This is a genomic window from Thalassobaculum litoreum DSM 18839, assembly GCF_900102465.1.
Taxonomy (GTDB): Bacteria; Pseudomonadota; Alphaproteobacteria; order Thalassobaculales; family Thalassobaculaceae; genus Thalassobaculum; species Thalassobaculum litoreum.
Genome location: NZ_FNBW01000021.1, coordinates 1 through 54,759, shown reverse-complemented (window position 1 = coordinate 54,759; position 54,759 = coordinate 1). Strand labels below are relative to the sequence as shown.

The 54,759-nt window shown below is 60.8% G+C and carries 62 protein-coding genes and 1 pseudogene (1 of these 63 only partly in view); 42 read left to right on the top strand and 21 right to left on the bottom strand.

Annotated elements, in window-relative coordinates:
- The 3 genes in view from BLS34_RS23760 to BLS34_RS23750 are tightly spaced (at most 25 nt apart) and all read left to right on the top strand, a layout consistent with a single transcriptional unit that may run on beyond the window.
- Positions 1 to 84, top strand: the end of a protein-coding gene (locus BLS34_RS23760; protein WP_009452630.1) for a cytochrome c biogenesis CcdA family protein. 660 nt of this gene lie to the left of the window's left edge; only the last 84 of its 744 coding nucleotides appear in the window; the start codon falls outside the window, past its left edge; it ends in the stop codon at positions 82 to 84.
- 25 nt (positions 85 to 109) lie between these two features.
- Positions 110 to 574, top strand: a complete 465-nt coding sequence (lspA, locus tag BLS34_RS23755) for a signal peptidase II (RefSeq protein ID WP_009452631.1) — start codon at positions 110 to 112, stop codon at positions 572 to 574.
- A complete protein-coding gene (locus BLS34_RS23750) occupies positions 571 to 1,683 on the top strand; it encodes a flavin-containing monooxygenase (protein WP_024706425.1) in 1,113 nt (370 codons plus the stop codon). Before lspA ends, BLS34_RS23750 begins: the two co-directional genes overlap by 4 nt.
- A 383-nt stretch (positions 1,684 to 2,066) precedes the next feature.
- On the opposite strand, the gene BLS34_RS23745 is transcribed toward BLS34_RS23750, so the two are convergent.
- From BLS34_RS23745 to BLS34_RS23675, 15 genes are all read right to left on the bottom strand, one after another.
- The gene (locus BLS34_RS23745; protein ID WP_211228858.1) at positions 2,067 to 2,243 is read right to left on the bottom strand and encodes a transposase domain-containing protein; all 177 of its coding nucleotides are present in this window, start codon (positions 2,241 to 2,243) and stop codon (positions 2,067 to 2,069) included.
- A 103-nt stretch (positions 2,244 to 2,346) separates the two neighbouring features.
- On the bottom strand, positions 2,347 to 2,775 hold the full coding sequence (locus tag BLS34_RS23740; protein WP_028793060.1) for a hypothetical protein: 429 nt from the start codon (positions 2,773 to 2,775) through the stop codon (positions 2,347 to 2,349).
- A 257-nt stretch (positions 2,776 to 3,032) separates the two neighbouring features.
- A complete protein-coding gene (locus BLS34_RS23735; RefSeq protein ID WP_028793061.1) occupies positions 3,033 to 3,770 on the bottom strand; it encodes a cytochrome c biogenesis CcdA family protein in 738 nt (245 codons plus the stop codon).
- Entirely contained in the window at positions 3,763 to 4,242 is a 480-nt protein-coding gene (locus tag BLS34_RS23730) for a hypothetical protein (RefSeq protein WP_028793062.1), read from the bottom strand. Before BLS34_RS23730 ends, BLS34_RS23735 begins: the two co-directional genes overlap by 8 nt.
- Positions 4,243 to 4,268: 26 nt before the next feature.
- Entirely contained in the window at positions 4,269 to 4,961 is a 693-nt protein-coding gene (locus BLS34_RS23725) for an SCO family protein (protein ID WP_028793063.1), read from the bottom strand.
- Positions 4,962 to 5,302: 341 nt separating this feature from the next.
- Positions 5,303 to 5,848 (bottom strand): TlpA family protein disulfide reductase, encoded by a 546-nt coding sequence (locus BLS34_RS23715; RefSeq protein ID WP_028793064.1) that lies wholly within the window; start codon positions 5,846 to 5,848, stop codon positions 5,303 to 5,305.
- Positions 5,845 to 6,312 carry a c-type cytochrome gene (locus BLS34_RS23710; RefSeq protein ID WP_028793065.1) on the bottom strand — a complete coding sequence of 156 codons (468 nt, stop codon included), beginning with the start codon at positions 6,310 to 6,312 and terminating at the stop codon, positions 5,845 to 5,847. The genes BLS34_RS23715 and BLS34_RS23710 overlap by 4 nt, the downstream gene beginning before the upstream one ends.
- A complete protein-coding gene (locus tag BLS34_RS26090; RefSeq protein WP_156907194.1) occupies positions 6,309 to 6,470 on the bottom strand; it encodes a hypothetical protein in 162 nt (53 codons plus the stop codon). Before BLS34_RS26090 ends, BLS34_RS23710 begins: the two co-directional genes overlap by 4 nt.
- Before the next feature lie 9 nt (positions 6,471 to 6,479).
- Positions 6,480 to 6,926, bottom strand: a complete 447-nt coding sequence (locus BLS34_RS23705; RefSeq protein ID WP_028793066.1) for a DUF411 domain-containing protein — start codon at positions 6,924 to 6,926, stop codon at positions 6,480 to 6,482.
- Positions 6,927 to 6,948: 22 nt separating this feature from the next.
- Positions 6,949 to 8,403 carry a multicopper oxidase family protein gene (locus BLS34_RS23700; protein ID WP_028793067.1) on the bottom strand — a complete coding sequence of 485 codons (1,455 nt, stop codon included), beginning with the start codon at positions 8,401 to 8,403 and terminating at the stop codon, positions 6,949 to 6,951.
- A gap of 142 nt (positions 8,404 to 8,545) precedes the next feature.
- Positions 8,546 to 8,800 carry a hypothetical protein gene (locus BLS34_RS23695; RefSeq protein ID WP_139189454.1) on the bottom strand — a complete coding sequence of 85 codons (255 nt, stop codon included), beginning with the start codon at positions 8,798 to 8,800 and terminating at the stop codon, positions 8,546 to 8,548.
- 152 nt (positions 8,801 to 8,952) lie between these two features.
- Positions 8,953 to 10,377 carry a mercury(II) reductase gene (gene merA / locus BLS34_RS23690; RefSeq protein WP_028793069.1) on the bottom strand — a complete coding sequence of 475 codons (1,425 nt, stop codon included), beginning with the start codon at positions 10,375 to 10,377 and terminating at the stop codon, positions 8,953 to 8,955.
- Between the two features lies 1 nt (position 10,378).
- Positions 10,379 to 10,627 (bottom strand): mercury resistance system transport protein MerF, encoded by a 249-nt coding sequence (gene merF / locus BLS34_RS23685; protein ID WP_028793070.1) that lies wholly within the window; start codon positions 10,625 to 10,627, stop codon positions 10,379 to 10,381.
- A 10-nt stretch (positions 10,628 to 10,637) separates the two neighbouring features.
- On the bottom strand, positions 10,638 to 10,967 hold the full coding sequence (locus BLS34_RS23680; protein ID WP_028793071.1) for a heavy-metal-associated domain-containing protein: 330 nt from the start codon (positions 10,965 to 10,967) through the stop codon (positions 10,638 to 10,640).
- A gap of 11 nt (positions 10,968 to 10,978) precedes the next feature.
- On the bottom strand, positions 10,979 to 11,377 hold the full coding sequence (locus BLS34_RS23675) for a mercuric transporter MerT family protein (RefSeq protein ID WP_028793072.1): 399 nt from the start codon (positions 11,375 to 11,377) through the stop codon (positions 10,979 to 10,981).
- Positions 11,378 to 11,457: 80 nt separating this feature from the next.
- Between BLS34_RS23675 and BLS34_RS23670 the strand changes: the two genes are divergently transcribed.
- A complete protein-coding gene (locus BLS34_RS23670; RefSeq protein WP_028793073.1) occupies positions 11,458 to 11,871 on the top strand; it encodes a MerR family transcriptional regulator in 414 nt (137 codons plus the stop codon).
- Between the two features lie 94 nt (positions 11,872 to 11,965).
- Here the strand turns inward: BLS34_RS23670 and BLS34_RS23665 are convergent, their stop codons facing one another.
- Positions 11,966 to 13,078, bottom strand: coding sequence for a tyrosine-type recombinase/integrase (locus BLS34_RS23665; RefSeq protein WP_093154411.1), 1,113 nt, complete (start codon positions 13,076 to 13,078; stop codon positions 11,966 to 11,968).
- Between the two features lie 147 nt (positions 13,079 to 13,225).
- Between BLS34_RS23665 and BLS34_RS23660 the strand changes: the two genes are divergently transcribed.
- Positions 13,226 to 14,326: a hypothetical protein gene (locus BLS34_RS23660; protein WP_093154409.1), complete on the top strand. Its 1,101-nt coding sequence runs from the start codon at positions 13,226 to 13,228 to the stop codon at positions 14,324 to 14,326.
- Between the two features lie 127 nt (positions 14,327 to 14,453).
- Here the strand turns inward: BLS34_RS23660 and BLS34_RS25660 are convergent, their stop codons facing one another.
- A complete protein-coding gene (locus BLS34_RS25660; RefSeq protein ID WP_139189453.1) occupies positions 14,454 to 15,413 on the bottom strand; it encodes a hypothetical protein in 960 nt (319 codons plus the stop codon).
- Positions 15,414 to 15,747: 334 nt separating this feature from the next.
- Here BLS34_RS25660 and BLS34_RS23650 point away from each other — a divergent pair, with 334 nt between their 5' ends.
- From BLS34_RS23650 to BLS34_RS23495, 33 genes and pseudogenes are all read left to right on the top strand, one after another.
- A complete protein-coding gene (locus BLS34_RS23650; RefSeq protein WP_093154403.1) occupies positions 15,748 to 16,983 on the top strand; it encodes an AAA family ATPase in 1,236 nt (411 codons plus the stop codon).
- Positions 16,983 to 17,951, top strand: a complete 969-nt coding sequence (locus BLS34_RS23645) for a ParB/RepB/Spo0J family partition protein (protein ID WP_093154401.1) — start codon at positions 16,983 to 16,985, stop codon at positions 17,949 to 17,951. The genes BLS34_RS23650 and BLS34_RS23645 overlap by 1 nt, the downstream gene beginning before the upstream one ends.
- 202 nt (positions 17,952 to 18,153) lie before the next feature.
- On the top strand, positions 18,154 to 19,209 hold the full coding sequence (locus tag BLS34_RS23640; RefSeq protein ID WP_093154418.1) for a nucleotidyltransferase family protein: 1,056 nt from the start codon (positions 18,154 to 18,156) through the stop codon (positions 19,207 to 19,209).
- Between the two features lie 107 nt (positions 19,210 to 19,316).
- Positions 19,317 to 19,616, top strand: coding sequence for a helix-turn-helix domain-containing protein (locus BLS34_RS23635; protein WP_093154397.1), 300 nt, complete (start codon positions 19,317 to 19,319; stop codon positions 19,614 to 19,616).
- A gap of 105 nt (positions 19,617 to 19,721) precedes the next feature.
- Positions 19,722 to 20,021: a helix-turn-helix domain-containing protein gene (locus BLS34_RS23630; RefSeq protein ID WP_093154395.1), complete on the top strand. Its 300-nt coding sequence runs from the start codon at positions 19,722 to 19,724 to the stop codon at positions 20,019 to 20,021.
- A gap of 558 nt (positions 20,022 to 20,579) precedes the next feature.
- Positions 20,580 to 21,194 (top strand): annotated as a pseudogene (locus BLS34_RS23625) (DUF932 domain-containing protein); the annotation flags it as partial.
- A gap of 89 nt (positions 21,195 to 21,283) precedes the next feature.
- The gene (locus BLS34_RS23620) at positions 21,284 to 22,198 is read left to right on the top strand and encodes a hypothetical protein (RefSeq protein WP_093154392.1); all 915 of its coding nucleotides are present in this window, start codon (positions 21,284 to 21,286) and stop codon (positions 22,196 to 22,198) included.
- An 89-nt stretch (positions 22,199 to 22,287) separates the two neighbouring features.
- Complete coding sequence (locus BLS34_RS25655) at positions 22,288 to 22,566, top strand: hypothetical protein (RefSeq protein WP_139189452.1); 279 nt, start codon at positions 22,288 to 22,290, stop codon at positions 22,564 to 22,566.
- A gap of 694 nt (positions 22,567 to 23,260) precedes the next feature.
- On the top strand, positions 23,261 to 25,042 hold the full coding sequence (locus BLS34_RS23615) for a DUF3363 domain-containing protein (protein WP_093154390.1): 1,782 nt from the start codon (positions 23,261 to 23,263) through the stop codon (positions 25,040 to 25,042).
- Between the two features lie 10 nt (positions 25,043 to 25,052).
- Positions 25,053 to 27,026, top strand: a complete 1,974-nt coding sequence (locus BLS34_RS23610) for a type IV secretory system conjugative DNA transfer family protein (protein ID WP_093154387.1) — start codon at positions 25,053 to 25,055, stop codon at positions 27,024 to 27,026.
- Positions 26,995 to 27,438, top strand: a complete 444-nt coding sequence (locus BLS34_RS25650) for a ribbon-helix-helix domain-containing protein (RefSeq protein ID WP_139189451.1) — start codon at positions 26,995 to 26,997, stop codon at positions 27,436 to 27,438. The genes BLS34_RS23610 and BLS34_RS25650 overlap by 32 nt, the downstream gene beginning before the upstream one ends.
- A complete protein-coding gene (locus BLS34_RS23600) occupies positions 27,425 to 28,405 on the top strand; it encodes an ATPase, T2SS/T4P/T4SS family (RefSeq protein ID WP_093154382.1) in 981 nt (326 codons plus the stop codon). The genes BLS34_RS25650 and BLS34_RS23600 overlap by 14 nt, the downstream gene beginning before the upstream one ends.
- A gap of 76 nt (positions 28,406 to 28,481) precedes the next feature.
- The gene (locus tag BLS34_RS26085; RefSeq protein ID WP_051243837.1) at positions 28,482 to 28,832 is read left to right on the top strand and encodes a TrbC/VirB2 family type IV secretion system protein; all 351 of its coding nucleotides are present in this window, start codon (positions 28,482 to 28,484) and stop codon (positions 28,830 to 28,832) included.
- A 254-nt stretch (positions 28,833 to 29,086) separates the two neighbouring features.
- The gene (locus BLS34_RS23585) at positions 29,087 to 31,537 is read left to right on the top strand and encodes a conjugal transfer protein TrbE (RefSeq protein WP_139189450.1); all 2,451 of its coding nucleotides are present in this window, start codon (positions 29,087 to 29,089) and stop codon (positions 31,535 to 31,537) included.
- Between the two features lie 3 nt (positions 31,538 to 31,540).
- Positions 31,541 to 32,302: a hypothetical protein gene (locus tag BLS34_RS23580; RefSeq protein WP_093154376.1), complete on the top strand. Its 762-nt coding sequence runs from the start codon at positions 31,541 to 31,543 to the stop codon at positions 32,300 to 32,302.
- Complete coding sequence (locus tag BLS34_RS23575) at positions 32,302 to 33,054, top strand: TrbJ/VirB5 family protein (RefSeq protein ID WP_093154373.1); 753 nt, start codon at positions 32,302 to 32,304, stop codon at positions 33,052 to 33,054. The genes BLS34_RS23580 and BLS34_RS23575 overlap by 1 nt, the downstream gene beginning before the upstream one ends.
- A 9-nt stretch (positions 33,055 to 33,063) precedes the next feature.
- Complete coding sequence (locus BLS34_RS23570) at positions 33,064 to 34,350, top strand: type IV secretion system protein (protein WP_093154371.1); 1,287 nt, start codon at positions 33,064 to 33,066, stop codon at positions 34,348 to 34,350.
- Complete coding sequence (locus BLS34_RS23565) at positions 34,350 to 35,018, top strand: VirB8 family type IV secretion system protein (protein WP_093154368.1); 669 nt, start codon at positions 34,350 to 34,352, stop codon at positions 35,016 to 35,018. The genes BLS34_RS23570 and BLS34_RS23565 overlap by 1 nt, the downstream gene beginning before the upstream one ends.
- Before the next feature lie 47 nt (positions 35,019 to 35,065).
- Positions 35,066 to 36,127, top strand: coding sequence for a TrbG/VirB9 family P-type conjugative transfer protein (locus BLS34_RS23560; protein WP_093154366.1), 1,062 nt, complete (start codon positions 35,066 to 35,068; stop codon positions 36,125 to 36,127).
- The gene (locus tag BLS34_RS23555) at positions 36,127 to 37,323 is read left to right on the top strand and encodes a TraB/TrbI/VirB10 family type IV secretion system protein (RefSeq protein ID WP_093154363.1); all 1,197 of its coding nucleotides are present in this window, start codon (positions 36,127 to 36,129) and stop codon (positions 37,321 to 37,323) included. The genes BLS34_RS23560 and BLS34_RS23555 overlap by 1 nt, the downstream gene beginning before the upstream one ends.
- Entirely contained in the window at positions 37,320 to 37,622 is a 303-nt protein-coding gene (locus BLS34_RS26300) for a hypothetical protein (RefSeq protein ID WP_139189449.1), read from the top strand. Before BLS34_RS23555 ends, BLS34_RS26300 begins: the two co-directional genes overlap by 4 nt.
- Positions 37,619 to 37,927, top strand: a complete 309-nt coding sequence (locus BLS34_RS23550) for a hypothetical protein (protein ID WP_093154361.1) — start codon at positions 37,619 to 37,621, stop codon at positions 37,925 to 37,927. The genes BLS34_RS26300 and BLS34_RS23550 overlap by 4 nt, the downstream gene beginning before the upstream one ends.
- The gene (locus BLS34_RS23545; protein ID WP_093154358.1) at positions 37,924 to 39,567 is read left to right on the top strand and encodes a hypothetical protein; all 1,644 of its coding nucleotides are present in this window, start codon (positions 37,924 to 37,926) and stop codon (positions 39,565 to 39,567) included. The genes BLS34_RS23550 and BLS34_RS23545 overlap by 4 nt, the downstream gene beginning before the upstream one ends.
- Before the next feature lie 116 nt (positions 39,568 to 39,683).
- Complete coding sequence (locus BLS34_RS23540) at positions 39,684 to 39,935, top strand: hypothetical protein (protein WP_139189448.1); 252 nt, start codon at positions 39,684 to 39,686, stop codon at positions 39,933 to 39,935.
- Positions 39,932 to 41,893, top strand: coding sequence for a GspE/PulE family protein (locus BLS34_RS23535; RefSeq protein ID WP_093154353.1), 1,962 nt, complete (start codon positions 39,932 to 39,934; stop codon positions 41,891 to 41,893). Before BLS34_RS23540 ends, BLS34_RS23535 begins: the two co-directional genes overlap by 4 nt.
- Positions 41,883 to 43,118, top strand: a complete 1,236-nt coding sequence (locus BLS34_RS23530) for a type II secretion system F family protein (RefSeq protein WP_175474363.1) — start codon at positions 41,883 to 41,885, stop codon at positions 43,116 to 43,118. Before BLS34_RS23535 ends, BLS34_RS23530 begins: the two co-directional genes overlap by 11 nt.
- Positions 43,118 to 43,975: a hypothetical protein gene (locus BLS34_RS25640; protein WP_028793107.1), complete on the top strand. Its 858-nt coding sequence runs from the start codon at positions 43,118 to 43,120 to the stop codon at positions 43,973 to 43,975. Before BLS34_RS23530 ends, BLS34_RS25640 begins: the two co-directional genes overlap by 1 nt.
- Positions 43,972 to 44,403 carry a hypothetical protein gene (locus BLS34_RS23520; RefSeq protein ID WP_028793108.1) on the top strand — a complete coding sequence of 144 codons (432 nt, stop codon included), beginning with the start codon at positions 43,972 to 43,974 and terminating at the stop codon, positions 44,401 to 44,403. The genes BLS34_RS25640 and BLS34_RS23520 overlap by 4 nt, the downstream gene beginning before the upstream one ends.
- A complete protein-coding gene (locus BLS34_RS23515) occupies positions 44,403 to 45,131 on the top strand; it encodes a hypothetical protein (protein ID WP_028793109.1) in 729 nt (242 codons plus the stop codon). Before BLS34_RS23520 ends, BLS34_RS23515 begins: the two co-directional genes overlap by 1 nt.
- Positions 45,128 to 45,643 (top strand): hypothetical protein, encoded by a 516-nt coding sequence (locus BLS34_RS23510; RefSeq protein WP_051243847.1) that lies wholly within the window; start codon positions 45,128 to 45,130, stop codon positions 45,641 to 45,643. Before BLS34_RS23515 ends, BLS34_RS23510 begins: the two co-directional genes overlap by 4 nt.
- A 3-nt stretch (positions 45,644 to 45,646) precedes the next feature.
- On the top strand, positions 45,647 to 46,258 hold the full coding sequence (locus BLS34_RS23505) for a hypothetical protein (protein WP_093154346.1): 612 nt from the start codon (positions 45,647 to 45,649) through the stop codon (positions 46,256 to 46,258).
- Positions 46,255 to 46,875, top strand: a complete 621-nt coding sequence (locus BLS34_RS23500; RefSeq protein ID WP_139189447.1) for a hypothetical protein — start codon at positions 46,255 to 46,257, stop codon at positions 46,873 to 46,875. The genes BLS34_RS23505 and BLS34_RS23500 overlap by 4 nt, the downstream gene beginning before the upstream one ends.
- Positions 46,872 to 48,047 carry a hypothetical protein gene (locus BLS34_RS23495; RefSeq protein ID WP_093154341.1) on the top strand — a complete coding sequence of 392 codons (1,176 nt, stop codon included), beginning with the start codon at positions 46,872 to 46,874 and terminating at the stop codon, positions 48,045 to 48,047. The genes BLS34_RS23500 and BLS34_RS23495 overlap by 4 nt, the downstream gene beginning before the upstream one ends.
- Here BLS34_RS23495 and BLS34_RS23490 read toward each other — a convergent pair.
- From BLS34_RS23490 to BLS34_RS23475, 4 genes are all read right to left on the bottom strand, one after another.
- The gene (locus BLS34_RS23490; protein WP_093154339.1) at positions 48,044 to 48,496 is read right to left on the bottom strand and encodes a hypothetical protein; all 453 of its coding nucleotides are present in this window, start codon (positions 48,494 to 48,496) and stop codon (positions 48,044 to 48,046) included. The two genes, BLS34_RS23495 and BLS34_RS23490, sit on opposite strands and share 4 nt — an antisense overlap.
- Positions 48,497 to 48,901: 405 nt before the next feature.
- On the bottom strand, positions 48,902 to 49,234 hold the full coding sequence (locus BLS34_RS23485; RefSeq protein WP_028793114.1) for a hypothetical protein: 333 nt from the start codon (positions 49,232 to 49,234) through the stop codon (positions 48,902 to 48,904).
- Between the two features lie 139 nt (positions 49,235 to 49,373).
- On the bottom strand, positions 49,374 to 50,030 hold the full coding sequence (locus BLS34_RS23480; RefSeq protein WP_175474362.1) for a helix-turn-helix domain-containing protein: 657 nt from the start codon (positions 50,028 to 50,030) through the stop codon (positions 49,374 to 49,376).
- Between the two features lie 10 nt (positions 50,031 to 50,040).
- Positions 50,041 to 50,925: a DMT family transporter gene (locus tag BLS34_RS23475; RefSeq protein WP_093154335.1), complete on the bottom strand. Its 885-nt coding sequence runs from the start codon at positions 50,923 to 50,925 to the stop codon at positions 50,041 to 50,043.
- Between the two features lie 125 nt (positions 50,926 to 51,050).
- On the opposite strand from BLS34_RS23475, the gene BLS34_RS25635 reads away from it, so the two are divergent.
- From BLS34_RS25635 to BLS34_RS23455, 4 genes are all read left to right on the top strand, one after another.
- Positions 51,051 to 51,803, top strand: coding sequence for a hypothetical protein (locus tag BLS34_RS25635; RefSeq protein WP_139189446.1), 753 nt, complete (start codon positions 51,051 to 51,053; stop codon positions 51,801 to 51,803).
- A gap of 136 nt (positions 51,804 to 51,939) precedes the next feature.
- Entirely contained in the window at positions 51,940 to 52,431 is a 492-nt protein-coding gene (locus BLS34_RS25630; protein ID WP_139189445.1) for a hypothetical protein, read from the top strand.
- 1,203 nt (positions 52,432 to 53,634) lie between these two features.
- Positions 53,635 to 54,036, top strand: coding sequence for a WGR domain-containing protein (locus BLS34_RS26775; RefSeq protein WP_084618673.1), 402 nt, complete (start codon positions 53,635 to 53,637; stop codon positions 54,034 to 54,036).
- 160 nt (positions 54,037 to 54,196) lie between these two features.
- Positions 54,197 to 54,759 (top strand): hypothetical protein (locus BLS34_RS23455; RefSeq protein ID WP_139189444.1); only part of this gene is annotated, 563 nt, incomplete at its 3' end.

Below are 54,759 nucleotides of genomic sequence, written 5' to 3'. Positions count from 1 at the left end.
GGCATCGCCATGATCACCGGCCATCTCTCTAGCTTTGCAATATGGCTGCTCCAGACGTTCCCGGCCCTCGGTCGGATCGGCTAAGCCGGAGTTTAAAGGACATTCGGACATGCTCAGGCTCGGCCTTCCACTCGCCCTTGGCGGGTTTTTCATTGATCAGGCGACGAAGTGGTGGGTCATGGACCATGTTATGAATCCACCTCAGGTCATTCCCGTCACCGGCTTCTTTAATCTCGTGCTCGGCTTTAACACCGGCGTGAGCTTCGGATTGTTCGGCCAGGCGCCGGTTTGGCTCCTGATGGCGTTCCCGCTCGCTATAGTCGCCGGCCTCCTTATCTGGATCCATCGAAGCGACAGCCGCCTGACGGCATCCGCCCTCGGGCTCGTGGTTGGGGGGGCGCTCGGCAATCTGCTCGACCGGCTCCGGCAGGGTGCCGTGACGGATTTCCTGGATTTTTACATCGGCAGCTATCATTGGCCCGCCTTCAATCTTGCCGACGTGGCGATTGTCTGTGGGGTAGGGCTTTTGCTGATGGAGAGCATTCTGGTAAAAGGCAAAGCAAAGGCTGCATGAACAGAAGCCCTCGCCAGCTATCCGTGAGCCATGGTTCGGAGGAAATAGACGTTCTAGTGATCGGCGCGGGTCAAGCGGGACTCGCAGCCGGCTATTATCTTGCCCGACCAGAGCTTTCATTCCAAATCGTCGATCGCCATGCCCGCGTCGGCGACAGTTGGCGCCATCGCTACGATTCCCTGACCCTGTTCACTCCGCGCGCATTTAGTTCGCTGCCTGGTCTTGCGCTCGATGGGGACCCAGAAGGCTATCCAACGCGAGACGAGTTTGCGAATTATCTCGAAACCTACGCCAGCCATTTCGACCTACCGGTGCATTCCGGAAATGGTGTGGCTCGGCTCGAACGCCGGGCCGATGAGCGGTTCGCCGCGCAACTCGACGATGGCAGGTACATAGTAGCGAAGGCAGTGATCGTCGCGACGGGTGCGTTTCAGAAACCGATAATCCCAACGATTGCTGCCGGCTTCGACAGCGCAGTCAAGCAACTAACACCGGAAAGTTATCACAATCCCAGTGATCTCCCGCTTGGCATGGTCCTTATTGTCGGAGATGGAGCAAGCGGACGCGACATCGCAGCCGAGCTGGCTTTGACCCATGAAGTGGTGCTTGCGGCTGGACGCAGCCGCCGTCTGTTTCCCGAGCGCATTCTGGGCCAGAGTACATGGTGGTGGCTGCACACATTGGGCTTGATGAGAGCAAGGCCCGAATCGACGATAGGACGCGTGATGCGGCGCGCGGACCCCTTTCCTGACAGGGATCGGAGCCTTGACGACTTGGAACGAAGGGGCGTAGCCGTCGCGAAACGCTTAGTCTCTTCACAAGACCGCCTCGCATTCTTTGCCGATGGATCGAAACGGGTGATCGATTCCGTCATCTGGTGCATCGGATATCGAGACGATAGCGCATGGCTCCAGATTCCAGGCAGTACCCGTTCCAACGGAAGCATTCTGCAAGAAGGCAGCCTTTCTCCCGTACCGGGCCTTTTTCATCTAGGACGTCCGTGGCAGCGAAATCGTGCTTCAGCCTTCGTGATGGGCGCTGGTGAAGATGCTTCCGCAGTTGTCGCCGCATGCGCGAAATTCTGCTCCGGTCGCGACGTGCCGGTATGATAGGTCGCGGTGACGTCGGCCACCTGCAGCGTCTGGTTTCAGAAGCAATGACCTGCCTCAGGGACGTCCCGGATGGCGTCGCTTGTTGCCCGACCGCGTTGGTACCGTCCAGCAGGTTCCTACCGTGAATCTATGTCCCAATAATGCACAGGGGCCTGTCAGGATTTCAGGGACCACCTCTGGAGGACCGACGTCGCGGCGATCCTCAGCGGAGATTGATCTCTATCTAGGGCGGATTTCTGCAACCCCAGAGGAACAGAATTGCGCGCTTGCCCGACTGTGGAGCTTAGCGACTAGCGCTTCCAATGACCGTCATGGGGCGACGCCCGATCGTGAGCGTCTGGCCAAGCCCATCTGACCAGGTCTGACGATCGCCGGTACGCTCAGCAGTGCTGAGCGTAGGTCCAGGGCAACAACTCATCGAGCCAGTTGATCTTGTGCTCGGCGATCCGGCCGAGCACGTCGGTGAGCCAGGCCTGCGGGTCGACGCCGTTTAGCTTGGCGGTCTCGATGAGGGTGTAGGCGATGGCCCCGGCCTTGCCGCCGCCCTCGGAGCCCATGAAGAGGTAGTTCTTCCGCCCGACGGCGATCCCTCGGATCGACCGTTCAGGGGTTTCCGTACCGGATTCCCCCAAAGTACCGGGGACTGTTCCAAACGTGGGGTCACGCAGTGGCGGCAGTCGCGACGACACCTCTTCTGGTCGCTGCGTTCATAGCATTGAGACGCATGGTAACGACCGCGTGGGCACCGGCGGCCGACCATCGCATTTGCTGCAGCTTGTTCATCCGGCGGTTCACCAAAGCGTTTGCCAAGCCCTCGGAGATCGACGTGCCGACCGGCTTTCCGGCCCGCTGGCGTTGAGCGTAGTCGACCAGGTACGCGCTCTGACCGTCGACATACTCCCGCAGGCGTGCCTCCTGGAGCTCAACCACAGCACGCTGGAGATCAGCGAGAAGCTGATGCGCCATGGCATGATTGAGGCCGATATCGTCGACGCTGGCCGGAGCATGGATCTCGCCAAGCCAACCAACTTCCAGGCGGCGAGACCCGGAAGTCGGACCGACTTCCACCAGTTCGAGCTTCCAACTCATCCAACACTCCCGTCTCGGCCGATCCATGGATCCCTCACATCTGACCGATCGCGAGAACCCACAAGTCCGTCCGACCCCCACGTTTGGAACAGTCCCCGGTACTTTGGGGGAATCCGGTACGGAAACCCCGTACTATGGTGCAGGGTCAATGTTCGATTCGATAGTGAAAGCAGCAGGCAAAGCGCCTCAGACGGCGGCATTAGATGGCAGGGAATGTACCGGTGGGGGCACCACCCTTCTGTTGGGCTTGTGCGGCGTTATCCGATACGCCCAAGCAGTGGGAATGCGTCGAGCAGCCAGTATGAGAATGTCGAGAGTTGACCGGTCATCATGGTGATCCCCATCGCGACCATAACGCCCCCTGCGATTTGTTGGAGCCGGCGGCCGACGCGTCCAATGGTGCGCAAGCGCCTTGCGAGGCGGTCGGTGAAAGCGGCGGCGAACAGAAACGGGATACCCAGTCCGGCGGAATAGATGGCGAGCAGGGCGACGCCTTCCGCGACGGTCGCGGATGCGGCGCTGGCCGTCAGGATGGCGCCGAGAATCGGCCCAATACAGGGCGTCCAGCCGAATCCGAAGGCAATGCCGAGGACATAGGCAGAAAGCGGCCGTCCACCCGGAACGGACAGGTGGAACCGGAACTCTCGTTGCATCACCGTGATTTTTGCCATGCCGATCATGAACAGACCGAACAAGATCACGATCGCACCGCCCACGAGATTGAGCTCATACCGGTAGCTCAGCAGCATCTGGCCGAGCGCAGTCGCGCTTGCGCCCAGAGCCATGAAGATTGTGGAGAACCCGACGACGAAGTAGAGGCCCATGCTGATTGCCTGCCGTCGATGGTCGGACGGCTCGATGTACACGGTGCTCGTCGTATGCCCGGCGACATAGGAGACGTAGCCCGGCACCAACGGCAGCACGCAGGGCGAGACGAACGATACGGCGCCAGCCAGAAACGCGGCGATCAGGCCGATCCCAGACAGATCAAGCATCGACGATCACTGGCTTTCGACGCACCGTTGGGAGCGCCCTGGCAAGACTGAAACCGGCGAGCGGGACGATGATCCATTGCAGGACCGGGCTGAGTCCGACGTCCAGAATCGGGATTACGGGCATCAGTTCGCGATAGGCCCAGGCTTCCCGTATCTCGATGTTCAGCCATTCGCTGAAAATCGTATAAGCAAGCCCAAAGACGACGGTGCCCGCAAATACAGGAACCTTGCGTTCCGTGGGCCACGCTCCGTCGCCGAAAAGGAACAGGGACAGCATGACGGCGCTGAGCGCGATGAGGATATCGCCACCAGTGCAATGGATGGCTGCGAAGATGATCTCCCCTGCCGACCCTGTTTCCCACAGCGTATAGAGTGGCATATGTGCGAATTCCCAGATCAGGTTCGCGAAGGCGACAAAGGTAATATAGCGGCGCAGCGCCGAAAGCCATCCGACCGCGCCTTCACCGCGCATAGGGTCCATGTCCCGATGGGCGCCTGTCATTGAAACAACCCCTTGAGGTTCTCCCACCAGTCAGGCGCCCCCGGCTTCGCGGGGCGGTCGGGGGCATTGGTGAGCCCGTTGATGTAAAGCACGAGGTTCAACGGCCCGAACCGCAGCCCGTGGAATTTTGCTGCGAAACGCCCGCCTCTGTCGATCACGTGGGTGGCCACCCCGTGCATCTGCTGCCCGTCATCGAGCGGCTCGAACTTGACGTTATAGGTCTCCGATAGAGCGCGCGTCGCATCCTCGGGATCGCCGGGGCGTCGGGTAAGAAACATCCAGTTGCGGGGATCGAGGCCATGTGCCTCGCCATAGCGCCGCAGAATGTCCGGCGTGTCGACTTCAGGATCGGTCGTCACGGTTATGAATTGGACCATGTCCTCCATTGGTGTGCCGTTGATTTTGGACTGGACATCCGCGATTAGTGCGGAATGGAGCGGGCAGACATCGGTGCAGCCGGCGAAGACGAAGTTGAGCACGACGATCTTGTCGGCGAAGTCTGACAGACGGACGGTATTTCCATCGGCATCGGCCAGTTTGAACGGTGGTGCCGGGCTGTCGATGGCCTGAAAGAACTGCTCCTTGCTGCCCATGAACTTGTCGAGATCGGCACCGGGATGATGCGCCATTGCCGGCACGGCGAAGGTGACCGTTGCAATTGCCAATGCGGCAAATCGTGCGAAATACATGTTGTCTCTCCGGAATATCTGGCCGGCCGGTGATACCTATTGGCCGCGTCACTCTTGTCGATGAAGCGATTGTGACGCTGCGTCCGCCTTGCCGTGGGTGGCGCAGGACCTTGCACCGCCGCCACGCATGCACAGGCCGAGGGCGCACATCGCGGCACAAGGCGCAAGGCTGAGTAAAATTGGTGCGGCACCCACGGCAGTCAGCCAGTCCCAGTTGAGTGCCAATCCCGCGCCCACGGTCCCGAGGGCCAGAAAAAGGACAATCCGCCATCTTGATAGCCAAGGCAGCCAGAGTGATAAAGGCAGACGTGGGGCAGGTTCTGCGGCATTTCGGTCTGTGATCATTGGTTGGGTTCCTTTTCGGTGTATTTGGCGATCACAGCTTTGAATAAGGCGATCATCGCCGGTGTGTCCCATTCTGCTGGCCCGATCAGCCGACCGAGCTCCTGGCGATTCGGTCCGATGAGAAGTGTCCCTGGAAGGCCGAGAATCTTCAGATCGCGCGATGCCTTCATCGTCTCGTCGATGAAGATGTCCAGATGGGTGATACCGATCTCGTCGAAGAACCGGCGCACGACGCCGGCACCGGCGCGGTCTATCGACAGCGCCACGACATCGAAATGCTCCCCTCCGAGCGTCTCCTGGAGCCGGTCCAGTGTTGGCATCTCTTCACGGCAAGGACCGCACCACGTCGCCCAGACGTTCAGAAGGACGATCTTTCCCCGCCAACGGTCGAGCGTGAGCATATCGCCGCGTTCGTTAGTGAACGAAATTTGAGAGAGAGGCCGCGGCGTGTCGTGGAGTGGGACGGCAGTCGGTTCGGACGCTGCCGTTACCGATGGGAAAATGAGCCCGAGTACAAATCCGAGTGCAATCGCGACCTTCATCGATTGCCCTCCTTTTCCCGACGGCTGATCTCGGCCTGATGCGTTCGCTCGCGCTCGGGCCAAGTACTCTCGATGAAGGCCAGGACAGCGAGAATCTCGTCGTCGGAGAGCACGCCGCCGAAGCCCGGCATGTCGCTCTCATAGCTGCCGCCGACAACAGCGGCAGGCCCTTCCTTGGTGATGCGGAACAGCATGTCGTCGGGGTGATGCCACGTGTGCCCGGATGCATCATGGGGCGGTGCCGGCATGCGACCGGTCGGCAGGCGGCGCCGCCAGTTCGGCTGACCTTCCAGTTCTGCGCCATGGCAGGAGGCACAGTTCTCTGCGTAAATTGCTTGTCCGCGTTCCAGGCGTTCTGCGGACGGCCCCGTCGAACCGTTCCGGTCAAGTTCGACCCAGAGCAGGCTGGCCGCAGCGCCTCCGCCGAGCAGCGACACAACGCCGAAAGCGATCCGCGCCTTCAACGTTCGCCTCGGAAGAGGTGTTTTATAAGAGCTGCGACTCCGAGGACGAGTACGACAATCACGAGCAGCCAGAAAAGGCCCATGCCCCACATCATCATTCCGCCCATGGCGTCCATCATCTGGCCGCCCATGCCCATACCGGTCGGTGCGTTGTTCATGTCTTTTCCTTACTTGGTCGCGTAGAGGTGCGGGGCGCCGTCGCCGATGGCGTAGATCTCGAAGGCGCCGGTCTTGACCCCGCTCATGCCGGGCGAGCCCTGCGGCATGCCGGGTAGCGTGATTCCCTTGATACCCGGCCGCTCGGCGAGCAGGCGGTCAATAGTCGCAACAGGCACGTGGCCGCTGACCACATAGTCGTCGATGAAGGCGAGATGGCAGCCCTGGAAGCCGTCTGGAATCCCGGACGAGCGGCTCATGGGCACGAGTTCGTGGGTCGGCTCGACGGTGACGTCGAAGCCGTTTTCCCGCAGGTAGTCGGCATAGCCTTCGCAGCAGCCGCACTGCGGGTTCTTGTAGAGGGTCACCTCTTCGGCCTGCACGGCGGTGTCGAGCGTGAGATAGCCGGCGACGCCCAATACAGAGGCGGCTAAAACGGCGATGATAGACTTGCGCATGGTTTATTCCTTCCAAGTCGTGTCAGGCGACGCGGATGACGCCCATCATTCCGCCCGCCTGGTGTTCGAGAATGTGGCAATGGAACATCCAGTCGCCGGGGTTGTCGGCGACGAAGGTGATCTCGACCCGCTCGCGCGGCGCCATCAGGACGGTGTCCTGCCATTCGCGGTGTATCGTCGGCGCGCCGTTGCGCGAAATGACACGGAACGAATGACCATGCAGATGGATCGGATGATGCCAGGCGGTCGCGTTGGTCATCGCGATCACGTGGCTTCTGTCGCGTTCGAGCGTCAGCATCGGGTCGAGGACGTGCCCCTCTGCGGCCTTGCCGTTGATGAACCAGATGCCGTCGCCGTGCATCATGCCCATCATGCCGCTCGAACCGCCTTCTCCCATGCTGCCGCCCATCTCGCGCATCACCATGTCGCCCATCATGCCGCCGTTGAAAACGATCTCATGCCGGCGGACCGTTGCGGGATCGGGCTCCGGCAGGGGGTTGGCCGGCAGGGCGACGGACCAATTGGGTGCGCTGTCCCTGAGCGGCGCGTCGTCATAGGCGAGGTCGATTAGCCGGTATTCGAGGTCCTGATAGAATCTGTCGATGACCTGCACCCGGCTGCCCGGCTCTGCAGTCATGTCGAGGATAAGATCGGCGCGCATCGCCGGTCCGAGAACGACAAGACCGCCTGCCGGTTCGTGCGGGGTGACCGGCTGGCCGTCGAGGGCAATGACCGTGGGCGCGTGATCCTGGAAATCGAGACCGAAAATGCGAGCGTTCGCGGCGTTGACGAGCCGCAACCTAACCCGCTCGCCGCGCCGCACCGCGAATTCCTCCGGAACGCGGCCGTTGATGGTCGCTGTATTGCCGATCCGTCCGCCATGGCTCATGTCGTGACGGTTGCCGAAATCCTCGCCGATCTCGGCGGACTGCGTCAGCCGCCAATCGTCCAGGACCCAGGTCACCTCGCGGTCAACCCGGGGGGGGTCCGCCTCCTCTATGATCAGGGGACCGTAGAGACCGCGCCCGACTTGCTCGAAGCTCCGCTGGTGCGGGTGATACCAGAACGTCCCGGCATCGACCGCGTCGAACTCGTAGACGAAGGTCTCCCCGACGCCGATCGGCCGCTGGGTAAGATGCGGCACGCCGTCCATTGCGTTCGGCACGCGCAGCCCGTGCCAGTGGACGGTGGTCTCCTCGGCCAGAGCATTCTCGACCGTTACGCGGAGGCGCTCGCCCTGGCGCACGCGGAGTTCCGGGCCGGGGACGGCGTCGTTATAGCACCAGGCCGGCGTCTCGCCGTGTGGCTCGGGCACGAGACGTGCCCGGCCGGGGGCCGCGCGCAGCGAGAAATTCTTCCTCCCAGCGGCGCGCGCGGGATTCGACATAAGGCGCAGCATCGCCAGACTCGCCGTGCCGGCGGCGAGTGCTGTCAGCAGGCGTCGCCGTGACAGCGGCAGGTTGTGGATTGGGGACATTGTCGTGGCCTCATCTGATGTCGGGATTGCGGCACCAGCACGGTTCTCGATCCGAGCATGGGGTCAGCAGCGGCGGCCGGCGCAAGGGCCGGGCAATCGCGTTCCGACGCAGCGATCGAGGCGTACCTCGACCCGCGTCCGATCAGATGAGGGTTCGGGGAGGGTAAGGCTCCGGCAGACCGGTCTGGCCCACCAAGCGTTCAACCAGCAATGGCTTGGCCACGTGCGCAAAGTGGGGGCTGAACATGTCGATCTGGCCCAGGCTCGCAGCGAACGAGACCGTGCAGACGATGTCGCATGTTGTTCCGCTGTCCTCGCCGTCAATGTCGGTGCCGCAGCCTTGACAGTCCGCCATATCGGTTATGCCGGCGTCGCCCAAGGCCATCTTGAGCGACATGGATGTCGCGCCCGCAGAATGCACAATGACCCCCGCCGCAAAGAGGGCGAGCACTGCGAGGGTAAAGATCCGGTTTCGCGAGAGCATAGGTCTTTATACGGTGGGGGCTGTGGACTGTCGAGGCGCAAGGTGTCGCGGCCTCCGAGATGGGTCTATCCCGCACAGCAGGACAGCATCGCCACGTCCTTGTCGAAAGTCTGGGCGGCGAGTTTCAGCGCTTCGACGGTCGTCAAATAGGGGAAAATCGTCTCACCGAGCGCCTTCGCCGTCATGCCGGTCTTGAGGGCGAGGGCCAGCGTCTGGATGCTGTCGACGCCTTCAGGCGCGAGGATCTGGCCGCCCAGCAGCCGGTCCGTGCCGGCGTCCGCGACCAGCTTAACGAGCCCGCGCGTATCGCGCGCCGAAAGCGCCCGGGGCACCTGGTCAAGCGGCAGGATCGAGGTCTTGACGGCGTAGCCCGCTGCATTGGCAGCGGCTTCGCTCAGACCCACGCCCGCCACCTGAGGGTCGGTGAAGACCACCCAGGGCATGGCGGTGTTGTCGTAGACGAGGCTGTCGCCGTTCAGCGCGTTGAGTGCGGCGAGCTTGGCGCCGTAGGCGGCCATGTAGACGAACTGGTCGCGCCCGGTCACGTCGCCGGCGGCGTAGAGACCGGCCTTGGAAGTACGCATCCGCTCATCGATCGCGACGCCACCGTTGTTGGCGAGCTGGATGCCGTTTTCTTGAAGATCGAGCCCGTGCGTGTTGGGCGACCGCCCAGTCGTTACGAGCACCCGGTCTGCCGTCAGCGTTTCCTCCCGGCCGTCGACTTCCACGGTCAGGGCAACCGCGCCATTTGCTTGCACGATCCGCCGATAGGCGAGGCTATCACGCACGGCCAGGCCCTCGTCGCGCAGGTACCCGGTCAGGGCGTCCGAGACTTCCGGCTCGGCCTCGGGCAGCAGACGCGATCGGGTCACCAGCGTCACCTCTGCGCCCATCCGTGCGAACATCTGGGCAAGCTCGCAGCCGATGTAGCCGCCACCGACCACGATCAGAGAGCGGGGAAGCTCGGTCAGTTCCAGTGCGGTGGTGCTGGACAGCCACGGCACGTCGTCGATGCCGGGGATGTCCGGCGTTGCCGGCGCGGCGCCGGTCGTGATGATGGCCTTGCCTACCGGCATCACCTGTCCGTTCACGGCGATGCCGTCTGTGGTCAGGCGTGCGGCACCGTCGAGATAGGAAATGCCCGGCCAGGCGGACAGCAGGTCGATGTACTTGCCCTGACGGAGGCTCGTCACCAGTTCATCCTTGGCGCTCACAAGAGCTTGCCAGTCCGCCACCTGGGCCTCTCCGGCGAGGCCGGGAAAGCGGCTCGCAGCGCGCGCGCCATGCAGCGCCTCGGCGGCGCGGATCATTGTCTTCGATGGGACGCAGCCGACATTGACGCAAGTGCCGCCGATGGTGCCGTGGCCGATCAGCGCCACATTCGCTCCCTGTTCGGCCGCGGTGATGGCGGCGGAGAATCCCGCGGAGCCAGCACCCACAACGGCGAGGTCGTAGCGTCCGTCTGACGGCGGCGTGCAGCAGTCAGTCATGTCAGGTGTTCTCCTGTATTGCATTGGTATCAGTCGTGCAGCAGGCGGCAGCCCGTTGCCGCCGCCAAAGGCCGTAGGCCGTGATGCCGACAAAAACCGCCAGCGCGGGCAGCAGCACATAGTCGAGCCAGCCGAGCCAAGCCGACAGCCCGACCACGCCCAGCCCGATGACCAGCACCGGCGTGAAGCAGCAGATAGCGGCGATGACGGTGCCGATGACACCGGTCTTGATGAGCGTGGCGTCTTTCATATGCCCGCCCTCACGATTTCGGCTGGGCGGGATATCCCGCATTCGTCGACGCAGCGGCGATATCCGCCGTGGACGTGGTGCTCGGGTCGAACACGGCCGTGGCCGTCTTGGCTTCGAAGTCCACTTCGACGGAGCGCACCCCCTCGACCCCTTCCATGGCCTTGCGCACGGTGATCGGGCACATGGCGCAGGTCATTTTCTCTATGGTGAAGGTTTCCGTGGCGGTTTCCGTCGCTGCGGTTGTCGACTGCGCGTTTACCTGCGACTGCGGCACCAGGAAAAGCGCGGCGCCAATGGGCAGGATGGCTGCCGCCGCGGCTGTGATGAGGGGTCGTTTCATATGTTCGTCTCCTAATAAAACAGCGGCGCCCACCAGTTGATCGTCAGCGCCAGAACGAGCAGCGCCGTCCCGATCCAGAGGGCCGTTTGGGTGATGATTGAGGCCTGCGGCCGCGCGCAGTAACCGCCGTCCGCACACGCCTTTTTCGGCTTCACATACATTTGGTAGAAGCCGAGCCCGATGAAGACGAGGGTCATCGCAGCGAAGTAGGGCTTGTAAGGCTCCAGCGCGGTCAGATTGCCGATCCACGCGCCCGAGACGCCAAGCGTCAGCAACACCAGCGGCGCGATGCAGCAGGACGATGCCAGCACCGCGCCGATCAGCCCGCCGGCGGCATACCAGCGCTTTCTGTTGTCACCGGCATTTTCCGGGGTTTGGTGGACCTCGGAGCCGGTCTGCACCTCATGCATGTCGTTCTGTCCTCGATCTTGTTGTTCATTCAAGGTAGGGTCTGTAGTAACTACAGGCTCAAGGGGCTATTGCAGAAAAGATGAGAAACGACACGTCAGGGAAGGGATTGCGCAGGGCCGCGCTGGCGCGCCGGACCGGCTGCAACCTGGAGACCATCCGCTACTACGAGACGATCGGCATGATGCCGGAGCCGCCGCGCACGGAAGCGGGTTATCGCGTCTACGATGACCGCCATGTGGAGCGGTTGCGGTTCATTTTGCGGGCGCGTGAGTTGGGCTTCTCGCTCGACGATATCCGCGGGCTGCTCTCCCTCGTCGATCGCGGTACGCAGACTTGCGCCGAAGTGAAGGAGCGCACGGAACGGCATCTTGCTGATGTGCGTGAGAAGATCGCTGATCTCAAGCGCATCGAGCGAGTGCTGGCCGACACAGCAGCACAATGTTCCGGCGACGAGCTGCCCGATTGTCCCGTGCTGGAGGCACTGACTTCGTGAAACACCATGACGACCCAGCCCTGGGATTCCGGTACGGAAACCCCTCGTCGGACCAACGCCGGTGCCCTCTCTCCGCCATCACCCATACAAACGGCTAGTCAGATGTCTTTCGCTTACCGCCCATCACCAAAGCGGAGGCGCTTCGATCGACCCGCCGGGTCTCTTCCACATACCGCAGAGCCGTCACCGGCGTCTTCCAGCGCCCGGCGCGCTGCACGGCAGTGACATCCCCGTCGGTCGCCTCCGCCACGGCCGTCGCCATGCCCCGGCGCAGGCTGTGGCCGCCCCAGCGTATTGGTGCTGTGATGGTCTTGCCGCCCCGGTAGGTGCTCCGGACATCGAGACCCACCTCCCCTGCCCGCTCCTTCAGGATCAGCCGTACACTCTGCGCTGTCAGGGCCGTATGTTTGAGGCCGCCCAGCGGATCGAACGCCCGGAAGACCGGACCCTCCGATACGCCGGCCCGCTCCATCCAGTCGTTCACCGCCCGAACCGGACACAGGCTCGTACCCGTCTCTGCGATCACACAGACGTTGTCGCGATCGCCCTCGTCCGTCTTCGTGGTTCCCAACCAGATCTCATATCCGCCGTCGACCGCCTGCAGGTGATCCGCGTCTATCGCGACCAGTTCGCTTCGGCGCAGCGCCCCGGCATAACCGACCAGGATCAGCGCCCGGTCGCGCAGGCCGCGCAGCCAAGTCGTATCAATGGCCGCCACGATCGTCGTCAGATCCTCGATGCCCAGCGCCTGCACGGGCTCCTGACGCACCAGGACCGGGTTGTTGCGGGCCAGGCCCTTCAGCTGGTTGCGGATCGCCGGGTGTTTCCAGTCGAGCCCCTGCCCCGCCTCGCGGAAGAAGTGCTTCAGCGCCGCCAACCGCAGTTTGACCGTCGACAGCTTCTTGCGCGCCGCCGCATCCCCCGACGGCACCAGCGACGCTAAAAATGTCGCGATCTGCTCGGGGTGTTCGGTGAGCGGGGTCAGGTAGCGCGGCCGGCACCAGGCGCAGTATTGCCGCCAGCCGGTCTCGTAGCTGCGCCGGGTGTTTTCGCTCAAGGCCGCGTCGTTGTTGCGGCCGGCATCGCCGAGATTGGCGATCAGCGCCCGGTCGAGGGACGGGTCGAGCTCGACGACGCCTGGTGCCGTCGGGGCGGGAAGCGTCGTCGGCCCAGCGTCACTCTCAGTGTCACCCTCAGCGTCACTCATCGTCAGCGCTCCCGGTTTTGTGGCCGTGCGGGTCGTCTGAGCCGGATTCTAGCGGGTTTTCCATTGATATCGATAAGGAAAATTATCGTTAGTAACAACAGATACCCCTTAGACGCATAGTTAAGGGATGCTATCGTTACGCGCCCCATGGAAACCTCTGACATTATAGCATCCCTGGATGCCTTTGCTGCCGACCTGGAGGGCGAGCGCGACCCGGTTCTAGCCCGGCTCGATGCCCTCGCCGACACCCGTGTGGTCTTGGCCGCCACGGACGGTGTTACCCGGGCCATGCTCGACCTGGAGCGCGCAGCCCTGCGAATCCCAGCTCAGCGACGTCGTCCCCTGCTGCGGATCCACGAAGCGGTCGCCCTCACCCGCCTGAATGGCGAGATGGTCCACGCCGACACCCTCCTCCTGGCCGACCTGGAACGCACCCACTCGCGCATCGTCGGCCCGATCGGTACCGGCCTTCGTGCCTTGAGAGCCTTACGGGCCCTCGACGACCCCAACACACCGTCCCTGGAAACAGCCTTCCTACACCTCGATCGCGACATTACCGAATGGCCGGCCGATCGAGACTTTGATCCCCGAGCGCTGGCGATCCGTCGGTTAGTCGCGGAGATTGAAGCCATCGTCAGTGCCCAGGGACCCGTGCTGGCCCGTCTCTACGAAGTGTGGCACTCCGTCGTCGGGGCGGACCTTCCCGAAACAGACCTCACCGGCGCGATTGCCGATACGGCGTCCTCCCTTACCGGTGACGACCCAGTCTGGCTGCGACAGGTCGAATCCTTGCACGACACCGACCCGCAGCGGATGTTTGCGGCTGTCGCGCTGTCATGGGCGGCATGGAGGATGGGATGGACGCAGGATAGCGCTCTCAGCACAGCCGCTGCCCTGCGCGCCCTGCCCTACCCCCAGACAGATAGAGCCGATAATGCGCTGGCCTGGATGGCGCGGATTTGCACCCAGTCCGCCGAGTTGACCCGCTTGGAAGTGATCCGAATTGCACATGCCCTCGTTCAGCTCGAACTCGACGCCGGCGGTACACGGGACCGCTCCCGGACGGCCATGATCGACGGTCTCTGCGCGAGACCCGTCACAACGGCTGCCCAGCTCGCGCTAGATGCCGGGGTGACACGACCACCCGCCCTCAGGTTCCTGGACCGCCTTGTGGGCAAAGGGAGTTGTCGGTGGAAGGGTGTAAGGGAGAAAGGTCGGGTTGCTGAGGTCATTCGACTGATTGGGTAGGTATTGCTTGGCTGACGGAACTCGGGCGTACCTGGCTTTCTCTGATCCCGCTCAGAGCGACTCAGTTCTCCGCAGAGAACGATGTAAGTGCCTGAAACGCATCAAGAGTCATGACCAAGCGCCTGCTTCATCTCAGTCCAGCCTTGCGAAGCTCGCACGCTAGCCTCACCGGGTCGTTCGCGAGATCAAATGCGCGGATGTCCAATTGCATCTCGCGAACGAGACGCTTCGCGTCAGCCAGCCAATCCGTCGCCGGCCTACCCGCGATCTCTCGGACCAGAGGGTCGGTGTGCATGGTCAGCGATCGACGTGAAGGCACCAATGAAGTCGCCTTGCGTGGATCGTCGGTTCCTCTCGCCGTCGGGCCGGACTTGCAATGTCTCTCTGCGGCGGCCCAAGCGCGGTAGGTCTTATCCGGTTCTACAAGGCCCTTGCCGACGTTCTTGAGACGAAACCGAGCCAGAAAAGCGGTTTGGTCCAGATCGGGACGGCAGGTTTTTACCAGGTCTACGGTCTCGTCAGATGGATTCCAATCGGTCGTTATCAGCGTGACGACCGAGCCGGTCTTTTCCTCTTCGCAATTTTGAGCCTGGTGAGAGAGAGTATGTTTTCTTGAGTCTAGTTCTGGGTTCCGATCCGGAACTCTGGGTAGGGCCGCAGCGGAACCCTGGGCGGCATCCACGGTTCCGGTTCGGAACTCTGGCAGTTCCCCGTCACCATAGCGCTCGGCGACAATACGGAAGATCCGGCCGCCATTTCGCCCGGTCGCAGACCGTCTCGTTGCGACCTGCAGGTGGCCGTGGGCGACCAGATAGTCGATGGCTGCCTGCAAGCGCTTCTTCGACCACGCTTGCCCATTCTTCCCGAGGTTCTGGCGCAACCGCTCGCTGGAGGGCCAAGCCACTCCTGTGTGGAAATCGGCGAATCTGCTCAATCCGATGAGAACCGCAATTTCGTCGGAACCGAGATCCGGGTGATCGATCCAGATTCGAATCTGGTCGTCGGCGTTCGGCCGCGATCGCGCGGGCGGAGGCGCCAGTGCTGCTGAATTGTGCATTTTTGCGTAAAAAACGCCGAGCGAAGCCATCGCCAAACGAGGTTTGACGTTGACCCTGCTTTCCGATTCGCTACACTGAAGTTCTGTTGAGCTTGTGAGCGATTCGTCGTTCAGAGCCGGAGAGCCCTCGTCGGTTGCCGCCGCCGGGGGCTTTCGCTTTTTCGGTCATCGACTCGGCAGTTTCCCTCCGTTCCAGTCTCACTGAGTTGCACAAAAGCACCGCTAAAACAGCACTTTGTGCAACAAGGTTGACAGGATCGTGGAAGAAAGATCAAGTCGAAAATGCAAAGGGCGTGGTGCCGAGCTACAACGACATGTGTTGAAAGCTCCCAGGTATCCACAACATTTTCGATGCGAGGCCAAGATGGCAGATAGGCTCGGGGACGTTGAACATCTCGTTGATCAAGGTCAGCAGGCACTCGATATCGCCTGGTCCCGATCGCAGAGTTTGCTCGCGGAGAGCGAAGGGCAACCGGAATCTCATTCGCGGCCGCGGCTCTATACCTTCCAGGAAGTTGCCGGCTTTTTGAACGTCTCACGCCCGGCGCTTGCCCGCTATGCGGAGAATCTGCCCGATTTCCCGGCCGGTCGGCGGCGCGGTCCAGCGATGGTTTACTCACCGGCTGAAATCGCGGAGATGCGGCGGCTGATTTTCGCAGCGTCCGGAAACATCTCGTATCTCCCTGCCCGGCAACCGATCATCGGCGAAGAATGCGCGATTATCGCCATCGCCAACTATAAGGGCGGATCAGGAAAGTCCACGACGACCTTGCTCGCGGCCTCCCATCTGGCGCTGCATGGCGGCCTGCGCGTGCTGATCATCGATGCGGACCCACAGGGCTCGGCAACAAATACGTTGCGGGTGTTCCCAGCCGAGCAGGTCATTGAACCCGGCCATAGTCTGGCAGGCTTCTATCATGGGGCGGATGCGTCGAGTCTTATCCGTCAGACCTACATGAGCGGCGTGGACATCTTGCCGGCCACGTTCGAATTGCAGGATCTCGAGTTCTCGATGATCGCGCGGATCCGGGAGGATTCGGCGTTCCAGTTCTACACCTTGATCGACGCGTTTATCGGTGAGGTATCTGCAGACTATGACGTGGTGTTGATTGACTGTAAGCCGGATCTTGGGCTGCTGCCGATTTCGGCACTTTATGCCGCGAGCGACGGGGGGCTGATTGTCCCCTTCACCCCGACGATGCTGGACCTGAGATCGACAATCCAGTTCCTATCCGTTGTGGCGTCGACCGGTCGTCAGATTCAGGAAGCGGTCGGTATGGAAGCGTTCAATTTCCCAATGTTGCGGCTGTTAATGGGCAAATGCGACGGTAACTCCCCAGCCGAGAAGGCGATCATGGCCAGCGTCTATGACACGTTTGGACGAGATCTTGTTTACGGCGAGGTCGTACCGAAGACAGAGCTGATCACGGCGTCCTTTGCGGACCAGACGCTGCCGCATGCAAGCTTGCCGGATACGGTCGCGCGCAAGACGATGAAAACGGGTATGGCAGGTATCACCAGGGCTATGAAGCAGATCGAGAAAGATATTTGGACAGTCCTTTGGCGCCGCCGCTGGGATGAGAAGCGGGAGGCCGCGTGATGGCGGATCAGAAGAAGTCCCGACCGAGGACCTTTGGGCGACCGGAAGGTGACGGGAACCCACCTCAACCCAGAAATGCAGGCCCACAGGCTCCGATCGCAGGAATGTTTACGTCCTCGGTCAAATCGATCGCCGCTGAGAACGAAACGCTGCGTGCGGAACGCGACAAGGCCGTGCTCTCGGGTTCAATGTTGCTCGAGCTGGACCCCGCGGCGATTGAGGATGGGTTGGTTTCGGATCGCCTCGAGGTCCGAGGTGACGATCAGGAGTTCGAGGACCTCAAAGCCTCTATCGCAAGCCGCGGACAAGATCAGCCGATTACAGTCCGGCCGAGACGGGGAGAGGAGGGCTATGAGCTCATCGCCGGCCGTCGCCGATTGCGCGTGTGTCGAGAGCTTGGTCGGACGATTCTCGCACGGGTCCAGGACCTGGACGATCACGACGCGCTCGCGGCGATGTGGAGTGAGAACAACCTGAGGCTCAATCCAACCCCACTGGAGCTTGGGGTCTGGATGATCGCCGTGAAGGAACGATTTGGGCTGGCAAATACCGACCTGCTGAAGGTCACGGGATTTTCAAAAGGGTATGTCAGCGAGCTTCAGAAGATCGGTGTCGGTTTTCCGGTTGAGATTCGGGCGATCCTTGCAGATCCCCGTAAGGTGTCCAAGGCGGCGGCTCTGCAGATCGTCGATGCCTGGGCCGACCGGCCGAGCCGGAAGGCGATTGAGGGAATTCTCGACCGAGCGGCCGGCCTCAGCGACACCGGTAAGCAGGTCGCCGCCATCCTGAAGGCTGGGGCAGGGCAGGGGGCGCCGAAGCCGGAGCGGGAGAAGGTCGAGATCGTCGATTCGGGCGGGGCGCGTCGTGCTGTCGTGACGCGGACTGAGTCATCCTGGACGATCAAACTCGATCAGCCTCTGTCGGCGGATCAGGCGGGACGTATCGAGGAGATTTTGCGGGGCGGATGAAACAAGTTCTCTGGAGAGAACCGCGTAAGTCTTTGTATAGTAAGAGCTATGCCTGCCAAGGCAAATGGGACAAGGCCTCTGCCGGCGCTCCCTGAGTGCAGATATCGGAATGGCTTACCTTCGTGCCACGCGAAATAATTTTTGCGTGGTACGAAGGCTTGGGATACATTGCCACGCAGAAAAGTCTGTGCGTGGTATGCAAATGGCGAAGCCCCCGCCTGTCATTCGCCGTCACTCGGCCACCGCGCTTGCGGCCTATCACGATCTCGTTTCGTTACTGCTTGACGAGGCGGTCTCCCAGATCCGAGGGACCCCGACACCGAGAATACGCGGCTCCCGAACGTATTGGTACGATCGCTATCGGGTCGGCGTCGAGATGAAGGAGCGTTATCTCGGCGAAGAATCGGAAGAGCTGTTCCGGCGGATCGAGCACCATGAGACGCTGAAGGCGGATCGCGAGGAACGCCGTCGGGAACGCGCACGGCTTGTTCGGCTGCTTAGGAGCGAGCGCTTCCTGGGGGTCGACAGCGCCACGGGCAGCTTGCTGGCCGCGTTCGAGCGGGCAGGGGTGTTTCGACTGGGCGGAGTCCTGGTTGGGACAACGGGCTTTCGGATCTATGAAGGCGAACTCAGCCTGAACCTCACCTTGGACCAGGCGGCGATGACCAATGACATCGATATCGCCAGTTTTGAAAAGCTGTCCCTCGCCTTGGGTGAGAGCGTCCTGCCCACAATCGGGGACATTCTTCATGACTTCAAGTTCGAGCCGGTGCCGGCCATGGAAGCCGGCAGGGTTTGGCGGTGGCGTCAAACCCGCAGCCAGACCCTGGTGGAATTTGTGGCGCCGAGCTTCAACGCAGAGGAGGGGCTCCGCGAGCTCGTCGCCCTCGGCGTTAGCGCTCAGTCTCTACACTATCTGAACTTTCTGATCGCCGACCCTATTCCGGCTGCAGCGGTGTATAGGGACGGGATCCTCGTCCAGCTCCCCCGTCCAGAACGGTTCGCTATTCACAAGCTGATCGTGGCCGATCGCCGCAGAGATGGATCGGAGAGCCTGAAGGCACGTAAGGATCGGCTGCAGGCCGACCTCATGATCGCCGTTCTCTCGGAGGATCGCCCGACGGATCTGCTGGAAGCGTACGAGGACGCTATGGCCCGAGGTCCTCGATGGCGGGAGCGGTTGTCTCGCAGTCTGCAGCAGTCCCCGTTTGCTGCGGCACAGTTGAACGCCTTGCGTTCGACCGGGGGTTGTAATTAAATATGTAGGCGGGTCGTTGAGATCAGCTTCCTCAAAGAGATAAGGGCAGAGAGTACCGAGAACGCGTAGCGCAAAATAAAATCGCCAATAAATCGTGGAGGTAGTGAATGGTGATTACGTCTGTTATTCAAAGAAATGTATTCCACGATCTGGCTGATAGTGAAGAAGAAGCAGAAGATCTTACCGTCCGTGCGGACCTAATGCGTGGCATTAACGATATAATCCGGGGCAATGGATGGAGCCGCAAAAAGGCTGCTGCTGAGTGTGGTGTGCCGGTGTCTACCATTAATGATCTAGCAAAAGGCCATATCGACAAGCTTTCACGTGATGCGCTGATTAAAATGGCCACGCATCTTGGAGAAACTGTCCGTATCGAACGAGCGGAGAACCATAGTTCGGGCGAGTGACGCCCGCTATAGAACTGCCAGCCTGCGATACGGATGTTCGGCGTCCGATCGCACGATCGCAATTCCGCAAAGCCAGCGTTTGAACGACTTGAATGGATTCAGGAAATGATGCTTGTCGGATCAGGATGTCATTTTCACGATCTAATGGATACGCCCGAAGAGGCAGAGGACCTTAAAATCAGGTCGCGCCTTATGATCAAAATCGCGGATCTAATCGAGGCTAAAGGGTCATCACAGAAAGTTGCTGCTAAGGAACGCGGCGTTACTGTTTCTAGGATGAATGCCCTTATCAAAGGGCATGTCAACCAGTTCTCGATTGATGCGCTCGTCAGCATAGCTGCTCGGCTTGGTCAGACCGTTTCTATCGATATGACCGAACAGGCTAGCGCACGCGGAAATCTTTAGGTTCGCTATTGTTCTTGGCGGTATGCCAACGAGCAACGGCCCCAGAAAGCACAATCCGGTAAGCCGAGCCAACATCTACCCCTCAGGCTATTGGATTCCTCAAGCATGGTGAGGTGAGCCAGGTCGGGTGATCCCTAACGGGCTGTGCTCTGCTCGAGGCGGCCGCTCCAGAAACGCGGTGCCCTTCGGCCTTGTATGTGCTCGCCGGCGGCGATCGCCGCCAGCTCTCCGGTGGGAGAGGGGACGCCGCCCCCTCTCCCAAAAGGCCAAGTTCGCAAGCTCGCGCGCGGGGCGGTATCCCCAAGGTTCGGCCCGGCCAAGCTCGGGCCTGCACCCGGTGCTGCGCACCGCCCTACTGGTTGGGTGATCCCCCTCCGCCCCACGCGGCCTTTTCCCTCACCCCCGCTCCTCGCCGGAGAGGCAGCGTTGCATGCAGGCAAGCAACGCAGCCCAAACCAGAGAACAGGAGCGAGAAGATGAACCGATACATGCGAGGCATGACCAACGGCGGAATGATCCGGGCGAACGGAACCCAGGCCCTTTGCCTGGACGAAATGCGCGCCCGCGTGCCTGCGTCACGCCTCGCGGATGACGAGCGGCGACGAGGCCCACGAAATCATTCTGATCAACGCCCATGACGGCACCGCCAGCTATCAGATGATCAGCGGCGTTTTCCGTTTCGTGTGCGCGAACGGCCTCTTTGCAGGTGACACTTTCGGACAGGCCAAGGTCATGCATTCGGGGGATGCCGAGAGCAAGGTTATCGACGCCGCTTATACGGTGCTCGAGGACGCCGACCGGATCATGAACGACGTGCAGGAGATGAAGGCCGTAGAGCTGCACCGCGACGAGCAGCAGGCCTTTGCCAAGGCGGTTCACGCGCTGCGCTTCGAAGATCAGGAGAAGGCCTCTATCTCCGCCGATCAGCTTCTCTTGCCCCGCCGTTACGAAGACCGGCGCGGCGATCTTTGGTCGACGTTCAACGTGTTGCAGGAGAACACCATCAAGGGCGGGCAGCGCGGCTATACCCGCGATACCGAAGGGCACCGGCGCCGGGCTTCCACGCGCGAGGTGCGGGGGATCGATCAGAGCAAGGCTCTCAACCGCGCTTTGTGGACCCTGGCCGAGGAAATGGCCCGCATCAAGGGCGCACCCCTGGCGAGTGCCGCCTGACCCCCAGGCCGGGCGTTCCATCCCGGAGCGCCCGGCTTCTCTCCCGACAATCCGTTGACCGTACAGCCCGACCGACAGGAGGCGATATCATGCCGACCTTCACCCTTGGCGACGACCGTTTGAGCATTCAGGCGGGCAGCTATTCCGACCAAATCACGATATCCCAGATCGCTCGAAATTGGGACGCGCTCAGCCACTATCCGGAGCGCCACGCCGCCGCCGCTCTGCACGATCTCAACGCCAGACTGACCGCCTTTGCTGCGCATCTGGACGAGCTGCAGGCCATGGGCGGATCGCTCGACGTGGAGGCAGAAGCCGAGCAGTTCACCCGCCGCCATATCGAGGTAACCCGCGCGTGGTGGCAGGCCGAATCCCGCTGCATGTCATCGTTCATCGTAGGCCCCGCCAACTTCCCCACGCGGCGGAATGAAAAGCGCCAGGCCACCGCGCACAAGCGGATGGGTGAGATAGGCGCCCACGTCGCAGCCGCGCGAAAGGCCGTCGAACGCCGCGCCTTCCCCCATGGCCGACCCGACGGGCCGGTGAGGGGAAGCAACCCCGACGCCGCCGACCTGCTCCGCCAGAAGATCGAGGAGCGGGAGAGCCGACAGGCAGCGATGAAGATGGCGAACAAGGCGATCCATAAGAACCGCCAGGAGAGCGAGGAAACCATGGCCCAGGCCGTGGCCGAGGCGACCGGCTGGAGCCTTCAGGTCGCCCGTGCGGTCATTGCTCCAAACGCATTCGCCAAGCGCGGTTTCGAGGCCTTCGAGCTGTCGAATAACAACGCCGAGATCCGCCGTCTGCGCTCGCGTCTCGACGGCATCGAGGCGAAGCAGCAGGAGCCGGGCAGGGACACCGAAGAGGACACCGCAGCCGGACCCGTGCGCGTGGTGGAGAACGTGGAAGCGGATCGCATTCAGTTGAAGTTCGACGGCAAGCCCGAGGAGGCCGTGCGGCGGACGCTGAAGGGTTTGGGCTTCAGGTGGTCGCCGTCGCACTGAGCGTGGCAACGCCACCTGAACAACGCCGGGCGCCATGCGGTCGCGCGGTTCCTGCAATCGGTCAAGACGGGTGCGGAGGCCTGCCCGTCATGAGCCCCGAGGCGATCCGGCTTTTCCTGCGGGCGCAGGGCCGACAATGGCCCGTCCGCTCGCTGAAAGAGGCCTCGGAACAATACTGTGCGGTGCGCGACCGATTGGGGTTCGGAGCCAGTCAGATGCCGCCCGTTGTGCTGGTCGATCAGCACGGGACGCAGCGGTTCTATATCTCCTACAATGGCCGGGTCTGGCATGGTCATCACCACGACCATACGCCGGGCCGAACACCAGCCTACGACAACGCCCCGCCCCCCCTGACGAATACGCCATAGACGACAAAGGCCGCTCCGATATCCGGGGCGGCCATTTTGTTGCCCGGATCCACGCCAAGGTGCTGCCCGGGCGGGGAAGGGGACACCGGCACCAGGTGGACGAGGTGCGGGTTTGTCCGACCGGAAAATGGCGCACCAATCGCCAGGGCGATCGGTGCCCGGTTTAGCGCATGCGTTCCGCCTCGATGCTGCCTTGCCTCGTCGTGCCGAGGCACTTTCCAGCTTGCGCGGAAAGTACAGGCGCACCGATGCCGACCGCATGCAGACCGACGGTGCTCAGGCCATGCCTGGCGCCCGTCGATGCCGTCCAACCAACCCCTACTTTCAAGCGAAGCGCGCCGCGGTCTGAGATGGCGGCCCGGGCGGGATGCGGAGCGGTGATCGCGAGAGCGATCACCGCCTGGCTGTGCGCTGATCATCGTCCTCGATGCTGCCCTGCCTCGACGGGGCCGAGGCACTTTCCAGCTTGCGCGGAAAGGACGGGCGCATCGCGGCCGAAGATCAGCAGGGGGTAGGGGATGGAGAGGGTGAGGAAGGGTGATTTAGAGGGTGAAAGCGTAGGACAAGATAAGAGAGTGGTCCCATTTGGGGGCCGGCAGGCCCTAAGAGATTGGAATCCCTTGCGTTTATGTGGGACCATGATATGGTACGTAACACTTACGTGTCCCCACAAACTGCTAAGTGGCCGTAATCAATGGAAGAATATAGGCCCAAGCTGATATTCCGCGACCCGGCGCCCAGCAACGCAGGTCCGGCGGCTGCCGTCGCGGGCGCCGCTGCCTACAGGCTCGCGCCCAAGACCTTTTCCAGCACGATGGCCAATTACGCCTTCCGGATTGCCAGCGGGCGCACGCCTGTGTCGGCCGCTTCCATCGCTCGCAAGAGTGCAAAGCGAGCGGTTCGCGCAGCATTTTCGCGTCTCGTCGGGGGTGGTGAAGCGACGCGGTTTTCCTCAAACACGCACGCGTATTTGCAGCGGGTGATTGTCAAAACCCGTATCGTAAAGTCGGTTGCCGGGGTACGCGGGAAGGTCCGCGCCCACATGAATTACATCACGCGCGACGGTGCTGGCCGGGATGCAGAGCCCGCCGAAGTCTTCACGAACAACGACCGATCCACGTCGGAATTCGTGTCGAAACTGGAGAACGAGGAGCATCATTTTCGGCTGATCCTCTCGCCGGAAAACGCGTCGAATGACATGGAGCGGTTCACGCGCCAGGTCATGGAACGGATGGAGAAGGACCTGGGAACGGGTCTCGAATGGAAGGCGGTTGTTCACTACAACACCGATCACCCGCACGCCCATGTGGTGCTGCGCGGAGTCGATGATCAGGGCAACACCCTGGTCATCCCGAACCAGTATCTCACGCGTGGAATCCGGGAGCAGGCGCAACGCACGCTGACCTGTGAGCTTGGATACCGCACGAGCCAGGACCTTGAAAACACGCTCAACGAAGAGATCGATAGCCTGCGGCCAACGTCGCTTGATCGAGCGCTGGAAGGTCTTGCAGACGACGCCGGCGTGGTCGATCTATCCAGGTCCGCGTCAAAGAGCATCAACCCGCAGCAGCATCGGCGGTTGGCGCGGCGCGCTGACTTTCTGGAACGGCAGCAGGTGGGCCAGTGGGGACCGGGCAACAGATTCACGCTATCGAAAAACTGGAACAATGAGCTTCGGGCCAGCGCCAATGTCGTCGAAATGGCCTCGCGGTCACGGTTCGCATTCAGCGGTGAGCAGCGGGTCGTGTTCGATCTCAACGGCAAGGATCTGCCCAAGAAAATGATCGTCGGCGAGGTGCGCGCACGCGGCCTTGCAGACGAGCTATACGACAGGCCTTATGTGATCATCGACGGCGCCGACGGCCGCGCCTACCACAAGGTGGCAACCAAGATCGATGGGCTGGATCAGATCAACGAAGGGTCCATCGTTGCCATAGATCCATCGGCCGGAAGCGGCCCTCGAAAGATCCGCGGCCTCAGTCAAAGTCTATCGCAGGCGGTCCAGGAGCCGAGCGCGAATTGGCTCGACGCCTATGGGCAAAACAAGACCGGCGGCGCGCGTCACACAGCCTTTCAGCGGCGAATATCGGACGCTGTTGGGCAACGGGATCGGTTCCTGCAACAGGTCGGAGAGAAGGACGTCTTCAAGGATCCACGAGCGTTCGAGCGATGGGCTGCGCGATCCTTCACCGAGCAATCACCGGCAGCACTTCGCGCCGGCATGACGGACCAAACCGAACAGCTCTTGTTCTCATCAGACCCGCAGCGCTTCACCGGTCAGGTGGCGCATATCGAGCAGGGTGCGAAGGGCCGGTTCGCACTGATTGTCGACCGAAATTCGAACGCGTTTGCGGCGATACCGGTACGCGCCGCGGACAGCCTGAAGGTCGGACATCAGATCGGAATACACTCGATGCCCGAGATGGGTGCGGGACGAAATGCACTGAGAATCTATTCGCTCACACGGTCACTCTAGGAGAGATCAAATGCTCGCAAGAACGGCCGTCTTCTACCGCGGATTCTTCATCATGTCCGCGTCCATCTTGATCGGCTTCTTTCTCGGCACGCAGTATGTCGCGCATGAATACGGATACCATCCGGCACTTGGCCAACCTCTTTTGTCCCTCGGGGAACATAAGATATATGCGCCGATTATGTGGCTCATTTGGATGTTCAGATTCCCGGAACCCGCAGAAGCAATCTATGACGTTGCCTACCTGTGTCTGCTGGGATCGATCTCTGTCGGGATCGTTATTTTCATCTCTGCCGTGACCATGAGGCGCAAGCCGTCTTCTGGTAAATTCGGGACCGCTCGCTGGGCGAAGCCAGACGACCTAAAGAAGTATCTGGGTCACAACGGAGTGATCATCGGAACGACGGGTCTTAGGTCTCATCGGCGCCACAGTCCCCCGCGATACATCTGTCATGATGGCCCAGAACATGTCGCACTCATTGCCCCATCGCGCTCGGGCAAAGGTGCCACCACCATCATTCCGACGCTCTTTCGATGGCAGCAAAGCGCGCTCGTTCTAGACCTAAAAGGAGAGAACTGGATCGCGACTAGCGGTTGGCGCTCGCGCTTCTCGACGTGCTTCAGATTTGAGCCCGCGGCACCCGGTTCCGCGAAATTCAACCCGCTCCAGGAGATCCGAATTGGCCACGAGGACGTGAGCGACGCTGACTTGATCGCAAGCATGTTGGTCGATCCGGACGGCAGCAAGATCAACCCGAACTATTGGGACCAGTCAGCTCGGATCTTCCTCAAAACCGTCATCCTTCATTGCCGCTATTCGGATGAGAACGCGAGCCTCGCGTCGGTCAAAAATTGGCTCAATCGACCGGGCTCTTCGATGGAACAGAAGCTAGCCGAAATGGCTTCGACACGGCATCGCGATGGCCAATGTCACCCGGTCGTCGCACAAGGTGTCCAGCAGCTTCGCGACAAATATTTCCCCGAGTTCTCGTCGATCCTCTCGACCGCGAGAAGCTATCTCGCGATCTATGACGACACGGTCTTGGCCGAGAACACATCCAGTTCCGATTTCACAATCGATCAGCTTGTAAACGCTGAGCAGCCGATGAGCCTTTATATCGTGTTCACGCCGTCTGACGTGTTGCGGCTGCGGTTCTTCCTTCGGTTGTTCGTCAGCATGGTGGTGAGAAAGCTGACGGACGCGACAGTGAGCGCCGGAGGCTTCCCACATCGCCATCGGTGCCTTTTCCTGCTCGATGAGTTCCCGCGCCTAGGCAATCTGCCATTGGTCCACGACGCGATCGGATACATGGCCGGATATGGCCTCAAATGTCTGATCGTCGCTCAATCGGTGAAGGACTTGTATCGGAACTATGGGCGGGAGCAGACCATCGTCGAGAACTGCGCCTTACGGATCTTTCATGCCACGAATGATCCGGACACCAGCGACTACGTGTCACGTTTGGCTGGAACCGCGACCCATCGCGAACAAGAGATAAACATTTCAGGTCATCGCCTCCAACCGATCCTGACCCACGCCTTTGTCTCCGAACAGGAGAGCGCGCGGCCCCTGATCACAGGGGGCGAGGTCCATTCGCTTCCAGCCGATCGGGAGCTGCTGTTCGCTCCAGGAATTCCCCCCGCCAAGCTGTTCAAGATTGAGTGGTGGAAAGATCCCTTCCTTGCCGCGCATCAGGACGCGGAAGCCCCGAGCGTGCCGTCCGCGCACAGCCGTCCGGTCAATCCATGGAGCGGATACGTCAGCGCAGATTCAGCCGCGTATGACCATCAACTGAACACAGAAACTCTGCAAGAAGACCCAGCTCAGGAGCAAGGACGAAACCTCTCCGAACGGAACGAGGATGCCGAACAAGCGCTCGACAATCTCGCAGCGTCACCGTGGGAAGAAGCGAACGACACTCAGCAGTCCAACGTAAAAAACGGAAGGGTGATAGATGACCGCGACGACGGGCTCTGGCAAACGTAGCTCTTCAACTATCCCAAAGAAATTCCGTCTGCCGGCCGAGCTGACACAGCAGCTCCAGGCCGCATCGGCGGAACGTGGCATACCGGAATCACGGATCGTAGGGGAAGCACTAGAAGCATATTTCAACCCGAAGATGCCCGACTTCATCGCGCTGGAAATGACAATCGCCGGGACTCTCGATCGCCTGAGGCGAGCGGTCGCCACACTGCAGAAGGACCAGCAAATCACAAATGAAACGCTGGCGCAGTTCGTCCGCCTGTATCTCAGCAATACGGCTCCGCCAAGCTCAGAAGAGCAAACGAAGCTCAGGCAAATAGCGCCCCAACGTTTCGATAGGTTCATTGAGGTGGTCCGCTCCCAGATCAGCGGAGCGGGCTATGTTCGAGAGGTCTTAAATCATGACACAGAATGAGGTTTCGGATCGGGGAGCCCGCGCGCTTTATGAAACTCTGGCGAAGTATCTCCCTTACATCGACGACCCCGAAATCACCGATGTCTACTTGAATGATGATGGAGGATTGTGGACTCAGCGATGGGGCGGTTGGCCGCTGTTGGTCGAAGAGCGATTCTCGATCTCGGCCGCGGAATCTATTCTACGCCTCGTCGCCGGCCAGAGTGGTCAGGAGGTCACCACCAAGTCTCCGAGGCTTGCGGCCGAACTACCCGATGGAACGAGGCTTCAGGGTTTCATTCCTCCCGTGACGACCCGGCCGGTGTTCGTCCTCCGGCTTCATCGGCAGACGAATATCAGTTTAGGTGATTACGTCTCTCAGGAATTCATGACCGCCGAGGCGGCGAACTGGATCCGTGCGGCGCTAAAAGAGCGCCGGAATATCCTCATTGCTGGGCCTACCGGAACCGGTAAGACCACCTTGGCCAACGCCATTTTGAAAGAGCTTGAGCAATCTTATGACAGGGTCGCGATCCTGGAGGATATGCGTGAACTACGGTGTCCGGCCCCAAACACCTTGTCACTGCGATCGAGTGCGGCGGTCGGCTTGCGGCAACTGGTTCAAGATGTGCTGCGGGTAAAGCCCGATCGCATCGTCGTTGGTGAGATCCGCTCTGGTATCGTCGCGCGAGAACTCCTGAACGCATGGAATACCGGCCACCCGGGTGGCCTGGCCACGATCCATGCAGACAGCGCTATGGACGCACTGCGTCGCCTGGAGCATCTGTTGTCAGAGGAATATCAGGTACCGCCGCGCCATCTCGTCGGCCGAGCGATTCAGGAGGTGCTGTTCATCGGTCGCCGCTCTGCCCGCCCTTACCTGGGATCCCGCGTCACGGTGGGCTGGGATGAAGAAGCCGACACATACCGCACGGAAGTGCGTCGTGATCGATCACCGCTCGCACAATCGCTGGGGACGGACTCTTGACGCCGAAATCCTGCTGGGATTATGTTCGGCATCAAGGCACATAACACATATGTCTTATCATATAGGAGTCGTCGCCATGATCCGTACTCTGCCCAACGCCGAAAATCGCGCGTGGCACATAACCCTGTCCGTATGCATGGCCGTCGCCGTCGTCATGTTTCCGGAGATCGCCCAAGCTACCACCTCCATCGGCGGGGCCATGCCCTGGGAAGGGCCGTTTGACCGGCTGTCAGATAGCCTCCAGGGGCCGGTGGCCCGCGCTTTGGGGGCCGCGGCCATCGCGGGCTCCGGCCTGGCGGTTGCTGCTGGTGAAACCGGGAGCATTCTGCGTCGCTCCGGTAACATCGCCGTAGGCGGAAGCATTGCCTTCAACGCTGCCAGTTGGGGCCTACCCTTCCTCGGCTACACCGGCGCCGTGACGCTCTAGGGCCACGATGACCCCATGGAAGAGCCAGTCCCACAAACACTCACCAAGCGCCTTCTCACATTCGGGCTGCCTCGGCGGGTGGGGATTCTGATCGCAACAACGACGGCGGCTGGCTTCTTTGCACTGCATAGATGGGAGGTATTCCTAGCGGGAGCCTCCCTCTTTCTGATCGGCAACCTGCTGCATCGCCACGACGATTGGATGTTTGAGGTCCTGATCCGCCACATTCGATATCACAATAGGTATATCCCCTGATGGCTTCGCTGCTCGGCCGATACTGGATTGGATCCTTCAAAGCCGGCACAGCACATTCAGTGGCCGACCTGCTTCCTTGGACACTCTTGCTCGAAGACCAGCGAACCGTTCTCCTGAAGGACGGTGCCCTACTCACGTCCTGGTCTGTGCGAGGCCCGGATCTGGACGCATTGCCCGACTATTTCTTCGGGAAACTGTGCTCCGAGCTGGCTGGCCAACTCAATGCACTGCAGGGTGGATGGTCGCTCTTCTTTGAAGACGCCAGGGTCCCCAGCTCTCCCTATCCTGAGAGCGCATTTGCCAATCCCACCGCGCAGCTCATCGATAGCGAACGACGCGCCAACTTCGCAAATACGCCTCACCTTGAGAACCAATACGTACTCACCGTCACCTATTTGCCGCCGAAGGCATCTCACGGGCAGTTCAAGAAGTTTCTGATCGAGTCTCCAAAAGCAGACGACAGTGCCGTGCCCGCGGAATTGTTGGACTTCCGGCAACAGATCGCCGCGCTCGACGAAGCACTGCGCCGCTTCTTCCTCGCTATGAAGCCGCTGCTGGGAAGCGAGATCCTGTCCTACCTGCATTCGACCATAAGCACCCAGCGTTTTGATATCGGAGATCATCCGCCGGTCTTTCTTGATCGCTTGCTTCCCGACGAGGAACTGACGGGAGGTTTCTATCCGAAAATCGGCAAAAACCATCTGCGGGTGGTGGGCATCAAGACCCTGCTCGGACCAACCAGGCCTGGCCTTTTTCAAGAGCTGAACGAGCTACCGTTCCAATACCGTTTGATGGCCCGTTTCATCGCACTCGATGACCGACGGGCAGAAGCCGAGCTTCGGAACATGGGGCGCCACTGGACGCAGCGCCGCACCAGTATCCTTGGCACCATCTTCGCCAACTTTACGGGTGAACCTGCAAAAGAGAATGCCGAGGCTATCCGGCGCTCGGAAGACGCCGACATGGCCGAACTCGCAATTCAGGAACGGCATGCGAGTTTTGGCTACTGCACACTCTCGATCGCAGTTTGGGACGAGAATGAAGAGGTAGCCGAAGCCCGCGCGGTCGAGGTCGCAGAGCTCGTCCGACGGGCCCGTTCAATACCGGTCATCGAGCGCGCGAACACCCTGGAGGCCTGGCTTGGCATGGTGCCGGGAAACTCGGTGGCGAATGTGCGCCGGCCGATGCTCAACACCATCCACTTTTCACATATGGCGCCCATGTCTGCGACTTGGGCAGGGCCAGAAGGCGTCAACCATGAGCAGCTTATTGGTCCGCCGCATGTCTATTGCGAAACCGGCTCGACGACGCCGTTCCGTTTCTCGACCTACGTCGGGGATGTGGGTCATTTCATCGTGGTCGGTCCCACCGGAGCCGGGAAGTCCACTCTGCTGAACCTCCTTGCGGCGCAATGGCTTCGATATTCCAACGAGGAAGGTGCGGCCCAGGTCTTCGCTATCGACCATAAGCGAAGCCTCCGGTGCATGGTCCGCGCACTCGGTGGCACTTACCACAGTCTGTCGGACCACGCCGGCCGGCTAACGATCCAGCCCCTTCGAGATATCGACCAACCGGATCAATGCGAATGGGCAAGCAATTGGCTGGTTTCGATGATCGAGAACACCGGCCAATCCGTTCCGGCAGAGCTGCAAAGCGAGATCTGGTCCGCCCTAAAGACCTTGGCCACGCACGCCCCGCATCATCGAACCTTATCCGTGCTCGCGCAGTTGGTGCAAAGCGAAGACCTCCGACACGCCCTTTCGCCTTTTACAATGGCCGGGCCGGCGGGGCGGTACCTCGACGCAGATTCCAGCGAGGATCCAGATGACATCGAGGCGGTCGATCTCGGGGATCTCCTGGACGCCACCTATGCCGGTCCGGTCGTCGAGGCTCTGTTCAACCGGTTTGAACGTCGGTTCACGGGTCGGCCAACTCTGCTTCTTGTCGACGAAGCATGGCTGCCCTTGCTCAATCGGGCCTTCGCGGATCGCTTACGAAAGTGGCTGAAGACCTTACGGTCCAAGAACGTCGCGGTCGGCTTTGCGACACAGGAAGTGGCGGATCTTCAACAATCCACGGTCGCACAAACCGTTCTGAACGCGTGCCCCACACACATCTACCTGCCAAACCCTGCAGCCGGTCGCCAGGACGTCGCGAGCCTCTATCAGCAGTTCGGTCTAAACGAACGCCAAATTGAGTTACTCGGGGAGGCTCGACGAAAGAGCGACTACCTGTTCGTCACCGACATGGGCACCCGCCTGATCTCCTTCTCGCTGGGACCTATCGCGTTGGCGCTGTGTGGATCGACCAGCGAAGCCGCTCAGAACCAGATGGACCGAATCCCGGCCGAGATCACGGGTCCGGCGTTTGCCTCACTTTGGCTTGAACAGGCCGGTCTCCCGGAGCCAGCCGATCTTCTGCGGGAACCCTTCAGCCAGGCGGCAGAGTAGCACATGAAAGTCATGCGCACCGCCCTATTGGCTTTCAGCACATTCGCTGCACATCCAGCCCTTGGCGATTGGGAATGCTCGCCGCTGCCGGTGTTCCTGAATGTTGATTACACAGCCAGCACCGCCGATGCACTGTTCTACCTGGGGCCGACACAAGACCAACCGCTCCATCTCTGGGGCGAGCGCGAACAATTGAGAGCGCTGACGGAGGCAGACCAAGCCGTCACCAACGGCAACGGGCTCAACCATCGCCTGCCGGGCTTCTCGATTCAGATCGATGCGACCCGACCATGCGGTGGCGACTGGTGCGACCATGAGCTGCCTCCAATCAACATCACACTGGACCCTCGATATGAGGCGCGGTGTATCTACGGCCCTCTTCGTGCGCCTACGCCGACCTCCACGCTGACCATGCGGGCGCCGACGAACTGCGTTCCGCAGCCACAGTTCCGCATCGGCAATCGAACGGCCTACAAGGCGCTTAAGGTTGAAGGCTGCCGTGGGCATATGTCCTACGACTACCCGAATGTCCCAAAGGCAAGCTTTGACCTCGGGACGCTGGCCCTTCTTTTCAACGACGGGTTCGTTGGCTACCGGAACGCCTATTTGCCCGGCGCAATGACGGTCTTCCGTGGTTCGCTTCAGGGGGACCGGATCGCCGGCGTGGGCTTGAGCTTCAGCGACCTCCTCAACACGACGGGCGCTTTTGTCTACCGGATATCGATCGACATGCCGACGCAATCTGAGGACCAAGGGAGGCGATAATGATTCCGATCATCCGCAAGCGGTTGGCGATCGCCATTGTGGCGAGCACCTGTGTTCTGGCCCCACCGGCAAAGGCCTTCACGGTGTTCGACCCGGCAAACTTCTCTCAGAACATCCAGCAGGTCGCCGAGTCCATCAAAGCCTTCTATCAGCGGCATGAGCAAACCATCCAATTGATGATGGTCGTGGGCCAAACGGCACTCTCCGTAGCCACCCTGCAGAACGGAAACTACTCAGGCGTAGCCTCGTCGCTCGCCAATCTGGCCGGTGTCGACCAGGACTATTCCGGCGCCATTCGCAATGCCCAGGATCTGATCATGAGATCCCAGCAGCTCATGAACCTGGCTCAGCGAGTAAAGACGCCGCAGGACGCTGTTGCCGCCGCCGATATCGCGATGACGCTGTCGCAGAACGTGATGAACGATTCTGCCGCTCTCCTGGGACGGCTTGAGCCAATGGCTGTAAGCCAGCAACGACTTATGCTGGCGATGACCGCCAGCGAATTTGCGGTGGGGCAGACCCAGGCGACACAGGCGCAGTCTCAAGTTGACGCGATCCGCACACAGATCGAGGCGCAGTCATACGAGATTCAGCGCCTCCAGCTCGCCAACTCGCTCGCCAAGGAACAACAGGCGATGATCGAGCGCGAGGTTGCCGCCTTCCGCTTTCAGGAAGAGAACCGCGTTCTGGCTGAGCCGGTCAAAAAGGGGGCTGTCCCCGACGACTGGTGGAAGCCCAAAACGACGTTCTGAGGCCTCCAGATGGATCCTCTCGGCAGCCTCGACGAACGGGCCATATCGCTAATCCAGCTCTTCCAGAGCGGGCCGGCGAATTACCTTGGCACGGCCATTTCCCTATTTTCAAAGCTCGCCGTCATCGAGATCGCGCTGTTCGGTCTCCTATTGGCCGTTGGCCGAGGGCTTGGCTTCGCTGACGCCTTCACCAGGCTCTTCAAGCTCGGCCTCTTCTTCTGGTTCATTCAGAACTTCCTCCAGTTTCAGGGGACCATCCTGGGAGGGTTCCAATGGGCCGGTCAGACCATGACTGGGCAAAACGCCTCAGCGGGTCCCGAGGCTTTGCTTCCGAGCACTTTCTTGAATTATGGGCTGACCGCGCTGAGCGGGGTGCGTGAATGTGCCGGAACACTGAGTATGTTCGGTGGAGAGATCGGCACTTACATTCTGTTGTACGTCATTGGATTCGTGATCTTCCTGGGCATGTTGTTCATGGGTCTAAGCGCCCTGTTGACCCTCTTGGAATATTATCTGGTCACTGCAATCGCCTTCATCCTCTTACCACTCGCCGCATTGTCCGCCACTGCGTTCGCGGCCGAGCGTACATTTTCCGCATTTCTCGGGATCGGCATCAAAGCCGCAGCCATCGTTGTCATCAGCGGCTTCATACTTGGTGACCTCGATACCCTGATTTCTGCCGATGGCATTTGCGGCGGCGGGGAGCCGGAATCCAACCTGCGCAATGCGCTCCTGCTATTCGCAACAGCGTCGTTCTACATCGTCTTGTTCATCACCGCGCCAAGCCTCGCGGCCAGCGTGCTAACCGGCAATTCCCGACTTGGTGCTGGCACCGCCCTTATGGCGGCCGGCGGCCTCGGCTTTGCCTTAGTCGGTGGCGGGGCTATGGCGGCAAAGGCCGGAACGGCAGGCGTCGGCGCGGCTGCCAGCGGCGGAGCAAGCGCCGCCAATGCAGCCCGCGCGGCCGTATCTGGCACCAATGCTGCGATGAAAGCTGGCGCCGCGTCGATGAGGGGTGCCGGTAGCGCCGGGAAAGCTGCGGGGGCAGCCGGGGGTGCCGCTCGCTATGGCATGGCCGCAGCAGGAAACGCAGCCAAGGCGGGTGCCAACCGAGCTGCGCAGATGTCACGGATCGCCAGTGATTTCCGCGACAAAATGCGCTCCGGTTCAGCCCAAGCCGAAGCTGCCCGCGCGGCCGGCGGTCGTTTCGTTCGATCTGCCAGCACCCGGATGCGGGCCGCACGGAGAGGAAGGAGAATTCGCAGTACTCTCGACCAGCAGCAAGGCGATGAATAATGAGCGCTTCTAATACCACTCCGCCAAGTTCCGCGTATCGCAACGCTGGAAAGGTGTTTGCAGATTTCCTTGAAGCCGACCAGCGGCGAGGCCGCGGATTAACCATTGTGGCGATCCTGCTCTTCGTGGGCCTGATCGGCTCAAATTTCACGATGGCCTACATGTACGGCCAACGCCGTGAGACGATTGCGATGGTCGAGGTCGATGGGAACACCGGCCAGATCATTCGAAAGTATCAGCCCGAAGACTATCGCCCCTCCGATCTCCAAAAGAGCTACATCGCGCGGGAATGGATCAAGCTCGTGCGCCGTCGCCCGGCCGATGTACTCGTGATGCGCGACGACCTTCTGTGGGTGTACGCACACACGGCCGGCGGCGCCAGAGAACGGCTCGACAGCCTCTTTCGCACGCAGGCGCCGTTGGAAGATGCAAACCTGCGGGTCATCAGAGAACTAACCGCCTTCTCGAAATCCTCCGACTCCTACCAGCTCACCTGGCACGAGGACGTCTATACGCCGAGCGGCACCAAAATCGGAACATCCGAGCAAAGCGGGTTGCTGACGATCGCCCTGCGAGAGGGGGTGGGAGCCGACCTTTCGCGCAACCCGATGGAGCTCTACGTCGTGCATTTTGACTGGACGGTCCCTGCCCCGACTCCGGCGAACTGATCTTTTTTTCATTGTGGCACATAAGACGTAAGTGTTAGGGAAATTCCATGAAACAGGTCCTCCCGATCCTCTGCTTCGGACTATCCGCGTGCCTCCCGGTACAACAATTTGGCGCCCCACCCGGCCCGTCAAATGTCCCCGGAACGGAGGTTCGCTATATAGAAATTCCCACTGGTCCGGTCGCGCCGCCAAAGATCGTCGAGGTTCCCGCTCCAGGCTCGAGTGCCGACCTGACGCCCATCCCCCTTCCTCAGGTAACCGCTCAACGCCCCCGCAAGAACCTGAGGGACGCCAAGGAAGCGTCGTTCTACGACGACGCCCGCGGTCAGTTCGTTCAAGGCAAGCAGATCTATCCATTCTTCGATGGCGCCAGCTACAAGATCCTGGCGGCGCCTCTTCGGATCGTTGATGTCCGACTGCAACCCGGCGAACAGATCCTAGCCGCTTCTGCAGGCGATACAATCAATTGGCGCCTGGAGCCGACCCTTTCGGGTTTCGGTGACAACCAGACCGTTCACCTTTTGATCAAACCGATCAACGAGGAAGCCGACACCAACCTCATCGTCACGACCGACCGTCGCACCTATAACCTCGAGCTGCGCGTTTCCCAGGCGGGCGATCCATTCCACAACTCCGTGACCTGGACCTACCCCGAAGACGACCGGCAGTCGCTTCATGCTCGGATTACCGCGCTTCACACGACCGGCCGAGCAGAGACGACCGGCGCCGGCGGTGCCCTTGGTGGCGAACCTGGGCGCTACACCGTTCTCGGCTCCCCGTCGTCATCGATCGACGATGCGGTCGCAAATTTGAACTTCAACTGGACTATCGAGGGCGCAGCCGATCAGCCCTGGCTTCCCACAGAGATTTACGACGACGGCGCTCGGGTCATTCTCCGATTCCGGCCGGAGATGGCACGTCGGCAAATGCCGGTGCTTTCCCTTCTGACCTCGAACAATCAGATCGAGATCGTCAACTACATCCAGAACGGTTCCGCCATCATCGTCCCTTACATGTTCGACCGGGCACTCTTGTACATGAGCCCCGACGACCGTGTTGTGATCACCCGCACGGGTGTTTGGACGCATAACGCTCGCGGGTCACGCTGATGTCTGAGTTGATGCCAGACTACAATGTGGCCGGGTCCACACGGGTCAATAAGCGCCTGGTTATCCTTGGAGCCGGCGCGCTTACGTGCATCCTGATTGGCGGGGTGGTCTACGGCCTGACCGACACTGGTCCCGACCGCTCCAACCCGAATACAAAGAACTACAACGCCGAGCTGCCGCCATCGCGCGAGCAGGAGCGAATTGAATCCCTGCCTTCAACCTACGAGATCGCGCCACCCGTGAAGCCGGAGGAACCAAAAGAGAGTCCTCCGCCGCTCCCTGAGCCTCCCCCGTTGGTCCCGCAACCTGCACAGCTTAGCCCGTCCATCCCAGATCCGATGGCGGAAGCCGCGCGGCAGTCCGCGATCGCATTCTTTAACAAAGCCGATCCGAGACAGACTCAAGTCGCCCTCGGCTCAATGGCAGCCTTGCCAGGCGCCCAACCCCTGCCCCCCTCACCGAGCATGCCGGTCAGCCCTTCGGCACCCGGCGGGCCACCACAGGCCGACCCCACTGCCTCCGCGCCGCTTCCGACATCCACCCGGAGCGACATTGCCAACCCCTTCCTCAGCAAGGCCTCCATGGCCGAGGGCAGCAGCGCCAACGCGGCGGCGCAAAGGACCGAGACCAATCCGACCACGACTGTCTTCCCGGGAACGGTCATAAAAGCCCGCCTGGACACAGCTATCGACACCACCCACCCCAGCGTCGCGCGGGCGCGCGTGGTCGAAACCGTCTTTGATCACCTTCAAGGCCGGTCCGTCCTGATCCCCCAGGGGACAACCCTTATCGGCACGCCGACATCGAATACCCGTTACGGCCAAGAAAGGATCTTCATCGCCTGGACACAGGCGACGTTTCCCGATGGAGAGAGCATCGAGCTGTCGGGCATGTCGGCGGCCGATAGTGCCGGACGCGGAGGCATTCCGGCGAACGTGGACAACCACTACCTCGAGCTCTTTGCGACCGCAGCCCTCAGCAGCATCGTTTCCGTCGGCTCCGCGGTTGCCGGCGGAAACCCAGGCGACCCTCTCACGCTCCAACAGCGTGCCGCAGAAGGCCTAGCCACATCGGTTTCGGATACCGGAAGCACCCTGATCGACCGTGCCGCGACCATCCCGCCAACACTAACCGCCGAACCCGGGATGATGATCACAATCATCGTCAACAGGTCAATAACGTTGGAGCCCCAATGATCGCTCGACAGACCCGACTCGAATCCCATCGCAAGGATTTACTCGATGCCTACTGCGATAGGCTTTGCATCACACGGACGTCGTTTTTCAACGAGGCTCTTCACGATTTTCTCAAGAATGACAACAACGCGACCCTCATGCGAGCGGTCCCGAGGGATTCGCCTGTTGTCTATTTGAATTTTGACGAAGGTCTAATGGATGGGCTGCGCTCGTTGATGACGCTGCACAGCGTGTCTCTTTCATCAGTGCTTTACACCGCAATCTGCAAACACGCGCAAGAAAAGGGAGTATTTCAATGACGGACCCGCTTGGAATCACTTTGGAGAACGTCATTGTCCGAAAGCAGTCCATTTCGATGGAATTGACCGGCGACGTTCTTTCCCAGTTCGAGAGATATCAGGCCTTCCTCCAGGAGGATTTAGGCCAGGAGGTCAGCCCGTCTATTCTCGCTCGCGAGCTGGTACGGAAGGCTCTCGACGGCGACAAAGCCTTTCAGAGGCGCCTCAACCCTCTGCGAAAGAAGAAGGCCAGCGCCGACCCTGCGTCCACTGACACGGCACCTGCCGCCCAGGCTCCGCGCACAGGCGACGGAGGCTCAGTATGAAACGCGGCCCGCTCTTCTTAACGTCTATCGCCATCCTATCTGGCTGCGCTCCGCAATGGCAGCAAAGCCCCTCGGCACCGCTTAAGCCGGCGTTCCTGAAGAGCAGTCCGGCAATCGACATTGCCTCGACGAAGCCGATCCAGGACGGCGCCAGCACCCCGACTGAAATCGCCTCGCCCTCTCCTGTGGAAACACCGGCGCCGGCTGCCTCCTCCGTGACCCCAATTGTCCCCACGCCGCCAGCGCCGGCCAGCGCCGAGGTCGAGCCCGAACTACACGCGCTGGATCCACACGAGCCAGCCCGGGTTCCGGAAGAGCCGCCAAGCGCTTCCGCACAGAATGTGCTGATGAAAGGGGCCTCAGCGTCCAACACCGTCGACCTTGAGGAGTATGCATTTGAGCTGCGCTCTTCACACGGCAGCAACGACCCACTTCCCGACGACGCAATCCCGCAACCGTTCGGAGCGATCGCTGCCGATCCGCTGACCCTGTTGCGGGAGCTCGCAAAACAACGGGGCTTCTCGGTCGCTGCAGGCAAGAATGTCCAAGCACGGGCTATATCCCTCCACCTGGACTCCATGCCGGTGTCAAAAGCGGTTGAGGCCATCACGCGGGCGGCTGACCTCAGCTACAGCTACCGAGGCAACCAGCTCACCGTTTCGACAACCCGCGCCTACACCCTCAGCCTTCCTCCGATCACCGCCCGTAGCCTTTCGGAGGACAATATCTACGAGAACCGCGACGAGCCCTTCTACAACCAGGTCGCGGAGACGATCACAGGCTACGGCGGAATCGACGTTCACCAGGATGTATCGGGGCGCCTAATATCTTTCAGCGCGGGACCGCGCGCCGCGGAAGCGATCCGCGACTACGCGCGGGAACTGCGCACCAGGCGTGTCCGGATCACCTACGACATTTGGATTGCGGAGGTATCTGACACCAACTCGGAAAGCCGCGGCATCCGCTGGGATCAGCTCACCGCCAGTATCGGCGCCCTCGATCTCGGTTTCTCCGGGGGGTCGGCCCTATCCGACGCCTACGCAATAACAACCAGCTTCGTTGCCAACGGCATAAACATCTCGAACGTCGCCACTTTCCTGGAGAGCCAGGGCGATGTGGAGGTCGTCTCAAATCCACATGTTGCGATGATCTCCGGATCATCCGTTCGCTTGGATGACACGACCACGAATCCCTATCTCGCACTTCAGCCGATTGCGCCGACTGCCGACAGCGACGCGAGCGTAAGCGTCACAACCGGCGTCGATACCAGAGAACTGACGACCGGCGTGGTTCTCTCGCTCTCTGGCGATTATCAGGACGGCCTCGTGACAACCTCCTTAAGTCTGTCGCTCTCAGACCTCTTAGGGTTCGAGGAATTCCAGGTAGGCGACGCGGCAGCCCGCTTGCCGCGCTCGACCGAGCGCACCATCACGACCCAAATCACCACGCCTCCGGGTGCGACCGTGGTGCTCGGTGGCATCTCCCGGTCCTCCAAGAGCCGCCAGCGCGATGCGGTGCCGCTTTTAGGCGACGTGCTGCCCTTCCTGTTCAGCTCAAAGAACAAGTCCGCCGAACGGAAGCAGATCGTCATCGCGCTCGTTCCGCACATTGTCCGCTTCAAAAACGAGAACGACACATGAGATCGATAGCTCCATGGGTCTGCTTGTTGGCGTGCCTGGCTACGCCAGCTTCCGCAGAAACGGTCAATCCATTCGGTGGCCCCGCCGTACAGGCCCAACCTGTCACGGTCACCCCTGTGCCCACCTACCAGCCGTCCGCTCCGCTGCCGCCTCTGTCTTACTTCGCTCTGATCGGGCGGGTTGCACTCCTGTCCGACGGACAACGGGTTATCCGCGCGGCACACGGCCGACCGGTCACGATCCTCGGGGCGAAATACCAAGTCGAACTCGAAGGCGACGAGCTGGTGCTTTTCGATGACGACGATAAAGCCGTCTTCTACGCCAGCTTGGGCTACGGGGTTCGAACCGAAGGGACAGACGAGCAATGACCTCCGAGCCCCTATTGCCCGACATGAAACGCGCCCGCCGAACCGGGCGCTGGAAGACGTTCGGCCGAAGTCTGATCGCCGGCGCCCTTACCCGGGCAAGGAGGACGAAGCCAAACGCGTCACCTCAACCGGAGGGCCCGTCGCATGACGACGGCCAAGAGCCTCAGATCGTTCGGCCAGTTCCGGTTGCCGTCCAACCGCCGCCGGCGAAGTCACCGACCACAGAATTCTTAGACGCGCTCGTAAGCACACAACAACTAAGTGCCGACCGTGCCGACTACATCTCCTCGATCGTCAAGGAACACCAATTGCGCGGTCGTCCAGCGACCGCAGCTGAGCTCGTCATTCATTTTGGGTTCGTCCCGGCTCGGGTTGTCCTGGACCTGATTCAATCGATGGGCCTGCAAATGCCGCTGCCGGCCGACGCGGCGGCGCTCTATTCCCTTTGGCCGGCGTCGTTGCTCGCGCAGCTTCGAGTGAAGCCAATACGCCTGCACAACGGCACTCTCTACATCGCCGCGGTTCGCCCCCTGCTTCCATTTGAAGAAGCGCTTCTCATCGACAGAGCCAAAGCAGGCGACGTCGTCATTACACAGATCGTCCAAGAACCTCAGGAAACCGTGGCGACACTCGCCGCCATCAATACGACGCCACATACGACCGGCCAGCAGTTGACCGACTTGCTCGCCCGACACGACATCGCAGCCACCCCGGACGCACTTGGACCTGCCCTGGATTCACTCCTAACGGACGCCCTCGAGAACGGCGCCTCCGACATCCATATCGAGGTCCACGACAACCTGGCCGAAACTCGTATCGAGTACCGCGTCGCGAACGGCCTGAATCATCGAGCCAGCGTCTCGCCTCAGCTAGGGCGCAGACTGGCAGTCCTTATTCGGGAGCGCGCCGGGATCGACACCTCGAATCTTGAAGCGCTCTTCGACGGCGATTTTCGCTTCAGGTACCACGGCCGACCGATCGACATCCGTGTTGCGATCTTGCCGACGCATGCTCAGCAAAAGTTGACGCTGCGCCTCAGCGATCCGTCAGCGTTCCAATCGCTCCCCGCAATTTTCGAGCATTTCCCAGAGTTCGTAAAACGGCTCGAACATGACAGCGCGAAGGCGTCCCGGCGCGGTTCGATGGGGATCGTCACAGGAGCGACGAACCAGGGAAAATCGACCACCTTGCGAGCGTTCGTAATGAACATGCCCCGGCATGCTCTGCGGGTGCTTGAGGCCGGTGAGCCGATCGAGGTCAAAACCCCTCTCACCACACAGACGCACATCAACCGCCACGCCGACGTCGGCCTAACCTTCGACGCCTTCTTGCGAGCCGCACTGCGTCACGATCCAGATGTCGTCTTCGCGCAGGAGCTTCGAGATGAGGAAACCATTCGGGCCGCTCTGCGGATCGTCGAAACCGGTCACATGTTCCTCAGCAGCCTGCACGCCGACTCCGTTGTCGATACCTTCCCCCGGCTGTTCTCATTCATTCACGCTAGCCGAGCTGAAGCCGCCTTTGTGCTGTCACGCGGGCTCTCCTGGATCATCCATCAAGTTCTGATTTCGACACCCTGCCGGGCTTGTTCTACCACCGTCCCGACCTCCCAGCTTCCCGAGGACGCCCGCACTACGCTTGGTCTTGAAGACGATGTTGAAGTCGTCTCGCTCAACCCGGCCGGCTGCCCGGAATGTCGCTATCAAGGCTACGGCAAACAGCGCACCGTCGTACCGGCCGGGATCTGGATCAACGCGTCAGCCCGCCAAGCCTTGCACCAGCATCTATCTCGCATCGTGGCCGATGGGCATTTCGCGGACTACGACCAGATCCTAGCCATTCCCGGTATCGACTATTTCCCTAGAGGCCCGCACCTCCAGACCCTCGCAGAACGCCATGTCATCGCGTGGCAGACCGCCGTCCATGAGATCAATTGGGAGGCGAACCGTGGGCATTAATCCTTTCCAGGTCACCGGAACCTACATCGAGGCGCGCTATTACGATCCGATCGTCAATCAGACACAGTCGAAGCACTTCCATCGCGGAACGATCCAGAGCGTCCGTCGTGAACTGACGGGTGCCGGTCACACCGTTCTGGACCTCACCGAGCGCTCCCACCGACGAATCAATAACCAGTTCTATGCCGCCACCGAACGGTCGAATTTCCTCCGGACCCTCGCCGCTTTCATCCGCGCTGGCATCCCGCCGACCGACGCGGTGCGATCCACCGTTGGAATGATCCAGCACCGCAGCAAACGCGCCGAGCTTCAGCCCGCTTTGGACGTTCTTGATGGCGGTGGCACCTTGTCGGATTCCCTGGAGCGAATCCCTCTCCTGGATCCCGTGGCCAAGTCCTTCTTCGCAGCCGCCGTTGCGGCAAACGCTGTTCAGCAGATCGTTGAACCGCTTCTCGCCTATCGAGCCTCTCTAACCACGATCTGGCGCTCTATTTCGACCGGATTGGCGATCGCCGGTTTCGAGCTTGTTATGGCCATCGCATCGGTCGCCTCCATGGAGGTTGGCGGCTTCGATTGGATCGCCTCAGAAATGGGTGGCAGCAACCCCGATTTCGCTTCCAAGGTCGAGCTCGCACGGCTCCTAAACCGCTGCCTTCTGATCGTCGGCTTGGCTCCCTTCGTCTATGCTGGTGTCATTTTCGTTCTGTCCCGATTGACTGACCCGGGATCGCGCCGGCTAGTCGGTTTGGCGATATCGCACACACCAATTGTTCGGCGCCTCTTCAGCCATCTCGCCGTCGCTGAAACCTTCTCCATTGCCGGTTTCATGCTGCGCGCCGGCGCACCTTTCCTGGTGGCATGCAACTCAGCTCTGTCGGCCACAAACCACCCCTTAACCCGCGCCTATTGGCACCAGGTGCTCACTCTGCACCGGGAACGCGGCGAGCCCGTAACAGCGGCAATCGCCTCTGCGAAGGGTCCCCTCACACCGTGGGAGCAGATGCCGCTCGTCGGCCATAGCGGCACCCGCCATAGCGATCTGGCCGAAACCATGCAGGCGATCGCCGCCGATCGCGTTCACGCAGCATCAGTCGAGGCCGGTCGGCTTACACGTCGGATCAGCCTGGTCATCCTCGCCTACCTCGGCGCCAGCATCGGTCTCTTTCTCTACCTGGTCCTCGCTCAAAACGAGATGACGGACGGCCTCTTCCAAGGAGCGTTCTGATGGTCGACTACATACCATCGTCATTCGGAGCGATTTCAGCTCCGCTCGCATCGCAGCGCAAAGGCGACGTCGTCGCTCACCACGCCGCTGCGGGACTCCTGCAAACCGACGCCGTAGCCATCATTCACACGGTAGCCGACGGCAAGGTCCACGCGCTCTTCGCTCAAAGCACGGATTTCCCACAAGACCCCTCAAAAGGCGACTTCACATGCGCACTCGCCGCCGCTCTTCCTGGACACAGCAGACACCAGGGCGACGGGGTCTATATCACCGAATCCTCGTCCGGCTATGCCGCTGTCCGTACAGCAGCGAATTCGGTGGCGTCCTTTCACGGCAACCATGACCTCGTCCTTGCTTGGGCAGCGGATCAAGGATTGCCCCGGTTCTTCGTAGAGCCGGAGGATGGGTCGCCATGGCGGCTCCCGATGTATCAGCGAGAACAACGGCAGAGCCGTTTGAACTTCGCTCTAACTATGAGCGGCCTGGCCTTCGCGGTCTTTGCTGCTTTCAATCTGTCCCAAATCGTGGCTCGCGATAACCGCGCCGCCCAGGATACGGCTGAAATCACCAACGCCTCGCGCGGCTACGAAAGAGAGCTGCGCACAGAGCTCGGACACGTCGCCGGCCAGCCGGCTTTGGCGGTGATCGGTCGGTTGTACTCGCTCAGCCGAATTGTTCCCGAGACGGGCGGCGCGCTGTCCGAGTTCCGCGCCGAAGGCGACACCGTCAAATGGACGGCCGAAGTACCGGATTGGGTCTCAAACGAGCAGATCGATTCCTACGGCCCCGACATCCAGCGAACCCGCTTACCCACGACCCAAAAACTCCGTCTGACCGCCGTGGAGAAGATCCAATGAAGATCGGCAGGATATCGTTGACCGCGCTTGTCGTCTGGCTCGCGGCCCTTGCCGCGGCCGTGTACACGAGCAATGCCCAAGACGCCTCCATGGACCGCATGCGCGTGGTCTCTGCAGCGCGCACCCTCATGCCTCGACCAATTGGGTTGAAAGCCGATCCGGCGCCTGCCGAAACCTACCGGCGGATCGCCAACGACCTAACGGCCACAAATCCCAAGGTCGACTTCCTCGCCACGCCGACTGGACTCATTGTCCGCGCATCCGACGCTGGCGAGTACGTCGCCTGGATGCTGGCCGTAACCACTGCCATCGCGCAGGCCTCCCAATACCGCTGGTCCATCAAAGAGCTCTGCGCTGGGACTCAGTGTCCAAGCGCACCGCTCTCTGCCGACCTCGTCGCCCACCAGATCCAAACGGAGATCAAATAATGAGCGCCGTTCAAGCTAACCACCGCAATGCCGGCTTCGGCTGGATCGCCGTCATCATGATTGTCTTGATCCTCGTCGTCGCGATCGGAGCCTTCTTTGTCACATCAAGCAATTCGTCCTTCTCGCGGATCCATGAGTATCTGGCTCGACTGAACGGCAATTCGATCTACTCGACCGCTGGCAGCATCAATTCCGGGATCTCGTTCATCAACGCACAGGGGTGGGGCGTTGAAGACATCGACTTTGTCGACACCGCGAGCGCAAACACGGAACGGGTCTCGCTCTTCGACCCCGTGAGCGGCGCGATTTCCGAGCCCACCATGAGCACCGGGCTGTTCATCACCAGGCCCACGGGCATTGATTCCGACGATTGGGGCAAGTGGGCCCTGATCGGAAACACGGGCACAGGTGCGGGCACTTTCACGGTCCCGGACGTCGCCACCACAGCACCGGAATGGGCGATTGTCCTGACCGGCATCAAAGACAAGTACTGCAAGTCGATCAATTCCGACCTGTGGGGCGTCGACGAGGACGATGACATTCCTGTCGCCAGTGCTGTGGCTTCGACGACCATCTACACCCCGATGCAGCAGACGACCCGCGTTCAGGCCGTAACCGTCAACCTGACAAGCGCATCGCCATCTGGTGCTTTCGACGGACAGTCGAAAGGGTGCGCGCAAACATCGGACGGCGTCAATTTCTTCTATCTCGTCGTGAACGCCCGATGAAAGCCGCGCCGGATGACCGAAACGCCGGCTTCGGCTGGATCACGTTCATTCTCATCGCGCTGTTCCTGTTCCTGGCTCTCGGGAAGATCTTCTTCGACGGTCAGGCGACTACAGGAGACGTGCTCGGCCGAGCGATGACCAAGTCGCAGCTCACCGCCGACGGTAGCCTGATCATCCAACGGATCAGCGGGTGCGCCCTTCAATACCCGACCTCTACGGGCACAGGCGCGTATGCCTCATATCCGGACGAGCCGGCCACCGAATCCGTCTCCGACCTGGTTTGCCCCGGCTCTGGAGCGAGCCTTTGGTCAGGGTCGGACGGCGTCTATTACCCGCCTGCCCCAATAGGCTTTTCGGAATGGTCATATCACCATGCCTCGGACGGGATCTGGGTAGAGGCGATCGGCCAAGCCGATGCCGAAGAGCTGGTCGGTTCCGTTGTCGCTGAGTTCGGCAACGCGGCTACGCAGCCCACACCGGGAACCCTACGCCTTTACGTCCGGGGGAATTGAACGATGCACATCGGGATCGCCCTTCTCCTCCTCGTCGCAGCCATGGGAGCTGGCGTCTACGCCCAAAAGTCCCATCAGCTCGCCCGCGATCAGGTCTACCTTGCTCAGCATTCGAAGACTGTAGAAGCGATCACGGTCGCGCTTGATCGGGCGGCCAAATCCAGCAGTCACCCCGTTGGCGTCACCCTACCGGATTTGTCCTCGATCGACACAGCCAGCATCACCGAAACCCTCGACGGATGGGGCCGAGCTGTCCAACTCTGCACCAACCCTACGGACGATACATTGCCGGCGCTACTCGTGATCAGCGCCGGCGCCGACAACAACTTCGATACCGGGTGCTCGCAGGCTCTGGCCGGCGACCTGAATGGCGACGACGTTGCACGGAGTCTCCGCCATGAGCAGGTCTTTGCCCGCCAGGCTCTAGAGGCGCCCGAAACGGAGCTGATCGCCAATTACACCGTTCCGTGCTCTGCCTCGTTCGACCTTCTCGAAAAGCCAACCACGTCAGCTTTCGAATGCCACAACCTGTGTGAGGCCTTCGCTGAATTTTCCGCCAGGTACGGCTTTCACGACGTCCAGCCGGACTGGAGCACATGCAGAGCAACCCCATGAGCGACCGGAACGCCGGAGCCATCGTTCCGTTTCTCCTCCTGTGCCTATTCCTGGCCCTCATCGTGCTTGGGCCGACATCCAGGAGGGTCGACCAGATTCTTTCGTCGGCCGATCAAACCACCAGGTTCTCAACGTCGGTAGACCGCATGAGCATGACGGCCTATGCAATCGGCCGCGCAACCACAATTGCTTCCGACGGAACGCTGACGCCTCCTACGGCCTCGCCCTCCGGAGGCATTCCCGACAACATCGGAGCCGTCCCCCTCGACCGATTTGGCGTCGCGTTCGGATACTGCCCGTCGAACGGCTATACCTCGACTGCCGATCCGCTCTTCGCGTTGATCTCCTCGGGCTACGACCGAGCAACCGAGACCAGTTGCGCCGACGCTCTTCTCGGTCAGTCCTCAGGCGACGACATCGTCCGCACGCTGTCCGTCTATGAGGCAAGTTTGACCCCGCACCAGGTCGCACCGCACATGGCGACCGTCAACGAGATGTGGCGCAGCCAGTGCGCCTCCATCGGCGTAATTCAGAACCTTCCCTCAGCCTCCCAATGCGCTGAATTCGACTCGCTTTGGTCCAGCTTCATCGTCAGCAATCCGGGACTCATGCCATGATCGCGCACCCGTTCGTCATCCTGCTGGCCGCAGTCGTCAGCTTCCTTGCACCCTCGCTCTACTCGGCGATGCAGACAAAGACCGACGCCGTGACATCAGCCCGGGCATCGACCACCCGGGCGAGCCTCATTGAGGCTGCGCAGATCCTTGCGACCCAAGGGTCGCTCGATCTCGCCTCTGGAACCCTGATACTGTCGGCCGCCGGAAGCGGGAGCACTCTTCCGGCTGACCTTCCTGCACAAACCACGGACTCCTGGAACACGGCGATCACCTATTGCCGCGGCGGCTCGCAAACCATGGCAGCCACCGCACTTGCTTTGGTTTCGGCGGGCCCCGACCGCCGCGCGGACACCTCGTGCACGACCGCTCTCAGCTCGCTGTCCTCCGGCGATGATATCGTGATCACCCTGTCGCACAGTGATGCAGCGACCTGGGCGGCCCAGTCCGCCAACCGTCTCGGCCTGGTCAACACCGTCGAAGCTCTGAACTGCGTGGCCCCAGACGTGGTCGCCTACAGCGGAGGCACCTGGACCTGCGTCAACGTCGACGACTTGATCTCAGAGAGCCTCGACGGCACCTCCACTTCGTGCCCGATCGCAAATGGTACGGGGGAAAAGGCCTGGGACGGCGCGACCAAATCTTGGAGCACATGCGTCGTCACAGGCTGCAATGCCGGGTATACAGTCCACAACAACACCTGCATCCCTACGACGACGCCCTGCAGTGTCTCCAACGGTAGCGGACAACAGACGTGGAACGGGTCGGGCTACGGCTCCTGCACCGCCACCTCCTGCAACGCCGGCTATCACATCGAGAACGGTCAATGCGTCCCTGATGGCCTGCAGGCCGGTAGCTGCTATCGGATCACCTGCACGTCACAGGCAAACCGGACACAGACCCTCATCGGCAATGCTCAGAATTCTCAGGTCGTCCGAGCTGGTGCCCCTAGTGGCGGCGGAGCCTGGGTCTTGGGTGTCGGTGGGAACTCGCAATCCGGCTTCTATCTCACGCAGGCCTACAACTGCATCAAGAATGAATCCGCCATAATCGCTCAACATAGCGGCAATGGCTACTGCCAGGCGTTCGGCCCCGCACATTCAGGCGAGGCTTATCAATACTCCGGCGGATACTTCAATTATTTCGCTTATTGTCAAGTTCCCCAATCCTGTTAGGAAGCACACAAAACGTAAGCGCCAACGCCTATCCCAGCGGCCATGAACGGACCAAGTGTCACCGTTCCTGGCCCATACGGGCCAAAACCCCCACGGCCAAACACGACCGCAACAAGCGCACTGAAGAGCGCCACCACTGCCGCGACCCAGATTCCAAAACCGCCCAACCCGAGGGCCGCGGCTGCCATGAGATTCCAGTCACCCCGGCCGAAGTACGGGCCTTTGCCGAGCTTGTCGACGGTCCACCAAGCGGCATGACCGGAAGCCAGTATCGAGATTGAGAGGACCGAATTATTGAAGACAGCGATCGCCCCCACCTGGCTCGCGAGGACGACGCCGGCGATCGCGACGCCCATAATTGCCAGTGGCGGAATTATGCCTCGGCGAAAATCCGCCCATCCCGCGCCGGCCGAGATCACGACCATCGCAATAGCAGCCAGCACGGTCATGGCGCGACCAGGCCCCTAAAGTTGCTCGCGGCCTGGCGCTGCCCCCGAAAATCCACGCTTGTGTTGATCAGTACATATGTCTTATTCATGGATTAGGACTATCGCGTTAACCAAGCTTCGACATGGATATCTAAAAAAAATTTGAAACCGATGGCCGCTACTAAGTACAAGACTGATAAGCATGGCAAAATCGCGCGTCTCGTTCGACTTGCTACGCCTGATGCAGAACGGGTACGTGCCGCCTGTAATTCAGCGGGAATCACGCTACTTTCATTCTATACATCAGCGGCCAAAGCTTACCTGAAAGCCAGGGCTGAAAATACCGTCATCCCTATCACCCCGACGCCAACCGGAGTGCAATTTGATGTGCTGACCGTTCGCGTTAGCCCCGGCCTATTTGAAGAGTTAGAAGCTGCCGCCACCAGAGACGGCGTTCATTTGGGAAGGCTCCTCGCCACAGCTCTCATCTACGGCGTCGACCTGGTCGAGTCCTCCCAAGCCCTGCCAGACGATTCCTGATTTGATCAACGCGATCTGGCGGGGATCCTTGCTGATAGTCCGGATCTCGACTCCGCACTCGAAAAGCAACAGATCAAGCAATTCAACGACGGCCTCGTACGACCCGAACTCTCTTGCACACGCATCGACCCAAATAGACCGATAGAGCGACAAGGACTCGTAATCCGTCCTCTGACCATCGCGTTCGAGCGCGTCAAGGTCGAGCTCGTCTGCCTCCATAATCCGTACGTTCTCCACGGATCCAATCACCCTGATAGGTTTTCTCAACGGTTGGCCTCAGACTAGCAGGCGTTGTAAACCAACACATAGCCAGAATCGCCATATGGCCGTAATTTTCTATACTGTTTTCGTATTAATTCTAAAGAAAATGCCGCCCAAGCGCGGAAACGGTTACAATTCCCGGGCGAGTGTCGCGGTCTACTGCGACACTCATAACCATGAATTCCAGGCCTGCCGTCGATCTGACAAACTGAAAGATCGGATCGCCCGTAATCAGGGCTTTCCAGTATCTTTCGAACGCGGAACGGGATACGACCGCATCCCCTATGTCGAGAACACGTGCGCCGATCGCCCGCTCCCCACCCCATCGGATTCCGGAGCCCATCTCGTCAATGTAGAGATCGCCGTCGTGTAATGAGACAGAAGTGACTCTTGTCGCGTCACTTAACCTAACCCGCTCCAGCACCTTTTCCCTGTCTCTGGTCCGCATCGAGATTTCGAAAAGCGCATAAATGTGGGGCAGTTTCTCGCTCGCTCCGGCCAGTGCAGTACAAGGCAGATCCACCACGATAAAAGGGTGCGGCAGGCCGCTGGCGATCGGTTCACCCAGGCCCACAACCCTCGCGATTTGCTCCAACGTGCCATCCCGCGCGCTAGGCCGCTCTTCTGCAAAGACACGGCTGACAGTCCGCGGGGACACTCCTGCCGCATGCGCCACATCCTTCTGCGTCATCTTCATGCGCGCTGCAGCAGCCCGTAGCTCCGGGCCACTAAAGGCCCGACCCGTTTTTTCCATTGCGCCCTCCCTAATTCCGCCCTCCATCCCGACGACCGAAAATCACAATTCCAGTCGCCAGGACGACCAAAGCTCCCCCGAGCATGGTCTGATCTTCTGGCAAAATGCCGAAAACCGCCAAGTCGATTACCAATGCCACAACGAGCCGAAAAGCTTCCACAGGCTGAATTGCGCTCGGCTCTGCATACCGGAATGCAAAAACGTTCATGTGCTGCGAAAACCAGAGGAGCAATCCTGTCGCCAAGCAGCCGGCGAGTTCCATCCACGAGACATCCGCCCACACAGAAATTGCGCCGGGCGCCAAGCCCGCCGCGAGCCAGATCGCTTGCCTCCCAACGATTGCTTCTCTTGGCTCAGATCGCATCCACCGGATCATCAGCATGCTCAGCGACATTGCCGCAGCGGATCCAACCGCTGCCCAACCGTAGATGTTGACCTCGCCGAAACTTGGATCGAGCACGACGACAACTCCCGCCGCCGCCACAGCGATGCCCATAGCCTTGACCAGGCTAAACCGCTCCCCCAGCCATATCCTCGCAAGGATGGCCGTGAAGACCATTCTGGAGAACAGGATCGCCGTAACTTCAGCGACCGGCATATGCGAGACCGCCAGAAACCCCAGCAGAATGGCCGCCCCTGTCAACATCGCCCTGACCATATGACGACCATGGCCGACGGAGGTCATGCGTACCTGACCCGATACCGCCCTTGGCATGGCGACCAGCGCCACCACGACGATTTGTTGAATAAAGGCAATCTGCAGAAGCGGCACGCTTCCGCTCAGCCAACGGACGATTCCGGCAATTAGGACAAATGCAGCGCCCGCCAACCCTAAGCAGACTGCCCCCTTGAGCAGAGAATATTCCCACACATCGGGCGCGTCATTCCGAGTCATTTAATTCCATAAAGTCGAATACGATTAACCGGTTCACGCCTCAATCGCGCAACGTTCACTCAATCAGCGACGATGGCATGAAGCCTTACAGTTTGTTATCAATCTGCACGAACGGAGCTGATCTCATGGCACATACTACTGCACGGCTTCCCTCCACGGACGTAGACCGCGACGGCACGCAATTTGTCCAACGACTGATCAATAGCGCTCAGCATCGGTTGTTCGAAGGCTTTGGCGTCACCCTATCCGTTCATGGTGATTTCGAAGCTTTCGCAGCCGTCGATCGCCTGGGTTGGCACACTTTCCAAGGATACACAAACGAACATACACACGCATCCCGTGGAGCGGCCATTCTGATCGATGTAGATGGCCGAACCATCGCGACATATGCGTGCGGCCTATATGACGCTCACCCCAATATGGCCGCTCTGATTGATGGACCCGGGCTCTATAATGACGGCACCGGAGATCGATTCGAGATCGCCACACCCGTCTGCCGCAATTGGTTCTCTGCGATGAGAGGGCGCGTCGGCTGCAGCGGCGGGATTTGGATGAATCCCGACTATCGCCGCACCGCCTTGAGCCACACGCTCGTGCCTCTTCTGCCCCTACTCGGTCGAGCGATCGCGGTCGAGTGCTGGCAGGCCGACCACGTCTTTGCTCTCATGCCCGAAGACGTCGTCAAGAAGCAGATTGGCGCCCGCTACCGCCTCAGCTTCATGGAACCTGGGCTCACGTGGCACCACGGCGAAACCGACATCGCGTTCTGGTTTGGTTATCATCCTCCGCTGAAGATCGTTCACGATGCCTATGAGTTCCTGGAACAGGGCTTCCAAGCGCTCTTTGACCAGCCGATTCCGACCAAGGCTGCAGCCTGATTTCCACAAAGAAAGCGCCGGGCTGCGTAGCTCAAGCGGCCCGGCCGTCCTCCGAGCGCCGCCTGCGTCACCGCCTACATATTGGGATTTGTAGGAACATAGGACATATGTGCTATATTTCGCGCGGATAGCTTGCATGCCCCATCAAGTGTTGTGGGATAAGCCGATGAAACGACCAGGAATTGCCACCCTCGTGCTCACCTGCTTAGCAGGTTGCGCGCAGTTCGCCGCCCAAGAACCCGCCCCGGATCTCGGTCAACCTTGCTGGCGCCTGGTTCCCGATTCGATCCATCTTCTTTCCGCGGACCCGGCCGCGCTGCGGTTCGCTGACCAAGCCTGCCAATCCGCGCTCGAGGTCAATGCCGATGGCGTCGCCACCAAGTGGTACGCGCCCCTCTACAAATTTCATGGATCCGTCTCGCCCACCGCGTCCTATCGCGTCGACGGCACATACTGCCGCACATATTCCGTCAGTGTGGGCCGGGCGAATGTCGATAGCTCCACGACACTGACGACCCGCGGCACCGCCTGCAGGTCCGGCACTGGCGCCTGGTGGGCTTGGGAGGCAGACCTTCCCTCACAAGGAACCGAGGTCCCGGCCGATCCGCAATTGGCATCCACTAAATGACGGACCCTTTGTCCTTCGAGCGCGCGGGCGAGCCTCAGCGCAGCTCTCAACCCGAACCGACACTCAACGAAACAGGAGATCGCGCAGCACGAGGGCCATAACCAAAAACGGCCGCCTTTTGGGGCGACCGCTGGATACTCGAACTAACGTTTGGCGACGATGAGTATCCCCAATCCAAAATTGAGTGTCAACGGATAAAGCGACTTCTCGCAGCGCTTTGTCGCGCCCTGGTGCCGCGCCTTTTAACCAAGAGGATTGCGGATGACGACCCCATTATATCCATCATCGACGGAGCGCCGAGGAAGCTTGGAACGTAGCCTCGCCTCTCAGCGCAAGGCTTTCATGGAACGCACCGCCGACGTCCAGCCCACCCTTGAGCAATGGAAGTCATGGACGCCCAGACCCTCGATGCCAGAGCGGCACAAGCAGCCTAAACTTCCAGGCCTCGATGACGGCTCGATACGACGCGGGTTTCGTCGGCGCCGCTCTCCCAGAGCCTTTCTAACCAGCTACTCTTGCGCTCGCCGGCGTCCCGGCCGATCAAGCCTATGGGCTGAAGCAGAGCTTAGATCCCTCGATCTCTATGCCGCTGACCTGATTCCAGCAGCTGTCTTGCACGAATCCCATCTCTCGCCGGCCGACAGACGTGTACTCCTCGCCCTCCTGCTTCTCTCTAAGGGCCGCGAGACCTGGACACTTCACATGGCGCCGATCGCCAACCTCGCCCGGGTCGCCCGATCTACCGCGCACCTCGCGATCGCCCGCCTCGCCCGGGCGGGCTACATCGCTCGAAAGCAGAACCCGATCTCCGGCGACCGGAACGGCCCGAACACCTGGACCATCCTCGATGCCAGGCTTCTTGCCACCGCAACCGAGGTCGCTCGGTCTGCACGAAGGTCCGCCGACAGCACCGCGCCATTCCAATCTGATAGGGTCCAAAAGAATGATCCGGTGAATCACTCCACAGATTCTTCTTATAGGTTCCGTCGATCAACGGAACATGCGGCCGGATTATCCCCACCCTCTGGCGGCGGTATCTGCGCCAAAGGCGCACCGCCACTTTCTCATCCCGAACGACGGCGAAGCTGACTCTTCTTATGCTCGGCAGGGGCCGAGGCGGCGTTTCCGTCAAAGACAACTCAAAGACGTTCCTGCGCCTCGGAAAGTCTTCTTTTCGCCCTCTTCGGATGGTATTATTCCCTTATGCTTTCCATCGCGCACATCCGCTTGAAACTTACCGACGCTGCGGCCAATCGAGATCGAGCGTACGAACTCCAAATAGACCGCGATCTTTTTGGCGAATACTCCGTCTCGGTGAGATATGGCCGGCAAGGATCGACCCTGCGCGCTATTCGATATACCGCGACCGATCTCGCCCAAGCCGGACGGATTGCCGCGTCAATCCTGCGCCGGCGCATCACGGCCCGCCGCCGTCTCGGCAGCGCTTACGTACTAAGGGGAGCAGACGGAGACTGCGCCGAGCTTGTGCGAACCTGGCACCGGCTGGGCGGCGCCGACTCTCGGAGCGGCACAGTTTGCCCTTTAGCCGCGCGGACCTCAAGGAAGCCCCTCTTACCCGCGGATCTTCCCTTGTTTGCCGCGTAGGTCTCTCTCGCTCACGCGTCTTCTCGCCTCCCGGGGTTTCCCTACCGGATTTCCCCAAAGTAGCGGGACTGATTGGAACGTGGGGGTTGCTCCTGACAGGCCCTTCGTCGCAGACGGTCGGTTGAGAAGATCGAGGGATCGACGGCGTCGGGAGCATTAAATGGGTTGGAAGCTGGAACTGGTTGAGACGGGCCGGGGCACAGCCTCACGGCGCATCGCGGTTGCGCGGCTCGATGAGATCGTCGCTCCGGCAAGCGTCGAGGACATCGGTCTCAACCACGGCACTGCGCAGCGGATACTCGGTGACATTCAGCGCGCTGTCGTGGCGCTCCAGGAGGATGCTCTACGGGCGAAGGCCGACCTGCGGCGCCGGCTCGATCCGACGGTGCGGCTGAAGGACTACCGGCTTCGCAGGATCCAGAGCCTCCACGGCACGCTGACGATCCGTGTCCCACGCCTCATGCGCACCGGGAGAGTGGAACCAGTGTCGCCACTGCTGGCCGGATCGGCACGCTCGACCGCAGAGTACCGGCTGCTGCTGGCTCGCCTCGGTGCCTGGATGAGCTTCCGCGCGGCCGCCGGGTTGGTCGAAGAGTTGTTCCCGCAGGCATCGGGTGGATGTGCGGACACCGTGCGACGGCGGATATTCGACGAGGCGGAGCGGATCTCGGCGCGACCGCTAGGGAAAGCCAGGACCGAGACGCCGGCGCGGTCGATCGACCT

What these genes read in the sequence shown, in the direction of transcription:
- lspA (WP_009452631.1), top strand. Translation starts at nt 110, where the DNA reads ATGCTCAGGCTCGGCCTTCCACTCGCCCTTGGCGGGTTTTTCATTGAT.
- BLS34_RS23750 (WP_024706425.1), top strand. Translation starts at nt 571, where the DNA reads ATGAACAGAAGCCCTCGCCAGCTATCCGTGAGCCATGGTTCGGAGGAA.
- BLS34_RS23745 (WP_211228858.1), bottom strand. Translation starts at nt 2,243, where the DNA reads ATGGGCTCCGAGGGCGGCGGCAAGGCCGGGGCCATCGCCTACACCCTC.
- BLS34_RS23740 (WP_028793060.1), bottom strand. Translation starts at nt 2,775, where the DNA reads ATGAGTTGGAAGCTCGAACTGGTGGAAGTCGGTCCGACTTCCGGGTCT.
- BLS34_RS23735 (WP_028793061.1), bottom strand. Translation starts at nt 3,770, where the DNA reads ATGCTTGATCTGTCTGGGATCGGCCTGATCGCCGCGTTTCTGGCTGGC.
- BLS34_RS23730 (WP_028793062.1), bottom strand. Translation starts at nt 4,242, where the DNA reads ATGCGCGGTGAAGGCGCGGTCGGATGGCTTTCGGCGCTGCGCCGCTAT.
- BLS34_RS23725 (WP_028793063.1), bottom strand. Translation starts at nt 4,961, where the DNA reads ATGTATTTCGCACGATTTGCCGCATTGGCAATTGCAACGGTCACCTTC.
- BLS34_RS23715 (WP_028793064.1), bottom strand. Translation starts at nt 5,848, where the DNA reads ATGAAGGTCGCGATTGCACTCGGATTTGTACTCGGGCTCATTTTCCCA.
- BLS34_RS26090 (WP_156907194.1), bottom strand. Translation starts at nt 6,470, where the DNA reads ATGAACAACGCACCGACCGGTATGGGCATGGGCGGCCAGATGATGGAC.
- BLS34_RS23705 (WP_028793066.1), bottom strand. Translation starts at nt 6,926, where the DNA reads ATGCGCAAGTCTATCATCGCCGTTTTAGCCGCCTCTGTATTGGGCGTC.
- BLS34_RS23700 (WP_028793067.1), bottom strand. Translation starts at nt 8,403, where the DNA reads ATGTCCCCAATCCACAACCTGCCGCTGTCACGGCGACGCCTGCTGACA.
- BLS34_RS23695 (WP_139189454.1), bottom strand. Translation starts at nt 8,800, where the DNA reads ATGTCGCTCAAGATGGCCTTGGGCGACGCCGGCATAACCGATATGGCG.
- merA (WP_028793069.1), bottom strand. Translation starts at nt 10,377, where the DNA reads ATGACTGACTGCTGCACGCCGCCGTCAGACGGACGCTACGACCTCGCC.
- merF (WP_028793070.1), bottom strand. Translation starts at nt 10,627, where the DNA reads ATGAAAGACGCCACGCTCATCAAGACCGGTGTCATCGGCACCGTCATC.
- BLS34_RS23680 (WP_028793071.1), bottom strand. Translation starts at nt 10,967, where the DNA reads ATGAAACGACCCCTCATCACAGCCGCGGCGGCAGCCATCCTGCCCATT.
- BLS34_RS23675 (WP_028793072.1), bottom strand. Translation starts at nt 11,377, where the DNA reads ATGCATGAGGTGCAGACCGGCTCCGAGGTCCACCAAACCCCGGAAAAT.
- BLS34_RS23670 (WP_028793073.1), top strand. Translation starts at nt 11,458, where the DNA reads ATGAGAAACGACACGTCAGGGAAGGGATTGCGCAGGGCCGCGCTGGCG.
- BLS34_RS23665 (WP_093154411.1), bottom strand. Translation starts at nt 13,078, where the DNA reads ATGAGTGACGCTGAGGGTGACACTGAGAGTGACGCTGGGCCGACGACG.
- BLS34_RS23660 (WP_093154409.1), top strand. Translation starts at nt 13,226, where the DNA reads ATGGAAACCTCTGACATTATAGCATCCCTGGATGCCTTTGCTGCCGAC.
- BLS34_RS25660 (WP_139189453.1), bottom strand. Translation starts at nt 15,413, where the DNA reads ATGGCTTCGCTCGGCGTTTTTTACGCAAAAATGCACAATTCAGCAGCA.
- BLS34_RS23650 (WP_093154403.1), top strand. Translation starts at nt 15,748, where the DNA reads ATGGCAGATAGGCTCGGGGACGTTGAACATCTCGTTGATCAAGGTCAG.
- BLS34_RS23645 (WP_093154401.1), top strand. Translation starts at nt 16,983, where the DNA reads ATGGCGGATCAGAAGAAGTCCCGACCGAGGACCTTTGGGCGACCGGAA.
- BLS34_RS23640 (WP_093154418.1), top strand. Translation starts at nt 18,154, where the DNA reads ATGGCGAAGCCCCCGCCTGTCATTCGCCGTCACTCGGCCACCGCGCTT.
- BLS34_RS23635 (WP_093154397.1), top strand. Translation starts at nt 19,317, where the DNA reads ATGGTGATTACGTCTGTTATTCAAAGAAATGTATTCCACGATCTGGCT.
- BLS34_RS23630 (WP_093154395.1), top strand. Translation starts at nt 19,722, where the DNA reads ATGATGCTTGTCGGATCAGGATGTCATTTTCACGATCTAATGGATACG.
- BLS34_RS23620 (WP_093154392.1), top strand. Translation starts at nt 21,284, where the DNA reads ATGCCGACCTTCACCCTTGGCGACGACCGTTTGAGCATTCAGGCGGGC.
- BLS34_RS25655 (WP_139189452.1), top strand. Translation starts at nt 22,288, where the DNA reads ATGAGCCCCGAGGCGATCCGGCTTTTCCTGCGGGCGCAGGGCCGACAA.
- BLS34_RS23615 (WP_093154390.1), top strand. Translation starts at nt 23,261, where the DNA reads ATGGAAGAATATAGGCCCAAGCTGATATTCCGCGACCCGGCGCCCAGC.
- BLS34_RS23610 (WP_093154387.1), top strand. Translation starts at nt 25,053, where the DNA reads ATGCTCGCAAGAACGGCCGTCTTCTACCGCGGATTCTTCATCATGTCC.
- BLS34_RS25650 (WP_139189451.1), top strand. Translation starts at nt 26,995, where the DNA reads ATGACCGCGACGACGGGCTCTGGCAAACGTAGCTCTTCAACTATCCCA.
- BLS34_RS23600 (WP_093154382.1), top strand. Translation starts at nt 27,425, where the DNA reads ATGACACAGAATGAGGTTTCGGATCGGGGAGCCCGCGCGCTTTATGAA.
- BLS34_RS26085 (WP_051243837.1), top strand. Translation starts at nt 28,482, where the DNA reads ATGATCCGTACTCTGCCCAACGCCGAAAATCGCGCGTGGCACATAACC.
- BLS34_RS23585 (WP_139189450.1), top strand. Translation starts at nt 29,087, where the DNA reads ATGGCTTCGCTGCTCGGCCGATACTGGATTGGATCCTTCAAAGCCGGC.
- BLS34_RS23580 (WP_093154376.1), top strand. Translation starts at nt 31,541, where the DNA reads ATGAAAGTCATGCGCACCGCCCTATTGGCTTTCAGCACATTCGCTGCA.
- BLS34_RS23575 (WP_093154373.1), top strand. Translation starts at nt 32,302, where the DNA reads ATGATTCCGATCATCCGCAAGCGGTTGGCGATCGCCATTGTGGCGAGC.
- BLS34_RS23570 (WP_093154371.1), top strand. Translation starts at nt 33,064, where the DNA reads ATGGATCCTCTCGGCAGCCTCGACGAACGGGCCATATCGCTAATCCAG.
- BLS34_RS23565 (WP_093154368.1), top strand. Translation starts at nt 34,350, where the DNA reads ATGAGCGCTTCTAATACCACTCCGCCAAGTTCCGCGTATCGCAACGCT.
- BLS34_RS23560 (WP_093154366.1), top strand. Translation starts at nt 35,066, where the DNA reads ATGAAACAGGTCCTCCCGATCCTCTGCTTCGGACTATCCGCGTGCCTC.
- BLS34_RS23555 (WP_093154363.1), top strand. Translation starts at nt 36,127, where the DNA reads ATGTCTGAGTTGATGCCAGACTACAATGTGGCCGGGTCCACACGGGTC.
- BLS34_RS26300 (WP_139189449.1), top strand. Translation starts at nt 37,320, where the DNA reads ATGATCGCTCGACAGACCCGACTCGAATCCCATCGCAAGGATTTACTC.
- BLS34_RS23550 (WP_093154361.1), top strand. Translation starts at nt 37,619, where the DNA reads ATGACGGACCCGCTTGGAATCACTTTGGAGAACGTCATTGTCCGAAAG.
- BLS34_RS23545 (WP_093154358.1), top strand. Translation starts at nt 37,924, where the DNA reads ATGAAACGCGGCCCGCTCTTCTTAACGTCTATCGCCATCCTATCTGGC.
- BLS34_RS23535 (WP_093154353.1), top strand. Translation starts at nt 39,932, where the DNA reads ATGACCTCCGAGCCCCTATTGCCCGACATGAAACGCGCCCGCCGAACC.
- BLS34_RS25640 (WP_028793107.1), top strand. Translation starts at nt 43,118, where the DNA reads ATGGTCGACTACATACCATCGTCATTCGGAGCGATTTCAGCTCCGCTC.
- BLS34_RS23520 (WP_028793108.1), top strand. Translation starts at nt 43,972, where the DNA reads ATGAAGATCGGCAGGATATCGTTGACCGCGCTTGTCGTCTGGCTCGCG.
- BLS34_RS23515 (WP_028793109.1), top strand. Translation starts at nt 44,403, where the DNA reads ATGAGCGCCGTTCAAGCTAACCACCGCAATGCCGGCTTCGGCTGGATC.
- BLS34_RS23510 (WP_051243847.1), top strand. Translation starts at nt 45,128, where the DNA reads ATGAAAGCCGCGCCGGATGACCGAAACGCCGGCTTCGGCTGGATCACG.
- BLS34_RS23505 (WP_093154346.1), top strand. Translation starts at nt 45,647, where the DNA reads ATGCACATCGGGATCGCCCTTCTCCTCCTCGTCGCAGCCATGGGAGCT.
- BLS34_RS23500 (WP_139189447.1), top strand. Translation starts at nt 46,255, where the DNA reads ATGAGCGACCGGAACGCCGGAGCCATCGTTCCGTTTCTCCTCCTGTGC.
- BLS34_RS23495 (WP_093154341.1), top strand. Translation starts at nt 46,872, where the DNA reads ATGATCGCGCACCCGTTCGTCATCCTGCTGGCCGCAGTCGTCAGCTTC.
- BLS34_RS23490 (WP_093154339.1), bottom strand. Translation starts at nt 48,496, where the DNA reads ATGACCGTGCTGGCTGCTATTGCGATGGTCGTGATCTCGGCCGGCGCG.
- BLS34_RS23485 (WP_028793114.1), bottom strand. Translation starts at nt 49,234, where the DNA reads ATGGAGGCAGACGAGCTCGACCTTGACGCGCTCGAACGCGATGGTCAG.
- BLS34_RS23480 (WP_175474362.1), bottom strand. Translation starts at nt 50,030, where the DNA reads ATGGAAAAAACGGGTCGGGCCTTTAGTGGCCCGGAGCTACGGGCTGCT.
- BLS34_RS23475 (WP_093154335.1), bottom strand. Translation starts at nt 50,925, where the DNA reads ATGACTCGGAATGACGCGCCCGATGTGTGGGAATATTCTCTGCTCAAG.
- BLS34_RS25635 (WP_139189446.1), top strand. Translation starts at nt 51,051, where the DNA reads ATGGCACATACTACTGCACGGCTTCCCTCCACGGACGTAGACCGCGAC.
- BLS34_RS25630 (WP_139189445.1), top strand. Translation starts at nt 51,940, where the DNA reads ATGCCCCATCAAGTGTTGTGGGATAAGCCGATGAAACGACCAGGAATT.
- BLS34_RS26775 (WP_084618673.1), top strand. Translation starts at nt 53,635, where the DNA reads ATGCTTTCCATCGCGCACATCCGCTTGAAACTTACCGACGCTGCGGCC.